42 protein-coding genes (2 of these 42 only partly in view) are annotated in these 57,671 nt (G+C 66.8%); 25 read left to right on the top strand and 17 right to left on the bottom strand.

Features of this window, described 5'->3' with window-relative positions:
* The 3 genes from AC07X5_RS17900 to AC07X5_RS17890 form a co-directional block, all read left to right on the top strand.
* Nucleotides 1-77: the end of a GTP pyrophosphokinase gene (locus AC07X5_RS17900; RefSeq protein WP_494771244.1), read on the top strand. 985 nt of this gene lie to the left of the window's left edge; only the last 77 of its 1,062 coding nucleotides appear in the window; the start codon falls outside the window, past its left edge; the stop codon is at nucleotides 75-77.
* A 219-nt stretch (nucleotides 78-296) separates the two neighbouring features.
* Nucleotides 297-1,811: a polyhydroxyalkanoate depolymerase gene (locus AC07X5_RS17895; RefSeq protein WP_494771243.1), complete on the top strand. Its 1,515-nt coding sequence runs from the start codon at nucleotides 297-299 to the stop codon at nucleotides 1,809-1,811.
* Between the two features lie 26 nt (nucleotides 1,812-1,837).
* The gene (locus AC07X5_RS17890) at nucleotides 1,838-2,515 is read left to right on the top strand and encodes an RnfABCDGE type electron transport complex subunit B (RefSeq protein WP_494771336.1); all 678 of its coding nucleotides are present in this window, start codon (nucleotides 1,838-1,840) and stop codon (nucleotides 2,513-2,515) included.
* Nucleotides 2,516-2,527: 12 nt separating this feature from the next.
* Here the strand turns inward: AC07X5_RS17890 and AC07X5_RS17885 are convergent, their stop codons facing one another.
* Nucleotides 2,528-4,015 (bottom strand): methyl-accepting chemotaxis protein, encoded by a 1,488-nt coding sequence (locus AC07X5_RS17885; RefSeq protein ID WP_494771242.1) that lies wholly within the window; start codon nucleotides 4,013-4,015, stop codon nucleotides 2,528-2,530.
* A 210-nt stretch (nucleotides 4,016-4,225) separates the two neighbouring features.
* On the opposite strand from AC07X5_RS17885, the gene dapC reads away from it, so the two are divergent.
* The 12 genes from dapC to AC07X5_RS17825 all read left to right on the top strand — a co-directional run bounded on the left by dapC (nucleotide 4,226) and on the right by AC07X5_RS17825 (nucleotide 20,117).
* Nucleotides 4,226-5,431 carry a succinyldiaminopimelate transaminase gene (gene dapC / locus AC07X5_RS17880; RefSeq protein ID WP_494771241.1) on the top strand — a complete coding sequence of 402 codons (1,206 nt, stop codon included), beginning with the start codon at nucleotides 4,226-4,228 and terminating at the stop codon, nucleotides 5,429-5,431.
* 5 nt (nucleotides 5,432-5,436) lie between these two features.
* Entirely contained in the window at nucleotides 5,437-6,270 is an 834-nt protein-coding gene (dapD, locus tag AC07X5_RS17875; RefSeq protein WP_494771240.1) for a 2,3,4,5-tetrahydropyridine-2,6-dicarboxylate N-succinyltransferase, read from the top strand.
* Between the two features lie 80 nt (nucleotides 6,271-6,350).
* The gene (locus AC07X5_RS17870) at nucleotides 6,351-7,514 is read left to right on the top strand and encodes a PilT/PilU family type 4a pilus ATPase (protein ID WP_409960810.1); all 1,164 of its coding nucleotides are present in this window, start codon (nucleotides 6,351-6,353) and stop codon (nucleotides 7,512-7,514) included.
* A gap of 57 nt (nucleotides 7,515-7,571) precedes the next feature.
* On the top strand, nucleotides 7,572-8,735 hold the full coding sequence (gene dapE / locus AC07X5_RS17865) for a succinyl-diaminopimelate desuccinylase (RefSeq protein ID WP_494771239.1): 1,164 nt from the start codon (nucleotides 7,572-7,574) through the stop codon (nucleotides 8,733-8,735).
* Complete coding sequence (gene prmB / locus AC07X5_RS17860; RefSeq protein WP_494771238.1) at nucleotides 8,732-9,634, top strand: 50S ribosomal protein L3 N(5)-glutamine methyltransferase; 903 nt, start codon at nucleotides 8,732-8,734, stop codon at nucleotides 9,632-9,634. Before dapE ends, prmB begins: the two co-directional genes overlap by 4 nt.
* Nucleotides 9,631-10,683: a glycosyltransferase family 2 protein gene (locus AC07X5_RS17855; RefSeq protein WP_494771237.1), complete on the top strand. Its 1,053-nt coding sequence runs from the start codon at nucleotides 9,631-9,633 to the stop codon at nucleotides 10,681-10,683. Before prmB ends, AC07X5_RS17855 begins: the two co-directional genes overlap by 4 nt.
* Nucleotides 10,680-12,143, top strand: a complete 1,464-nt coding sequence (locus tag AC07X5_RS17850) for a DUF2142 domain-containing protein (protein WP_494771236.1) — start codon at nucleotides 10,680-10,682, stop codon at nucleotides 12,141-12,143. Before AC07X5_RS17855 ends, AC07X5_RS17850 begins: the two co-directional genes overlap by 4 nt.
* 43 nt (nucleotides 12,144-12,186) lie before the next feature.
* Complete coding sequence (locus AC07X5_RS17845; protein WP_409960815.1) at nucleotides 12,187-12,534, top strand: DMT family transporter; 348 nt, start codon at nucleotides 12,187-12,189, stop codon at nucleotides 12,532-12,534.
* 59 nt (nucleotides 12,535-12,593) lie between these two features.
* Nucleotides 12,594-15,098, top strand: coding sequence for a DUF7657 domain-containing protein (locus AC07X5_RS17840; protein ID WP_494771235.1), 2,505 nt, complete (start codon nucleotides 12,594-12,596; stop codon nucleotides 15,096-15,098).
* Nucleotides 15,099-15,357: 259 nt separating this feature from the next.
* Entirely contained in the window at nucleotides 15,358-17,418 is a 2,061-nt protein-coding gene (locus AC07X5_RS17835) for an ABC-F family ATP-binding cassette domain-containing protein (protein WP_409962422.1), read from the top strand.
* Nucleotides 17,419-18,113: 695 nt separating this feature from the next.
* Nucleotides 18,114-18,770 (top strand): hypothetical protein, encoded by a 657-nt coding sequence (locus tag AC07X5_RS17830; RefSeq protein ID WP_409962420.1) that lies wholly within the window; start codon nucleotides 18,114-18,116, stop codon nucleotides 18,768-18,770.
* Nucleotides 18,771-18,962: 192 nt separating this feature from the next.
* Nucleotides 18,963-20,117 (top strand): ABC transporter substrate-binding protein, encoded by a 1,155-nt coding sequence (locus AC07X5_RS17825; protein WP_494771234.1) that lies wholly within the window; start codon nucleotides 18,963-18,965, stop codon nucleotides 20,115-20,117.
* Nucleotides 20,118-20,292: 175 nt separating this feature from the next.
* On the opposite strand, the gene phbB is transcribed toward AC07X5_RS17825, so the two are convergent.
* From phbB to dnaE, 4 genes are all read right to left on the bottom strand, one after another.
* Nucleotides 20,293-21,030, bottom strand: coding sequence for an acetoacetyl-CoA reductase (phbB, locus tag AC07X5_RS17820; RefSeq protein WP_494771233.1), 738 nt, complete (start codon nucleotides 21,028-21,030; stop codon nucleotides 20,293-20,295).
* Between the two features lie 261 nt (nucleotides 21,031-21,291).
* Nucleotides 21,292-23,640, bottom strand: a complete 2,349-nt coding sequence (gene clpA, locus AC07X5_RS17815) for an ATP-dependent Clp protease ATP-binding subunit ClpA (RefSeq protein ID WP_494771232.1) — start codon at nucleotides 23,638-23,640, stop codon at nucleotides 21,292-21,294.
* A gap of 57 nt (nucleotides 23,641-23,697) precedes the next feature.
* A complete protein-coding gene (gene clpS / locus AC07X5_RS17810; protein WP_035203675.1) occupies nucleotides 23,698-24,066 on the bottom strand; it encodes an ATP-dependent Clp protease adapter ClpS in 369 nt (122 codons plus the stop codon).
* A gap of 143 nt (nucleotides 24,067-24,209) precedes the next feature.
* The gene (gene dnaE, locus AC07X5_RS17805; RefSeq protein ID WP_494771231.1) at nucleotides 24,210-27,764 is read right to left on the bottom strand and encodes a DNA polymerase III subunit alpha; all 3,555 of its coding nucleotides are present in this window, start codon (nucleotides 27,762-27,764) and stop codon (nucleotides 24,210-24,212) included.
* 184 nt (nucleotides 27,765-27,948) lie between these two features.
* Here dnaE and AC07X5_RS17800 point away from each other — a divergent pair, with 184 nt between their 5' ends.
* The gene (locus tag AC07X5_RS17800; RefSeq protein ID WP_409958375.1) at nucleotides 27,949-28,746 is read left to right on the top strand and encodes an outer membrane protein assembly factor BamD; all 798 of its coding nucleotides are present in this window, start codon (nucleotides 27,949-27,951) and stop codon (nucleotides 28,744-28,746) included.
* A 13-nt stretch (nucleotides 28,747-28,759) separates the two neighbouring features.
* On the opposite strand, the gene yoaA is transcribed toward AC07X5_RS17800, so the two are convergent.
* Nucleotides 28,760-30,793 (bottom strand): DNA repair helicase YoaA, encoded by a 2,034-nt coding sequence (gene yoaA / locus AC07X5_RS17795; protein ID WP_494771230.1) that lies wholly within the window; start codon nucleotides 30,791-30,793, stop codon nucleotides 28,760-28,762.
* 191 nt (nucleotides 30,794-30,984) lie between these two features.
* On the opposite strand from yoaA, the gene AC07X5_RS17790 reads away from it, so the two are divergent.
* Nucleotides 30,985-31,836, top strand: coding sequence for a PP2C family protein-serine/threonine phosphatase (locus AC07X5_RS17790; RefSeq protein WP_494771229.1), 852 nt, complete (start codon nucleotides 30,985-30,987; stop codon nucleotides 31,834-31,836).
* 92 nt (nucleotides 31,837-31,928) lie between these two features.
* On the opposite strand, the gene AC07X5_RS17785 is transcribed toward AC07X5_RS17790, so the two are convergent.
* From AC07X5_RS17785 to AC07X5_RS17765, 5 genes are all read right to left on the bottom strand, one after another.
* Nucleotides 31,929-32,636, bottom strand: a complete 708-nt coding sequence (locus AC07X5_RS17785) for a hypothetical protein (protein WP_494771228.1) — start codon at nucleotides 32,634-32,636, stop codon at nucleotides 31,929-31,931.
* On the bottom strand, nucleotides 32,633-33,730 hold the full coding sequence (gene zapE / locus AC07X5_RS17780) for a cell division protein ZapE (protein ID WP_494771227.1): 1,098 nt from the start codon (nucleotides 33,728-33,730) through the stop codon (nucleotides 32,633-32,635). The genes AC07X5_RS17785 and zapE overlap by 4 nt, the downstream gene beginning before the upstream one ends.
* A gap of 99 nt (nucleotides 33,731-33,829) precedes the next feature.
* On the bottom strand, nucleotides 33,830-35,257 hold the full coding sequence (gene lpdA, locus AC07X5_RS17775; RefSeq protein ID WP_494771226.1) for a dihydrolipoyl dehydrogenase: 1,428 nt from the start codon (nucleotides 35,255-35,257) through the stop codon (nucleotides 33,830-33,832).
* 88 nt (nucleotides 35,258-35,345) lie between these two features.
* A complete protein-coding gene (gene odhB, locus AC07X5_RS17770; protein WP_494771225.1) occupies nucleotides 35,346-36,635 on the bottom strand; it encodes a 2-oxoglutarate dehydrogenase complex dihydrolipoyllysine-residue succinyltransferase in 1,290 nt (429 codons plus the stop codon).
* Between the two features lie 52 nt (nucleotides 36,636-36,687).
* A complete protein-coding gene (locus AC07X5_RS17765; RefSeq protein WP_494771224.1) occupies nucleotides 36,688-39,567 on the bottom strand; it encodes a 2-oxoglutarate dehydrogenase E1 component in 2,880 nt (959 codons plus the stop codon).
* A 259-nt stretch (nucleotides 39,568-39,826) separates the two neighbouring features.
* Here AC07X5_RS17765 and AC07X5_RS17760 point away from each other — a divergent pair, with 259 nt between their 5' ends.
* Complete coding sequence (locus AC07X5_RS17760; protein WP_494771223.1) at nucleotides 39,827-40,900, top strand: AI-2E family transporter; 1,074 nt, start codon at nucleotides 39,827-39,829, stop codon at nucleotides 40,898-40,900.
* Nucleotides 40,901-40,915: 15 nt separating this feature from the next.
* Here AC07X5_RS17760 and AC07X5_RS17755 read toward each other — a convergent pair whose 3' ends face one another.
* The 4 genes from AC07X5_RS17755 to hrpA all read right to left on the bottom strand — a co-directional run bounded on the left by AC07X5_RS17755 (nucleotide 40,916) and on the right by hrpA (nucleotide 46,782).
* Complete coding sequence (locus tag AC07X5_RS17755; RefSeq protein ID WP_494771222.1) at nucleotides 40,916-41,644, bottom strand: pentapeptide repeat-containing protein; 729 nt, start codon at nucleotides 41,642-41,644, stop codon at nucleotides 40,916-40,918.
* A 35-nt stretch (nucleotides 41,645-41,679) separates the two neighbouring features.
* On the bottom strand, nucleotides 41,680-42,021 hold the full coding sequence (locus AC07X5_RS17750) for an SMR family transporter (protein ID WP_494771221.1): 342 nt from the start codon (nucleotides 42,019-42,021) through the stop codon (nucleotides 41,680-41,682).
* A gap of 24 nt (nucleotides 42,022-42,045) precedes the next feature.
* Complete coding sequence (locus AC07X5_RS17745; RefSeq protein ID WP_494771220.1) at nucleotides 42,046-42,612, bottom strand: TetR/AcrR family transcriptional regulator; 567 nt, start codon at nucleotides 42,610-42,612, stop codon at nucleotides 42,046-42,048.
* Between the two features lie 99 nt (nucleotides 42,613-42,711).
* Nucleotides 42,712-46,782: an ATP-dependent RNA helicase HrpA gene (gene hrpA, locus AC07X5_RS17740; protein ID WP_494771219.1), complete on the bottom strand. Its 4,071-nt coding sequence runs from the start codon at nucleotides 46,780-46,782 to the stop codon at nucleotides 42,712-42,714.
* 349 nt (nucleotides 46,783-47,131) lie between these two features.
* Between hrpA and AC07X5_RS17735 the strand changes: the two genes are divergently transcribed.
* The 4 genes from AC07X5_RS17735 to argA all read left to right on the top strand — a co-directional run bounded on the left by AC07X5_RS17735 (nucleotide 47,132) and on the right by argA (nucleotide 52,936).
* The gene (locus AC07X5_RS17735) at nucleotides 47,132-48,838 is read left to right on the top strand and encodes a serine hydrolase domain-containing protein (protein WP_494771218.1); all 1,707 of its coding nucleotides are present in this window, start codon (nucleotides 47,132-47,134) and stop codon (nucleotides 48,836-48,838) included.
* A gap of 329 nt (nucleotides 48,839-49,167) precedes the next feature.
* Nucleotides 49,168-49,413 (top strand): hypothetical protein, encoded by a 246-nt coding sequence (locus AC07X5_RS17730; RefSeq protein WP_409954570.1) that lies wholly within the window; start codon nucleotides 49,168-49,170, stop codon nucleotides 49,411-49,413.
* Nucleotides 49,414-49,421: 8 nt separating this feature from the next.
* Nucleotides 49,422-51,497 (top strand): AAA family ATPase, encoded by a 2,076-nt coding sequence (locus AC07X5_RS17725; protein WP_494771217.1) that lies wholly within the window; start codon nucleotides 49,422-49,424, stop codon nucleotides 51,495-51,497.
* A gap of 92 nt (nucleotides 51,498-51,589) precedes the next feature.
* Nucleotides 51,590-52,936 (top strand): amino-acid N-acetyltransferase, encoded by a 1,347-nt coding sequence (gene argA, locus AC07X5_RS17720; protein ID WP_409954572.1) that lies wholly within the window; start codon nucleotides 51,590-51,592, stop codon nucleotides 52,934-52,936.
* 5 nt (nucleotides 52,937-52,941) lie between these two features.
* Here the strand turns inward: argA and AC07X5_RS17715 are convergent, their stop codons facing one another.
* Nucleotides 52,942-53,280 carry a hypothetical protein gene (locus AC07X5_RS17715; protein WP_409954573.1) on the bottom strand — a complete coding sequence of 113 codons (339 nt, stop codon included), beginning with the start codon at nucleotides 53,278-53,280 and terminating at the stop codon, nucleotides 52,942-52,944.
* A 131-nt stretch (nucleotides 53,281-53,411) separates the two neighbouring features.
* Here AC07X5_RS17715 and AC07X5_RS17710 point away from each other — a divergent pair, with 131 nt between their 5' ends.
* From AC07X5_RS17710 to AC07X5_RS17700, 3 genes are read left to right on the top strand one after another with little or no spacing between them, the layout of a single operon-like run.
* Nucleotides 53,412-54,821 (top strand): alpha/beta fold hydrolase, encoded by a 1,410-nt coding sequence (locus AC07X5_RS17710; protein ID WP_494771216.1) that lies wholly within the window; start codon nucleotides 53,412-53,414, stop codon nucleotides 54,819-54,821.
* A 48-nt stretch (nucleotides 54,822-54,869) separates the two neighbouring features.
* Nucleotides 54,870-55,802 carry a bifunctional enoyl-CoA hydratase/phosphate acetyltransferase gene (locus AC07X5_RS17705; protein ID WP_494771215.1) on the top strand — a complete coding sequence of 311 codons (933 nt, stop codon included), beginning with the start codon at nucleotides 54,870-54,872 and terminating at the stop codon, nucleotides 55,800-55,802.
* Nucleotides 55,799-56,917, top strand: a complete 1,119-nt coding sequence (locus tag AC07X5_RS17700; protein ID WP_494771214.1) for an acetate/propionate family kinase — start codon at nucleotides 55,799-55,801, stop codon at nucleotides 56,915-56,917. Before AC07X5_RS17705 ends, AC07X5_RS17700 begins: the two co-directional genes overlap by 4 nt.
* Nucleotides 56,918-56,927: 10 nt before the next feature.
* On the opposite strand, the gene bla is transcribed toward AC07X5_RS17700, so the two are convergent.
* Nucleotides 56,928-57,671, bottom strand: partial view of a class A beta-lactamase gene (gene bla / locus AC07X5_RS17695; protein WP_494771213.1) — the 3' portion only. It continues 150 nt past the right edge of the window; 744 of the gene's 894 nt are visible here — the last part of the coding sequence; its start codon lies off the right edge, out of view; its stop codon occupies nucleotides 56,928-56,930.

Raw genomic sequence — 57,671 nt, 5'->3', positions numbered from 1 at the left:
ACCGCACGGTGTTCCGCCCGGCGCTGCGCAATGTGGCGCGCGAATCCTTCGAGGCCTGGCTGGCGGACAACGTGTAACGGTCACGCCCCCCCGGGGCCCTCACCGGCCCGGTCGCAAGCATGGTTTAGCTGCTAAAAACCATAGCAGCAAACGCTTTCGCCAAAATGCTTATGCGGCCCTTTCTTTGCCGATGGATAGCGCTGTCACCAAGGCGACTGGGGCTAGGTGGTTTTCCCGCATGCAGAGGTAACCAAGTGCTGCTATATTGCACTGCAACATAACGGAGTTTCGACCCCATGCTCTACCAGATCTACGAAACCCAGCGCTCCCTGATGGAGCCGGTCACCGACTTCGCGCAGGCGGCAGCCAAGCTTTTCAGCAACCCACTGTCTCCCTTCAGCCAGTCGCCTTTCGCCCAGCGCATGTCCGCCGGCTACGATCTGCTGTACCGCTTGGGCAAGGACTATGAAAAGCCGTCCTTCGATATCCATACGGTGGACGTGGACGGTGTGGGCGTGGCGGTGCACGAGAACATCGAACTGGACAAACCGTTCTGCGAACTGCGCCGATTCAAGCGCTTTTCGGACGATACCGACACACTGATCAAGATCAAGGCCCAGCCCGTGGTGCTGGTGGTTGCCCCGCTGTCGGGCCACTACGCCACGCTGCTGCGCGACACGGTGCGCACCCTGCTCAAGGACCACAAGGTCTACATCACCGACTGGAAAAACGCCCGCCTGGTGCCCCTGTCCGACGGTGAATTCCATCTGGACGATTACGTGAACTATGTGCAGGAGTTCATCCGCCACCTGCAGGCCACCTATGGCAACTGCCACGTGATCAGCGTCTGCCAGCCCACGGTGCCGGTGCTGGCCGCCGTCTCGCTGATGGCCAGCCGCGGCGAGAAGACCCCGTTGACCATGACCATGATGGGCGGCCCGATCGACGCGCGCAAGTCGCCCACGGCGGTGAACAATCTGGCCACGAACCGCAGCTACGAGTGGTTCGAGAACAATGTGATCTACCGCGTGCCCGACAACTTCCCTGGCGCGGGCCGCCGCGTCTACCCCGGCTTCCTGCAGTACACCGGCTTCGTGGCCATGAACCCGGACCGCCATGCGTCCAGCCACTACGACTACTTCAAGGACCTGATCAAGGGCGACGACGCCAGCGCCGAGGCCCACCGCAAGTTCTACGACGAGTACAACGCCGTGCTCGACATGGACGCCGACTACTACCTGGAAACCATCGAGACCGTGTTCCAGGAGTACAAGCTGGTGAACGGCACCTGGGACGTGCGCTCGCCCGAGGGCAAGGTCGAGCGCGTGCGCCCGCAGGACATCACGACCACCGCCCTGTTCACGGTGGAGGGTGAGCTGGACGACATCTCCGGCTCGGGCCAGACCGAAGCCGCACACGACCTGTGCACCGGCATCGTGCGCAAGGAGCAGCGCCACCTGGAAGCCAAGGGCGCCGGGCACTACGGCATCTTCAGCGGCCGGCGCTGGCGCGAGATCGTGTACCCCGAAGTGCGCAAGTTCATCCTCTCGCACGAGGTGCCGCAGAAAAAGGCGCCCCGCCCTGCCGCCGTGACCGAGATGCCCGACGACAACCCGCCCGCACCGCCGCGCAAGGCAGCCGCCACCAAGGCCGTGGCGAAGAAGGTGCCGGCCAAGGCAGCCGTCAAGGCTGCGGCCCCTGCCACCGGTGCTGCAGCAGCCCCGGAACCCGAGGCGCCGGTGGCCAAGGCCGCAGTCACTGCAGCTCCCGCATCGCGTACCCGCCGCACCACGGCGGCACGCAAGGCTTGAACCCGCAGCCGGACGCCCACACCCCCATCCCTTCACCACCTGCAGGGCCGGCTGCGCATGCGCTGGCGGCCCGCCTGGACGCAGCCCTGCCGCAGACGCAGTGCACCCGCTGCGGCTATCCGGACTGTGCGGCCTACGCGCAGGCCATCGCTTTCGAGGCGGTTCCCATCAACCAGTGCCCGCCTGGCGGGGCCGAGGGGGTCGCCCGGCTCGCGGCGATCACCGGGCGGCCGGTGCTGCCACTGAGCGTGGAGCACGGCCTGGAGGCGCCCCGCGCCCTGGCGGTGATCGACGAGAACTGGTGCATCGGCTGCACGCTGTGCATCAAGGCCTGCCCGACGGATGCCATCCTGGGCGCCAACAAGCGCATGCACACCGTGATCGAGGCGCATTGCACCGGCTGCGAGTTGTGCATTCCCGTCTGCCCGGTGGACTGCATCAGCCTGGAAACCGTGACCGGCCAGGCCACTGGCTGGGCCGCGTGGAGCCCGGTGCTGGCCGGCCATGCACGCGCACGCTATGCGGCCCACAAGCTGCGGGTGGCATTGGGCACGGCCGAAGAGCCGCAGGACGATGAGGCCACTGCGGCCCCCTCCGGTGCCACCGCCCCGGCACCCGCAAGCGACGCAGCGGCGGCCCAGGCCCGCAAGGCAGCCATTGCCGCGGCCATGGCCCGCGCCCGGGAGCAGCGCGCGCAGCGCTGAGCGCCGCGGATATCAGCGTGCCGCCAGGGCCTTGTACACGCCGCAGCCCAGGTACAGGTCGCCCACCCGCTCCACGAAGGACATCTTGGTCTGCACCGCGCCGGTGGCCGGGTTGGTGATGTCGTACTCCACCCAGCCCGGTCCAACGTCCGCCTGGGCCGCAATTTCCGCCATCAACCGGTCTCCGTCGATGCCGGGAATGTCCTGCACCCGGGTGCCGACCTTGGCCGGATTGCCGCCGAAGGCCCGGTAGGTGCCCCCGGCATCGAGCACGAAGACATACATGTCGCGGTCGTTGAAGGGCTGGCTCTTGTCGGTGACGCGCGCCAGGAACTGGTCCCGTGATGTGCCCTTGTAGAGGGCCGTGGCACGCTTGACCAGGGCCACCGCCTCTTCGGCCGTGCCCTGCTGCAGGCGAAACGCCGACACTGCGCGCGACAGGGTGGAGGCCCGGCTCTCCAGCGCCTCGGCCTGGCCCACGGCCTGGCTGACCATCTGCGCGTTGCGCTGGGTGATCTGATCGAGCTGCTGCACGGCGCTGCTGATCTCGCGCAGGCCCGTGCTCTGCTCGGCGCTGGAGCTCGATATCTCCGACATGCTGGCGGCCACGCTGCGCATGCCGCCCGCCATCTCGGTGATGCCATCGCCGGCGGTGCGGATCAGGCCGGCGCTGGACTCCACCTGCGTGACCGAGTCGTTGATCAGCTCGCGGATCTCGCGCGCAGCGGTGGCCGAGCGCTGGGCCAGCGTGCGCACCTCGGAGGCCACCACGGCGAAGCCGCGGCCCTGCTCGCCTGCGCGGGCCGCCTCCACCGCCGCATTGAGCGCCAGGATGTTGGTCTGGAAGGCAATGGCGTCGATGGTGCCGATGATCTCCGTCATGCGGCGCGCGCCCTGCTGGATGGCCTGCACCGATTGCACGGCACGGCCCATGGCCTCGGCCCCGGTATCCGCGGCCTGGCGCATCTGGCCGGCGCGCTGGTCGGCGCCCTGCGCCGTCTGGGCATTGTTCTGCACGGTGGACGAGAGTTGCTCCACACTGGCGGCGGTTTCCTCCAGGTTGGCGGCCTGCTGCTCGGTGCGGTCGGCCAGTTCGCGGTTGCCCTGGGCCAGGCTCTGGCCGGCGTGGGCCACCAGCGCGGCGTTGCTGCGGATGTCGGCCACCATGGAAGAAAGCCGGAGCACCATAGCGTCCAGCGCCTTGGCCATCTGCGCCATCTCATCGGTGCCGACTGTGCTGGCATGCACGCACAGGTCGCCGTCGGTGATGCGCGCCATGGCGCCGGACAGGGACGCCATGTCGCTCACCAGGCTCAGGTACAGCGCCAAAAGCGCGTACAGCACCACCACGCCCCCCGCCAGGTCCACCCACCAGGGCGCGCCCAGCAGCGCCGCTGCCAACGTGCAGGCGATGAGCACCGCCAGTGTGGCCAGCTTGGCCGGAAGATGCAGCCGCCGCATCCACCACAGGCCCGGCCGCATGGGAACAAATCCTGCCATGTTGTCTCCGATATCGTTGTGACCCCGGCCAAGGCACGCTCCCGGGGTCGCAACCATACTAGGCACGCGCCTTACGCGGGATTGACAAGCTGCGCCACCCCAGGGTTTGCGATAGGAGGCTCCCGGACTTGTGCCGGAGCGCACATCGGGAGCGCACCAAGCCCGCCGCCTGCGGGCCGGCGGGCACGGCATCGCCCATAATGATGGCCCATGAACCCCCTGCTCTCCCACCTGCAGCCCTACCCGTTCGAGCGGCTGCGAAAGCTCTTCGCCGGGGTCACGCCTCCGGCCCAGTATTCCCCCATCAGCCTGGGAATGGGGGAGCCGCGCCATCCTACTCCGCAGTTCATCAAGGATGCACTCAGTAACAACCTCGGCGGCCTGGCCAGCTACCCGGCCACGGCCGGCGAGCCGCGCCTGCGCGAGGCCTTCACCGCCTGGCTGCACAAGCGCTATGCGCTGAGCCTGGACCCTGCCACCCAGGTCCTGCCCATCAACGGTTCGCGCGAGGCCTTGTTTGCCTTTGCCCAGACCATCGTCGACCCGACGAAGCCTGATCCGGTGGTGGTCTGCCCCAACCCGTTCTACCAGATCTACGAAGGCGCGGCCTTGCTCTCGGGCGCCACGCCCTACTACGCACCCAGCGACCCGGCACGCAATTTCGCGGTGGACTGGGACAGCGTGCCGACCGAGGTCTGGAAGCGCACGCAGCTGCTTTTCGTCTGCTCGCCGGGCAATCCCACGGGTGCGGTGATGCCGCTCGCCGAGTGGCAGAAGCTGTTTGCCCTGAGCGACCGGCACGGCTTCATCATCGCCTCGGACGAGTGCTACAGCGAGATCTATTTCCGCGACGAGCCGCCGCTGAGCGGCCTGCAGGCGGCCATCCAGGCCGGCCGCAAGGATTTCGAGAACCTGATTTCCTTCACCAGCCTGTCCAAGCGCAGCAACGTGCCCGGCCTGCGCAGCGGCTTCGTGGCCGGCAATGCCGAGCTGATCAAGGCCTTCTTGCTGTACCGCACCTACCATGGCAGCGCCATGAGCCCCGTGGTGCAGGCGGCCAGCATCGCTGCCTGGGGCGATGAGCAGCATGTGACCGAGAACCGGGCCTTGTACCGCAGGAAGTTCGCCCAGGTCACGCCGCTGCTGGCCGGCGTGATGGAGGTGGCCCTGCCCGACGCCGGTTTCTACCTCTGGGCCAAGGTGCCCGACGCCCTGCAAATGACCGACGTCGAGTTCGCCCGCGAGCTTCTGGCTCAATACAATGTCACCGTGCTGCCGGGCAGCTACCTGGCCCGCGAGGCCGGGGGCTTCAACCCCGGCGCCCAGCGCGTGCGCATGGCCCTGGTGGCCGAGGCCGAGGAATGCGCCGAAGCGGCCATGCGCATCGTCCAATTCATCCAATCCCGTACTGCTTGAACTCCATGACCCAACAACTCCAGAACATCATCGACGCCGCCTGGGAAAACCGCGCCAGCATCTCGCCCGCAGCCGCCCCCAAGGAAGTGGCCGACGCCGTCGAGCACGTGATCGCCGAACTCAACAACGGCACCCTGCGCGTGGCCACGCGCGAGGCTGTGGGCCAATGGACCGTGCACCAGTGGATCAAGAAGGCCGTGCTGCTGTCGTTCCGCCTGAAAGACAACGAGCTGGTCAAGTCCGGCGATCTGGGCTTCTATGACAAGGTTCCAACCAAGTTCGCCCACCTGTCGGCCGACGAGATGAAGGCCACCGGCGTGCGCGTGGTGCCGCCAGCAGTGGCCCGCCGCGGCAGCTTCGTCGCCAAGGGCGCGATCCTGATGCCTTCGTACGTCAACATCGGCGCCTATGTGGGCGAAGGCACCATGGTCGACACCTGGGCCACCGTGGGTTCGTGCGCGCAGATCGGCGCCAACGTGCACCTGTCCGGCGGCGTGGGCATCGGTGGCGTGCTGGAGCCGCTGCAGGCCGGCCCCACCATCATCGAAGACAACTGCTTCATCGGCGCGCGCTCCGAAGTGGTCGAAGGCGTGGTGATCGAAGAGCACTCCGTGCTGGGCATGGGCGTGTACATCGGCCAGAGCACCCCTATCTTCAACCGCGCCACGGGCGAGATCAGCTACGGCCGCGTGCCCACGGGCTCGGTAGTGGTGAGCGGCAACCTGCCCAAGACGGCCGCCAACGGCGCGCCGTACAGCATGTATGCTGCCATCATCGTCAAGCAGGTGGACGCGCAGACCCGCTCCAAGACCAGCATCAACGACCTGCTGCGCGACTGACCCACGTCCCGCAGCCACCGAGAAGCACGCATGCGCACGCGGCCGGCGCCGGCCCACCAACGAACGAGAGGGGAAACACCATGAGCACGATGGAGCGGATTCTTCGCCTGATGAGCGAAAAGAAGGCATCGGACGTCTACCTGTCGGCCAATGCCCCGGCGCTGATCAAGATCAACGGCGAGTGCGTGCCGATCAACAACCAGATCCTGCCGCCGGATGCCCCGCGCAACCTGCTGTCCGAGATCGTCCCGCCCGATCGCATCGAGGAGCTGGAGGAAACCGGTGAGCTCAACATGGGCGTGCCGCTCTCGGGCGTGGGGCGCTTTCGTATCAGCGCCATGCGCCAGCGCGGCAGCTATGCGGTGGTGATCCGCTTCATCTCGCAGCAGATTCCAGAAATCGCCACTCTGGGGCTGCCCGAGGTGATGAAGGAACTGATCATGGAAAAGCGCGGCCTGATCCTGATGGTGGGTGCCACGGGCTCGGGCAAGAGCACCTCGCTCGCGTCCATGATCGACAGCCGCAACGAGGTGCTCACCGGCCACATCCTCACCATCGAGGACCCGGTGGAATACCAGTTCCGCAACAAGAAATCCATTGTCAACCAGCGCGAGATCGGCAGCGACACCCAGTCGCTGCAGACGGCGCTCAAGAACGCGCTGCGCCAGGCACCCGACGTGATCCTGATCGGCGAAATCCGCGACCGCGAGACCATGTCCGCGGCCATCGCCTATGCGCAGTCGGGCCACCTGTGCCTGGCCACGCTGCACGGCAACAACAGCTACCACGCGCTCAACCGCATCCTGTCCTTCTACCCCGTAGAAGTGCGCCCGACCATGCTGGGCGACCTGGCCTCGGCGCTCAAGGCCGTGATCTCCCAGCGCCTGGTGCGCACCATGGACGGAGGCCGCCTGCCGGCGGTGGAGGTCATGCTCAACACCAAGCTGGTGTCCGACCTCATTGAAAAGGGCGACTTCGGTGGTGTGAAGGAAGCCATGGAAAAGTCCATGGCCGAAGGTTCGCAGACCTTCGAGGAAGACCTGGCGCGCATGATCATCGACAAGCGCATCGACAAGAAGGAAGGCCTGGCCTTCGCCGATTCGCCCACCAACCTGATGTGGCGTCTGCAGAACGACTTCTCGCTGGCCGCCAACGCCGCCAAGGCGCAGAAGGAATCGCGCGATGCGCCCGATGACACGCCGTCCTTCACAGAGATCGTGCTCGACGTCAAACCCGCCGCCTGAGCCCGGCGCGCGCACCGCGCGCTACCTGTCCTTTTTATCCTTGTCTCTTTTTCTGCGATGTCCCGTACCCTGCACCTGGCCGAACAGCTGATCTCCCTGCCCTCCATCACCCCCGACGATGCGGGTTGCCTGGAGGTGCTGGCGGCACGGCTCGCCCCCCTGGGCTTTGTGTGCGAGCGCATCGACAGCGGCCCCGACAACTTCCGCGTGAGCAACCTCTGGGCGCGGCGCCCGGGTGCCGGTGCTGCGGCCAAGACCTTGGTGTTCGCGGGCCACACCGACGTGGTGCCCACCGGCCCGCTGGAACAATGGACCAGCAACCCCTTCGTGCCCACGCACCGCGATGGCAAGCTCTTTGGCCGCGGCGCCAGCGACATGAAGACCTCGATCGCGGCCTTCGTGGTGGCCGTGGAAGACTTCCTGGCCGCCACGCCCGATCCCGCGGTCACCCTGGCCCTCTTGCTCACCAGCGATGAGGAAGGCCCCTCGGTCGATGGCACCAAGGTCGTGGTCGAGCAGCTCAGTGCGCGCGGCGAGCGCCTGGACTACTGCATCGTGGGCGAGCCCACGTCGGTGGAGCGCACCGGCGACATGATCAAGAACGGCCGGCGTGGCACGCTCTCGGGCAAGCTTTCGGTGCGCGGCATCCAGGGCCACATCGCCTACCCGCAACTGGCGCGCAACCCCATCCACCAGGCCCTGCCGGCGCTGGCCGAACTGGCCGCGACCGAGTGGGACAAGGGCAACGCCTTCTTCCCGCCCACCAGCTGGCAGGTGAGCAACGTGCATGGCGGCACGGGTGCCACCAACATCATCCCCGGTGAGGTGGTGTGGGACTTCAACTTCCGCTTCTCGACCGAGTCCACGGCCGAGGGCCTCCAAAAGCGCGTGCATGCCGTGCTCGACGCCCACGGCCTTGATTACGAGCTGCGCTGGACCCTCGGGGGGCAGCCTTTCCTGACCACCCCGGGCGAACTGGTCACCGCCGTGCAGCAGGCCATCCTGGCCGAAACCGGCATTACCACCGAACTGTCCACCACGGGCGGCACCAGCGATGGCCGCTTCATCGCCCAGGTCTGCCCCCAGGTGATCGAGCTGGGCCCGCCCAACGCGAGCATCCACAAGATCGACGAACACATCGTGGTGACCGACATCGAGCCGCTGACCCACATCTACCGCCGCACGCTGGAAAACCTGCACGCCCAGGCGGTGGCCGCATGAGCGCGGTGCTGACGGGCGGCACCGTGGGTGCCGTGGTGCAGTCTGCAGCCGCCTTCCTCGACTCGGCCGGCCTGTCCTTCGGGCATGGGACTGCCAATGCGCACGATGAAGCCGCGTGGCTGGTGCTGTGGCGCCTGGGGTTGCCGCTTTCCAGCGACCTGTCGGACGCCCCCGACGCGGTGGGCGCCCAGGGCGTGACGGCCGAGCAACTGGCGCAGGTGCAGGCCTTGCTGCAGGAGCGCATCGCCACCCGCAAGCCCGCTGCCTACCTCACGCACGAAGCCTGGCTGCAGGGCGTCTCCTTCTATGTGGATGAACGCGCCATCGTGCCGCGCAGCTTCATCGCCGAGCTGCTGGCCGACGGCAGTGTGGACGAGTTCCTGAGCGACCAGACGCACCGCGTGCTGGACCTGTGCACCGGCAACGGCAGCCTGGCCGTGCTGGCCGCCATGGCATGGCCCGAGATCAGCGTGACCGGCGCCGACATCTCGGCCGATGCCCTGGAGGTGGCGCGCATCAATGTGGACCGCCATGGCTTGCAGGACCGGGTCACGCTGCAGCTGTCGGACGGCTTGTCGGCCTTGCCCGGCCCCTGGGACCTGATCCTGTGCAACCCGCCCTACGTCAATGCCGGCAGCATGGCGCAGTTGCCAGCCGAGTACCGGGCCGAGCCCGAGCTGGCGCTGGCCGGCGGTGCCGACGGCATGGACTTCGTGCGCCAACTGCTCAAGGATGCCCCTTCGCGCATGAGCGAGAACGCCGTGCTGCTGCTGGAGATCGGCAACGAGCGCGCGCACTTCGAAGCGGCCTTCCCGAACCTGCCGGTCTATTGGATCGATACCAGCGCCGGTGAAGACCAGGTGCTGCTCGTCACGCGGGAGGCGCTGGTCCAGCCATGAACAGCATCACCCCTCCCCTGGCCCTCTCGGCCCCCATGGCCCTGTCGGTATCCCCGGCGCCCACCCGCGTTGCCGTGGTCATTCCCTGCTACAAGGTCACCGCCCACGTGCTGGGCGTCATCGAGCGCATCGGCCCCGAGGTGCAGGGCATCTTTGCCGTGGACGACAAGTGCCCGGTGAACTCCGGCGCCTTCATCCAGCAGAACTGCACCGACCCGCGCGTGCAGGTGGTCTTCAACCCCGAGAACCTGGGCGTGGGTGGTGCGGTGATGCACGGCTACCGCCGCGCCATCGAGGCCGGCTACGACATCATCGTCAAGGTCGATGGCGACGGCCAGATGGACCCGCGGCTCTTGCCCGGCTTCATCGCCCCCATCCTGAGCGGCGAGGCCGACTACACCAAGGGCAACCGCTTCTTCGACCTCGAAGAGATCCACCAGATGCCGCGCATGCGCATCTTCGGCAATGCCGCCCTGTCCTTCCTGACCAAGATCTCCTCGGGCTACTGGCAGGTGTTCGACCCGACCAACGGCTACACCGCCATCCACGCGCGCGTGGCCAGCTACCTGCCGTTCGACAAGATCAGCCGCCGCTATTTCTTCGAGACGGACATGCTGTTCCGCCTGAACACCCTGCGTGCGGTGGTGGTGGACGTGCCCATGAACGCCCATTACGCGGATGAGGAAAGCAACCTCAAGATCAGCAAGATCCTGCCCGAGTTCACGGTCAAGCACCTGCGCAACTTCACGAAGCGCATCTTCTACAACTACTACCTGCGCGACATGTCGCTGGCCTCGATCGAGCTGCCCCTGGGGCTGCTGATGGTGTTGTTCGGCACGGCCTTCGGCGTGCTGCACTGGGTCAACTCCAGCGTCCACCAGGCCTACTCCTCGGCCGGCACGGTGATGCTGGCGGCCCTGCCCATCATCGCCGGGCTGCAGCTGCTGCTGGCCTTCATCGGGCACGACATCGCCTCGGTGCCGCAGCGGCCACTGCACAAGGTGCTGCACAGGAAGATCGAACTCGGCAGCAAGACGGCTGAGGCATGAGCGCTTCCGTCCAGCCCACCGCCGGGCGCCTTGCGGCGCGCGGCCCGGCGGCTCGTTTCGACCTGCGCGGCCCGCGCACGGGGGGCCTTCCCATGCTGGTGGGGGCGTTCCTGCTCGCGCTGCTGGTGGCATGGGGCCTGATGCGGCTCGTGCCCGCCTTCCAGTCGCCTGACGAGAATGTGCACCTTCTGCGCGCCGACATGATCGCCCACGGCCAGTGGACGCTGCGCAAGGACGAGCCGGACGAGGTCGGCAACCAGGGCGGCTACGTGGACCGCAACTTCATGGCCTTCACCTCGCGCATGCGCGCCATCTCCGGCACGGAGCGCGACTACACGGCATCGGCCAGCGCCCTCATGGACCAGGCTTCCGCGGAGCGCTGGGCGCACAAGGACCTGTTCGTCAACGCCGTGGGCACGGGCTATTACGCGCCCTTGATCTACCTGCCCCATGCGCTGGGCCTGCGCACCGCGCGCGCGCTCGACCTGTCGATGCGCGCCAGCTACGAGCTCACGCGCTTGCTGGTAGCGGCCACCGCGCTGGCCATGATCGCCTGGGCCTGGCGCGTGTTCACGCCCAATCTGCTGGTGCGCGCGCTGGTGCTCATGCCCATGGCCGTGTTCCAGATCATCTCGCCCACCATCGACGGCCTGAGCATCGCCGCGGCGCTGCTGCTGGCTGCGCTGTTCTCGGCGCGCTGCATGGCCCCGCGGGAGCAGGCGAACCCGCTGCAGGAGTACGCCCTCTACGCCTGCACCTTGCTGCTCGTGACGTCCCGCGTCAACCTCGCCCCGCTGCTGCTGCTGCCCCTGTGGCTGCTGGTGCGCCGGTTCTCGGCCGCGCACCTGCTGGCCTGGATCGCGCTGTGCATGGCCTGCGCCGGCTGGACCCTGTACGGCATCGCCACCACGGCGGACGCCCGCCTGGTGCGCAACCACGCCACCATCGAGATCCTGGCGATCTACCTGCAGGATCCGCTCGGATTTGCCCGCCTGGTCCTCGACACACTGCTTGACAGCGATACCGGCTACTTCTACGCCTACTCCTTCGTCGGCATGATGGGCTGGCTCGACGCCGCAGTCACCAAGGATGCGATGAAGGCAATCTGGTGCGCCCTGGCACTGGCGCTGGCGATGACCATCTGGTCCACGCGCTACCTGCGGCGTGATGCTGCCGCGCGTGGGCTGCTGCTGATCGTGGGGCTGGCCAGTTCGGCCATGGTCTTCCTCGCGCTGGCCATCAGCTGGAACGATTACCCGGTCGCCATCATCAGCGGCATCCAGGGCAGGTACTTCATCGTGCCCGCCCTGCTGGCCGCCACCGCACTGGGGCCCATGGGCCAGCCGGCTTCGCCGACCCAGCGCACCGTGGCCCACGTGCTCACGGCCGCCCTGGCCCTGGGCTCGCTCTATATCCTGGCCACGACCCTGTCCGAGCGGTACGCGCTGCGGCTCCTTTAACATCCCCGGGCCTGGCCCGCTCCTTCACCCGAAATTCCGATCCATGTACGTCTATTTCCTGACCATCCTTTGCGTGCTGGGCATTGCCATCGGCCAGATCCTGTTCAAGGTCAGCGCCAACTCCATGAACAAGACCGGCAGCTTCTTCGCCCTCGAAACCCTGGCCGTGTTCTTTGCCACCATGGTGCTGTACGGCATCACCTCCATCGGCTGGGTACTGATCCTGCGCAAGGCCGAGCTGGGCAAGGTCTACCCCTTCATGGCGCTGGCCTTCATCGTCGTGCCGCTGGCCAGCCGTTTCTTCTTCGGCGAACGCTTCGCGCCCGGCTACTTCGTCGGCACGGCCCTGATCATGTCGGGCATCGTGGTCACGGTGGCAGCGTCCCGATGAGTGCATGGCGCGCCTGCAAAGTGCCAGGGGCCAGCGCATGGCTGCTTGCCGCCTGGGCCATGGTCCTGGCCCTGGCACTTCTGTGGCCGGCAGGCACGCAGGCGCAGCAGCCCTTGCCGCCAGGCGTCTACGGCTTCGTCGACACGGTGGAGTACGACGCCGCCACAAGCATGGTGCGCATCACCGGCTGGTGCTACGACTCCCGGACCCAGCGCCTGCCCAAGGACTTCGTGGTGCGCATCGGCGACGCCGAGAAACGCATCGCCATTCCCGAGCGCAAGACCCGCTCCAGCGTCGGGGTCTATTTCCAGGACGGAGACCGCATCGCGCTGGAATTTGCGCTGGAGCTGCGCTACCCGCGCTACCTGGAGGGCGGCGAGCAGCCGGTTTCGGTGATTGCCCGGTTCGACGACGGCGCCCGCTTCAACGTCCAGGCTTCCTCGGCGGCGGCCGGCAAGATCAGCGGGCCAGGTACCCCGCCACGGCACTGGGTGATCGCCGCCGCCGTGGCCGGCGCCATTGCGCTGCTGCTGCTTCCCGGCTCCGGGCGCGTGCAGGCGCGCCTGGGCACCTGGGTCGGCGGCCATCGCCGGGTGGTGGCAGGCGGCATCGTGGGCATCTTCCTGGTGCTGGTGGGCATCGGCGCCACGGGTTCGTCGCTGGAACTGCTGCTGGGCCGCACGGACCAGGGCCCGCACCCCTTCCTGTCGCAGGACAGCGCCATGACCCATGTGGCAGGCCAGCCGCGCAGCGTGCGCTCCGACGACTGGATGGTGATCACCGCCAGCGCGCTGGCGCAGGCCAACCATGTGCCGCCCTTTCCAGTCGTCAACCGCAACCTGGGCCTTGATGGCCAGAACATGATGGTCATCGGCATGACAGGCGTGCCCGTGATGCATGTGTCGGCCCTGGCCCGCCCGGCGACCTGGGGCTTTTTCGCCCTGCCGCTGGGCCAGGCCCTGGCCTGGTACTGGTACTTCCCGTTCTTCGCCTGCCTGCTGGCGCTGTGGTGGCTGCTCGATGTGCTGGCGCCGGGGCGCCCGGGCCGCAACCTGGCGCTGTCGGCCTTATTCTGTGTGGCGCCCTACGCAGCGGGCTGGTCCCATTGGCCGCTGTATGTGGTGCTCTTCCCTTCGGGCGCGCTGGCCGCCACCCTGCTCATGCTGCGCAAGCCGCCCGGCGCCCGCCTGTGGTGGCTGGCAATCGCGCTGGGCTGGTTCCTGGCCGGATTTGCGCTGGTGCTGTACCCGCCCTGGCAGATCACCGTGGCCACGCTGTATGCCGTGGTGCTGGCTGCCTGGCTGGCCGACAACCGCCGGCAGCTTGCCTGGGGCCGGCACACGCCGCTGGCGTTTGCGCTGGCAGCCGGGCTCATGGCGGCCCTGCTCTACTTCTGGTGGGCCGACGCGCGCGAGGCCATCGCGGCCATGCGCAGCACGGTCTATCCCGGCCAGCGCGCCGCGCTGCGCGGTGGCGACCTGTCTCCCCTGATGCTGCTGCGTGGCTTCGGCAATGCCGATACCTTGTCCAACCTGCAGCACAGCGTCTTCAATGAAAGCGAGTTCGGCTCGTACATCCTGCTGCTGCTGGCCATCTGGTTCCTGGGCCTGCGGCACCTGCGCATGCAAGGGCCGCACCGCTGGATGATGGCGGCCTGCGCGGGCTTCACGGTGTTCGCGGTGGTGTTCGCCATCTGGGGCATACCGCTGGCCTTGTCCAGGGCGATGTTCTGGCACTACGTGTCCTCGTCCCGCATCGACCTCGCGCTGGCCCTGGCCTGCCTGCTGGTGGTGGCCTGCCTGCCCTCCTGGCAGGAGGGCGCCCGAACCCTGGCCGCCCCGGAGCCACCACAGCGGCGTACCGCTGCGGTGGTGCTGGGCCTGCTCAGCGCCGCAGTGGCGGCGCTGGCCATGGCGGGCGTTCCGGAGGATTACCATCCCCACCTGAGCACCACCTTGCTGGCCAGCATGGCCGTGGCCGTCGGACTGATGGCGTACTGGCTGGTGCAGGGCAAGGTGGCGCATTCCATCGTCCTGACCGCCGTGGTGTACGTGGCTGCCACGGTTGATTTCAATCCCGTGGGCCTGGGCCCTCCACACGTGGCGTTGAACGAGGCGGTGCAGCGCCATGTCATGGGCCCTCCCGGCTCCGATGGCAAGGCCCGGCCAAGGCGCGTGCTGGCACTGTTCCCCAGCACCTCCAATGCCATGACGCTGGCAGCTGCCGGCGTGCCCATGGTGAACGGGGTGTTCTACTACCCCCAGCCCAGTGTCTGGCGCGGCATGCACCTGCCAGCGCAGGACCAGGACACGGTAAACCGGTACCAGCACCTGAGCTTTGTGCAGGAAGTCATGCCGCCCCCGGCCAGCTACCGCGTGGTGAACCCCACGCCCGACAGCGTGCGCGTGCTGGTCGATCCGCGGCGTTTCGACTTTGCCCAGGCCGGCGCCCAGGTGGTGATGGCCAGCGAGCTGGTCCTGGAGCTGGGCGAGAACCCGCGCCTGCGCCTGCTGGGCCGGCATGAAGGCTGGGCCTGGTACGAGGTGGCTGCGGCCGCTCCGTAGATAGTTGCCTACAGGGTTTGCCCGGTATCGGCGACAATAGCGGGCTGTCCGGCCCGCACCCTGCGGCCGGGCTGCGGGGTGCAGCGGTATTGCCGCCATGCCATGGGGCCCGCCAAACTGCGCTGGCACGGGACCCGCAGATTGGGTGGCGAAGGTCCCCGCCGCCTGACACCCCCTTCAAGGATCACCCGATCCCCAACCTGGTTTACCTGGGCCTTGTGCTGCACGATGCGGCCATGGCGCCGTGATTGAGTACTGAATGATCAACCTGAAGAACATCGTCCTGCGCCGTGGCACCAAGGTGCTGCTCGACAGCGTCTCCGTGACCCTGAATCCGGGCGAGAAGGTCGGCCTGGTGGGCCGCAATGGTGCCGGCAAGTCCACGCTGTTCGCGCTGCTCAACGGCAGCCTGCACGAGGACGGCGGCGACTTTTCGATCCCGCGCCAATGGCGCATGGCACAGGTCGCGCAGAACATGCCCGAGACCGACGAGACGGCCACCGCCTTCGTGCTGGCCGGCGACACGCGCCTGGCCGAGCTGCATGCCGAGCTGGCACGGCTGGAGCAGAGCGATACGGCCCACGACGATGCCGACCATGGCATGGCCATCGCCCAGGTCTACACCGACCTGGCCGATGCTGGCGACCACGATGCCGTGCCGCGCGCCCAGGCGCTGATCCTGGGCCTGGGCTTCCAGGCGCACGAGCTGGAGCGCCCGGTCAACAGCTTCTCGGGCGGCTGGCGCATGCGCCTGCAGCTGGCGCGCGCGCTGATGTGCCCGTCGGACCTGCTGCTGCTCGACGAACCCACCAACCACCTGGACCTGGACGCCCTGGTCTGGCTCGAAGCCTGGCTCAAGAAGTACGCCGGCACCATGATCGTGATCAGCCATGACCGCGAATTCCTGGACGCCGTCACCAACGTCACGCTGCAGATCGACAGCGCCAAGCTCACCCGCTACGGCGGCAACTACAGCAAGTTCGAAGAGCTGCGCGCCCAGCAGATGGAGCTGCAGCAGGCGGCGTTTGCCAAGCAGCAGGACAAGATCGCCCACCTGCAGAAGTTCATCGACCGCTTCAAGGCCAAGGCCAGCAAGGCCAAGCAGGCGCAAAGCCGGGTCAAGGCCCTGGAGCGCATGGAAAAGGTGGCACCCCTGTTGGCCGAGGCCGAGTTCACCTTCGAGTTCAAAGAGCCCGTGAACCTGCCCAACCCGATGCTGGCGATCAGCGACGCGGCCTTCGGCTACACGACGGATGAAGAGGTCAAGACCATCCTCACCGGCGTGAGCAAGTCAGTGCTGGCCGGCCAGCGCATCGGCATCCTGGGTGCCAACGGCCAGGGCAAGTCCACGCTGGTCAAGACCATCGCGCGCGAGATGGCGCCCATTGCGGGCACCGTGACCGAGGGCAAGGGCCTGTCCATCGGCTACTTCGCCCAGCAGGAGCTGGACGTGCTGCGCCCGGGCGAGAACCCGCTGGAGCACATGATCCGCCTGGCGCGGGAGATGGGCGCCAATGCCCGCGAGCCCTCGCGCGAGCAGGACCTGCGCAGCTACCTGGGCAGCTTCAACTTCAGCGGCGACATGGTCAAGCAGGCCGTGGGCACCATGAGCGGCGGCGAAAAGGCGCGCCTGGTGCTGGCCATGATGGTCTGGCAGCGCCCCAACCTGCTGCTGCTGGACGAGCCGACCAACCACCTGGACCTGGCCACGCGCGAGGCGCTGTCCATGGCGCTCAACGAGTTCGAAGGCACCGTGATGCTGGTCAGCCACGACCGGGCCCTGCTGCGCGCCGTGTGCGACGAGTTCTGGCTGGTGGGCCGAGGCGTGGTCGGCCCGTTCGACGGCGACCTGGACGACTACCAGCGCTACCTGCTCGACGAGGCCAAGCGCCTGCGCGAATACTCGCGCCAGGCCGAGGCCGCGGCCATGAAGGCGGCAGCTGCCACACCGGCTGCTGTGGCAGCGGCACCGGCGCCCGCACCAGCGGCCCCTGCACCCAGCCCCGCCAAGGCACCGCCACCTGCTGCCGCCACGGGCGGCCGCGACCAGCGCAAGCTCGACGCCCAAAGCCGCCAGCAATTGGCGGAAAAGACCCGCCCCTTGAAAAAGGAGCTCGAACAGATCGACAAGCGGCTGGCCGCCCTGTCATCCGAGCGGGCAGACCTTGAGCACAAGCTCACCGAGGCCCTTCCCCCCGCCGAGATCGCCGAGTGCGGCCGCCGGCTCAAGGCCGGCCACGACGAGACGGCGCAGCTCGAAGAACGCTGGCTGGAAATTTCATCGGCGCTCGAAGAAATTTCGGCCACTGCCGGCGCCTAAGTTGTAAAACCCTGTAATTCATCACCCCTGTTTCCAGGTCTTACATATTGACCAGCTTGCATGAATTGCTACATTTTTTGCAGCAATCCGGTCCTGGAAATTTTTTGATTTTGGGTTGCATTTTTTTGCGAAACGCTGTCAACCGGGTGGCGAGCGGGTGCGTTGTTGGTACATCACAGGAGTTTTCCAACATGAACACCACCGCAATCTTGTCCGCCTGGCCCGAAGACGAACGCGACCGCAAGCGCGCACCGGCCCGCTTCTGAAGGTGTGGCAGCCCCTGGGTTCCGCCCGGGCCGCCCCTTCTTTTCACCGTTCACCCCCCTCCGACAGGAAAGCCCCGCCCCAGCGGGGTTTTTTTGCGTCCCGCGAAGTGCGCCGCCGCCTTGACTGCGCCTGCACTGCCTCAGGGTAGCCCGCCTCCTCCCCCAGCTTCGCCCTCTTCTTGCGCCGGTCCATGCCGCCGGTAGCCTGACCGCGCCCCATACAGCCGTCTTCCCTGACCAGTGGACACCTTGTCAAGCGCCTGGCGGTGCCAGTGGACAAGGCGGAGAACGCCCGTATGCCCCAGGCGCCCAACAATCCATGCATTGCCTGCCCGGTGCACACGCCCTCTCGCATCGAGGCAGAAGGCGGCCGGCGAGTCCCTCGCCGGTGACCGGGATACAACCAATGGAAAGGAAGACCTCTTGCGGATGGACTACTTGAGCCCGGCCAACCCGGCGCGTACCCGGCAATCCTTGCGCTTGGCATGCGCCAGCCTGGTGCTGGTGGCCCTGGGCGCCCTCACGCCGTCTGAAGCCGGCGCACAGACGCGCTACACCTGCCGCGACGACAATGGCAACCAGTACACCACGTGGCGCGCTTGCCCCCAGGGGATGAAAACCACCTCGGTATCGGCCGGCCCCACGGTGAGCGAGTACCGCAGCAGCGAACGCGCGCCCAGCCGCTCGGTCCCCTCCTCGCCCGCACCGGACCACCAGCAGTACATGAGCGAACGCTGCCGTACACTGAGCGATACCCTGCGCACGGCCTACTCCCGGAACATCAAGGCCGACGTGCAAAGCGGCATGCGCCGCGAGTTCGAGCGCGATTGCCGCGAGGAGGAAAGCGATGCCGCATCCCGCCTCCACAAGGAGCAACGCGAGGCACGCCAGCAGCGGCGCGAGGAAGACCGCCAGCAGCAGATGGCGCAGCAGGCCTCGGAGGCCGAAGAGGCGCGCCGCGGCCAGCAGTGTGCCGAATCGCGCCGCATCCTGCACCTCAAGAAGGCGCGCACAGACCTGACCGAAGGCGAGCGCAGCGACCTCAAGCGTTTCGAGGACGCGTACCTGGCGCGCTGCGCGCGCTGATGGCCGCTGGCGTCCCCTCCCCGGCTGGCACCAAGGATATCCGTTGTTCGGAAACGCTTTTTTTGACGTTTGTTACGCTGAAACGCTAGAATCAGGGTTTTCCCCATGGTTGCGCTATCCGTGCGATCAGGGCCTTGGCCACCACGGGCACCCCGTGGCAGCGCCTTTTACTTCGATCCATCGTCTCCTTCCATGCAACGTCGCCAGTTCACCCAGTCCCTTCTTGCCACCGCTGCGGGCCTCTCGCTCACGCCCTCCACCTGGGCCGGCCCCCAGGATCCCATCGACGCCAAGGTGGTCACCATCGGCTGCTCCCTGGGCCTGACGGGCCCTCTGGCCAGCCTGGGCAAGGAGCTCAAACAAGGGCTGGATGCGGGCATTGCCCAGGCCAACGCTCGCAGCGGCGGCACGCATGGCCGCGAACTGCGCCTGCTGGCGCTCGACGATGGCTACGAGCCCGCCCGTTCGGAAGAGAACGTGCGCAAGCTGATTGCCGATGGCAATGTGGCCGCGCTGCTGTCGTGCATGGGCACGCCCAACAACCAGCGCATCATGCCGCTGGTCGATGAAGCACAGATCCCCTACGTGGCCCCGCAGAGCGGCGCCTCCTCGCTGCGCAAGCCCGAGTACCGCTCGGTCTTCCATGTGCGCGCCGGCTACTCCGATGAAGCCCAGCGCCTGGCCAAGAAACTCGTGGCCATGGGCATCACCGACCTGGCCGTGGTTTACCAGGACACGGTGTTCGGACGCGAATTCCTGGCCGATGTGAACAGCGCCCTCAAGAGCGTCAACCAACCCGCCCCCAAGGCCTTCAAGCTCGACGCCAAGGGCGAGCAGGTGGCCCAGGTGGTGCAGCAGACCCTCGGCGCCAAACCCATGACGGTGCTGCTGGGCACGGCCGGCGACGTGAGTGCCGCGCTCGTCAACGAGTTCCGCAAAGTTTCGGCCAGCACGCCCCTGGCTGCCACCAGCGTCGCCTTCAGCGGCGAAAACATCCGCCAGCTCGGCGCCAAAGCCGGTGGCCTGGCGGTGTCAATGGTCATGCCCGATGCCACCCGCACCAGCGTGGCCCTGGTGCGCGATTACCAGCGCGCCATGCGCGCCGTGAACCAGCAGGAGTTTTCCTCGCGCAGCTTCGAAGGCTATGTGAATGCCCGCGTGCTGATCGACGGCCTGGACCGCGCTGGCAAAGACCTCAGCCGCGCCAAGCTGCGCTCGGCCCTGGCCGGCATGCGCAGCAACGACATGGGCGGCTTCCTGGTGGACTTCGCGGGCGGAGCGCCCTATGTGGGGTCGAAGTTCATCGACCTGGGCATCATGGGCTCCAATGGCCGATTCGTTGGCTGAGGCTGAATAAAGCTCTTGTGGCGTCGTTGCTGCGCCTTGTCATACCAAAAGTAGCCCTGGCCAGAACCGCTGCGCTGAGCTTTCTCCAGACCTCGAAACTCTCGTTGGCTCCAGAAAACAAAAAACCCGCCGAGGCGGGTTTTTTGTTGCGCGTTAGACGCAATCTGCTGCGGCATCAGCCCATGTGCAGGCCGCCGTTGACCGAGAAATCGGCGCCGGTGGCGTAGCCGCCCTCTTCCGAAGCCAGCCAGGCGATGATGGAGGCGATTTCGCTGGGTTCGCCCAGGCGCTTGACGGGCACGGTGGCGACGATCTTTTCCAGCACGTCGGGGCGGATGGCCTTGACCATGTCGGTGCCGATGTAGCCCGGGCTCACGGTGTTCACCGTCACGCCCTTGGTGGCCAGCTCCTGCGCCAGGGCCATCGAGAAGCCGTGCATGCCGGCCTTGGCGGCCGAGTAGTTGGTCTGGCCGGCCTGGCCCTTTTCGCCGTTCACGCTGCTGATGTTGACGATGCGGCCCCAGCCCTTTTCCACCATGTCGGCCACCACCTGCTTGGTGACGTTGAACATGCTGTTCAGGTTGGTCTCGATCACGGCGTCCCAGTCCTCGCGGGACATCTTGAGGAACATGCGGTCGCGCGTGATGCCGGCGTTGTTCACCAGCACGTCGATGCTGCCGTGCTCGGCCTTGGATTTGGTGAAGGCTTCGACCGTGGAATCCCAGTCGCCCACATTGCCCACGGACGCGTAGAAGGTATAGCCCAGTGCCTTTTGTTCCGCCAGCCACTTGGCGTGGTCGCGGGTCGGGCCGCAGCCCGCAATGACCTTGAAGCCTTCCTTGTGCAGGCGCTGGCAGATAGCCGTTCCGATGCCCCCCATGCCCCCGGTGACGTACGCGACTTTCTGGCTCATGTAATTACTCCTTGATTAAAGTGATGCGCTCCCGTGCCACTCTACCCAAGAAACATGGCGCAATCCTGAAGGAAAACACTGAGCGGCCTTTCTTTTTGATGCAACAAAGCGTGTGATAGCCTGCGCTGTTGCGGACGCCACGCTGATGCCCCGCAGGCCCGGCGTGCCCTGGCTATCCGCCCTCGCGCCGACCGCCGCATGCACCATGAAAAAAGCCCGCAGCGGGTGCTGCGGGCTTTGCTCAGGTGAAAGGCCGGCGGCTCAATCTGCCGTGGCTTCTTCGGGCTCGGTGGGCTCGGACTTGGCCGAGCGTTCCTTCTTGGGAAGGGGCTGGATGTCCAGCAGCACTTCCGGCTGTTCCACGCCCTTCTCGTCGACCTTCATCTCGATGTCCACCGTGAGGCGGCCACCTTCGGTGAGGCGTCCGAAAAGCAGTTCGTCGGCCAGCGCGCGGCGGATGGTGTCCTGGATCAGGCGCTGCATCGGGCGCGCGCCCATGAGCGGATCGAACCCCTTCTTCGCCAGGTGCTTGCGCAGCGTGTCGGTGAAGGTGACCTCCACCTTCTTCTCGGCCAGTTGCGTCTCCAGCTGCAAGAGGAACTTGTCCACCACGCGCAGGATGATCTGCTCGTCGAGCGCCTTGAAGTTGACGATGGCATCCAGCCGGTTGCGGAACTCGGGCGTGAACAGGCGCTTGATGTCGCCCATCTCGTCGCCCGCCTGGCGCGGGTTGGTGAAGCCGATCGTCGCCTTGTTCATGGTCTCGGCGCCAGCGTTGGTCGTCATGATGATCAGGACGTTGCGGAAGTCAGCCTTGCGACCGTTGTTGTCCGTCAGCGTGCCGTGGTCCATCACCTGCAGCAACACGTTGAAGATGTCCGGATGCGCCTTCTCGATCTCGTCGAGCAGCAGCACCGCGTGCGGCTTCTTCGTGATGGCTTCGGTCAACAGGCCACCCTGGTCGAACCCGACATAGCCCGGGGGCGCACCGATCAGGCGGCTCACGGCATGGCGTTCCATGTATTCCGACATGTCAAAGCGCAAAAGCTCGATGCCCATGATGTAGGCCAGCTGCTTGGCGGCCTCGGTCTTGCCCACGCCCGTGGGGCCGCTGAACAGGAACGAGCCGATCGGCTTGTCGCCCTTGCCCAGGCCGGAGCGTGCCATCTTCACCGAGCTGGCGAGCACTTCCAGGGCCTTGTCCTGGCCGAACACCACGCTCTTCAAGTCACGCTCCAGCGTCTGCAGCTTGCTGCGGTCGTCGTTGGAGACATTGGCCGGCGGGATGCGCGCGATCTTGGCCACGATCTCTTCGATCTCGGCCTTGCCGATGGTCTTCTTGCGCTTGCTCGGCACCATGATGCGCTGGGCGGCACCGGCTTCGTCGATGACGTCGATCGCCTTGTCGGGCAGATGGCGGTCATTGATGTACTTGGCGCTCAGCTCGGCCGCAGCCTGCAGGGCGGCCGTGGCGTACTTCACACTGTGGTGTTCTTCGAAGCGCGACTTCAGGCCCTTCAGGATGTCGATGGTCTCGGCCACCGTGGGCTCGACCACGTCCACCTTCTGGAAGCGGCGCGACAGCGCGGCGTCTTTTTCGAAGATGCCACGGTACTCCGTGAAGGTGGTGGCGCCGATGCACTTGAGCTGGCCGCTGGACAGCGCCGGCTTGAGCAGGTTGGACGCATCGAGCGTGCCCCCCGAGGCTGCGCCCGCACCGATCAAGGTGTGGATCTCGTCGATGAACAGGATGGCGTTGGGCTTGTCCTTGAGCGACTTGAGCACACCCTTGAGGCGCTGCTCGAAATCACCGCGGTACTTGGTCCCGGCCAGCAGCGCGCCCATGTCGAGCGAGTACACCACGGCCTCGGCCAGGATCTCGGGCACGTCGTTCTGCGTGATGCGCCAGGCCAGGCCCTCGGCGATGGCGGTCTTGCCCACGCCGGCCTCACCCACCAGCAGCGGGTTGTTCTTGCGGCGGCGGCACAGGATCTGGATGGTGCGCTCGACCTCGTAGTTGCGCCCGATCAGCGGATCGATCTTGCCATCCTTGGCGGCCTGGTTCAGGTTCTGCGTAAACTGCTCCAGCGGAGAGGCCTTCTCGTTGCGTTCGGCAGAGCCTCCCTCCTCGCCCTCGGCCTGGTTCTCGGCCTTGGCGGGCTCTGGTGGCTCACCCTTCTTGATGCCGTGGGCAATGAAGTTGACCACGTCCAGGCGCGTCACGCCCTGCTGGTGCAGGTAGTACACGGCGTGCGAGTCCTTCTCGCCGAAGATGGCCACGAGCACGTTGGCTCCGGTGACTTCCTTCTTGCCGTTGCCGGTGGACTGCACGTGCATGATGGCGCGCTGGATCACGCGCTGGAAACCCAGCGTGGGTTGCGTGTCCACCTCATCGGTGCCGGCCACCTGGGGGGTGTTGTCCTTGATGAAGTTCGACAGCGACGAACGCAGATCGTCGATATTGGCCGAACACGCGCGCAGCACCTCCGCTGCGCTGGGGTTATCAAGCAGTGCAAGCAGCAGATGCTCCACGGTGATGAACTCGTGGCGCTGCTGGCGGGCCTCGACGAAGGCCATGTGCAAGCTGACTTCCAGTTCTTGGGCAATCATGTGAACTCCTTTGTGCTTGCGTGGAATGGATAACTGTAGATCGGGACGAAAAACCTGTTATTCAACAGGTTCACTGACACATTGCAGCGGGTGCCCGGCCTTGAGGGCCGCATCCAGCACCTGCTCGACCTTGGTGGCCGCCACGTCGCGCGAATACACGCCGCAGACGCCTTTGCCGTCGAGGTGGATCTTGAGCATGATCTGGGTCGCCTGCTCCCGGTCCTTGCTGAAGAACTCCTGCAGCACCACGATCACGAACTCCATGGGCGTGTAGTCGTCATTGAGCATGACCACCTGGTACATCTGTGGCGGCTGGGTCTTTTGCGTGCGTCTTTCCAGCACGACCGAACCGCCGTCATCCCGCGCAGGCCTGGTGACAGGCGGCGCGGCTTTGGGAGAAGGTGGTTTTGTTGCCATGAATTTCATTCTAGCGACACGCGCGTAACGCTGCCGCAGGAGAAATCTGATGTTCATCCGTTTTTTTTCAAGGCTGGCCTGAGCAATATTCTTGCCAGGCCATATGCAGACCGACAAAACACCCTTTGGGCGAATATGAAACGGCAGCCCTCCTAGTCATAAACCACGGTCGCCGAGCCGGCTCCAACCTGCGCGCTCCAGGCGGCCAGGGCAGCATCACTGGGGTAGAAGCGGCTGCTGTCGGACAGCTGGATCTCGGCGACGGCCGTGGCGCTGCCGGCGGCCCCCTGGGGGGTGCCCGTGCAGCGCAGCCCCATGCGCACGCGCAGGCCGTGCAGCAGGTCGCCCTCGGGCGCCTCCTCGCGGCGCGGCGGGAACTCGCGCAGCAGTTTCTGCACCTCGGGCGCCTTGTCATTCACCACCACATGCAGGTACTTGCCGAAGCGCGCGCGCGCGCCGGCCAGGTCCCACACCTGCTGCACTTTCACGCGCAGGCCGCCGCTGAAATGGTCCAGCTGCAGCCGGCCCATCATCACCACGAACTCGTCCTCCTTGAGCTGGTTCCTGTAGGTGTTGATCAAGGCTTCGTCGGCCGAGGCCTCGATCACGGCCGACTTGTCGTCCAGCTTGAACAGCGCAAGCTTGCCGCGCTGGCCGTTGATGACCCGGAAGTCGCTGATGATGCCGGCCAGGATCTGCGGCTCGCGGCTGTCCAGCAGCTCGTCGATCTGCGTGCGCACGAAGCGCCGCACCTCCACCGCCACCTCGTCGAACAGGTGGCCCGAGAGGTAGAAGCCCACCGCCGTCTTCTCCAGCGTCAGGCGCTCCTTGATGCCCCAGGGCGTCACGTCCACCAGGTCGGGTTCCTGCGTGCTCGATCCATGGGCGTCGTCGCCCATCATGTCGAACAGGCCGCCCTGGTTGACGTTGGCCAGCGAGGCCGCGGCGAAGTCGAAGGCCCGGTCGATGGAAGCCACCAGCGAAGCGCGGTTGAGGTTGAGCGAGTCGAAGGCGCCGGCCTTGATCAGTGCCTCCACCGTGCGCTTGTTCATGCGCGCGCGGTCCACGCGCAGGCAGAAGTCGAACAGGCTCTTGAACGGACCCTTGATGGAACCGTTGGGGCCTTCGCCGCGCCCTTCGCGCGCCGCCACGATGGCCTCGATGGCCGCCTGCCCACCGCCCTTGACGGCCCCCAGGCCGTAGCGGATGACCTTGTCGGTCACCGGCTCGAAGCGGTACATGCCGCGGTTCACGTCGGGCAGCTCGAAGTTCATGCCGAAGTTCTTGCGCGCGTCCTCGAACAGCACCTTGAGCTTGTCGGTGTCGTCCATTTCCACCGTCATGTTGGCGCAGAAGAACTCGGCCGTGTAGTGCACCTTGAGCCAGCCGGTGTGGTAGGCCAGCAGCGAGTAGGCGGCCGCGTGCGACTTGTTGAAGCCGTAGCCCGCGAACTTTTCCATCAGGTCGAACACCTCGTCGGCCTTCTCCTCGCTGATGCCCTGCTTGGCGGCACCGGCGCGGAAGATCAGCCGGTGCTCGGCCATCTCCTCGGCCTTCTTCTTGCCCATGGCGCGGCGCAGCATGTCGGCGCCGCCCAGGCTGTAGCCGCCCAGCACCTGGGCGGTCTGCATCACCTGCTCCTGGTAGACCATGATGCCGTAGGTCTCGGCCAGCACCTTCTCCACCAGCGGGTGCGGGTACTCCACCACTTCCTTGCCATGCTTGCGGTTCACGAAGCTGGGGATCAGGTCCATGGGACCCGGGCGGTACAGCGCGTTCAGCGCGATCAGGTCCTCCAGCCGGCTCGGGCGCGCTTCGCGCAGCATGCCCTGCATGCCACGGCTTTCAAACTGGAACACGGCCTCGGTCTTGCCGTCGGAGAAGAGCTTGTAGGTCGGTCCGTCATCGAGCGGGATGGCCTCGAAGGCGAAGTTCTCCTGGCCCTTGTGGCGCTTCATGATGAACTCGCGCGCAATCTCCAGGATGGTGAGCGTGGCCAGGCCCAGAAAGTCGAACTTCACCAGACCGATGGCCTCCACGTCGTCCTTGTCGTACTGGCTCACGGCCGATTCGCTGCCCGGCTGCTGGTACAGCGGGCAGAAGTCGGTGAGCTTGCCCGGCGCGATCAGCACGCCCCCGGCGTGCATGCCGATGTTGCGCGTCATGCCCTCGAGCTTCTGCGCCATCTCGATGACGGTCCTGACGTCCTCCTCCTTGCGCACACGCTCGTAGAGCATGGGCTCGAGCTCCAGCGCGTAGTTGTTCTTGTCGCCATCCTTCTTGACTTCAGGCGGGTACTGCAGCGTATAGGACATGCCGGGCTTGCCCGGCACGAGCTTGGAGATGCCGTCGCAGAAGGTGTAGCTCATGTCCATCACGCGGCCCACGTCGCGGATGGCTGCCTTGGCGGCCAGCGTTCCGAACGTGGCGATCTGGCTCACGGCGTTCTTGCCGTACTTTTCCTTCACGTAGTCGATCACCCGGTCGCGGTTGGACTGACAGAAGTCGATGTCGAAGTCGGGCATGGACACCCGCTCGGGGTTCAGGAAACGCTCGAACAGCAGGTTGTATTCGAGCGGATCGAGGTCGGTGATCTTGAGCGCATAGGCCACCAGCGAGCCGGCGCCCGAACCCCGGCCCGGGCCCACGGGGCAGCCGTTTTCCTTGGCCCACTGGATGAAATCGCCCACGATGAGGAAGTAGCCGGGGAAGCCCATCTTGAGGATGGTGCCGATCTCGAACTCCAGCCGCTCCACATAGCGTGGGCGCTGCGCTTCACGGTCGGCCTCTTTCGGGAACAGCAGCTTCAGGCGCTCTTCCAGGCCTTCGAAGGACGCATTGCGAAAGTGCTGGTCGATCGGTATGCCGCCGGGCGTGGGAAAGTCCGGCAATTGCGGCTTGCCCAGCACCAGGGTCAGGTTGCATCGCTGGGCGATCTCCACTGTGTTGGCAATCGCCGAGGGAATGTCGGCGAACAGCGCCTGCATCTGGGCCGAGGACTTGAAATACTGCTCGCGCGTGAAGCGGCGCACCCGGCGCGGGTTGGCCAGGATCTCGCCTTCGGCGATGCACACGCGCGCCTCGTGAGCCTCGTAGCCCTCGGCATCGGCGAACTGCACCGGGTGGGTGGCCACCACGGGCAGGTGCAGGCGCGCGGCCAGTTGCGCGGCGGCCAACACGTGGGCCTCGTCGTCGGGGCGGCCGGCGCGCTGCAGCTCGATGTAGAAGCGGTGCGGGAAGATGCCCGCCAGGCGCAGCGCCAGGTCAGCGGCACCGGCGTCGTCGCCCTTGAGCAGGGCCTGCCCCACGGGGCCGGCCTGGGCGCCCGAGAGCAGGATCAGCCCTTCGGACAGTTCCTGCAGCCATTCCCAGGTGCACACGGCGACGTTCTTGACGATGTTGCGCGTCCAGGCGCGGGCCAGCAGTTCCGACAGGCTGAGGTAGCCCTGCCGGTTCTGCACCAGCACGATCATGCGCGAGGGCGGGGCCGTGCCCTCGCCCTCCAGGAAGATCTCGGCGCCCAGCAGGGGCTTGACGCCCTTGCCCCGGGCTTCCTTGTAGAACTTGATGGCGCCGAAGAGGTTGTTGAGGTCGGTGATGGCCAGGGCGGGCTGGCCATCGGCGGCGGCGGCCTTGGCCACCTCGTCGATGCGGTTGGTGCCGTCGACGACGGAATACTCGGTGTGCAGGCGCAAGTGAACAAACATGGACTCCATTGTAGAAAGCCCGGTGCATCCCGTAACCGAAACGTTTGCGACAGTGAGATTCAGGAGCCGGGAGCGGCCGGTACAATGCATGTTCGGTTTTTCCCGGCCTGCCCCGGTGCCGCCAGCCCGCACCGGCCGCTCCCGGAACATCCGGTTTCCTTTTTTTGCCTGAAAGCTGCTTGCGATGCTTCGTGCCCCACTGCCGTTTATCTCCGCCCTGCTGGCTGCAGGTGTCCTTGCCGGGTGCTCGACCACCACGGAAGACAAGACCGCCAACTGGAGCCCGAACCGCATCTACTCCGAAGCCAAGGATGAAATGAATTCGGGCGGCTACGACAAGGCCGTGCCGCTGTTCGAGAAGCTCGAAGGCCGTGCCGCCGGCACGCCGCTGGCCCAGCAGGCCCAGCTGGACAAGGCCTACGCCCACTACAAGGCCGGTGAAAAGGCGCAGGCCGTGGCCACGCTCGACCGCTTCATGAAGCTGCACCCCGCCAGTCCCGCGCTGGACTACGCGCTGTACCTCAAGGGCTTGGTCAATTTCAATGACAACCTGGGCCTGTTCTCGTGGCTGTCGCGCCAGGACCTGTCCGAGCGCGACCAGAAGGCCGCCAAGGATTCGTTCGAATCCTTCAGCGAACTGGCCACACGCTTCCCCGACTCGCGCTACGCCCAGGACGCGCGCCAGCGCATGACCTACATCGTCAACTCGCTGGCCCAGTACGAAGTGCACGTGGCGCGCTACTACTACCAGCGCGGCGCCTATGTGGCCGCCATCAGCCGCGCCCAGGTGGCCGTGGCCGACTACCAGGGCGTGCCCGCCGTGGAAGAGGCGCTCTACATCCTGATGCAGTCCTACGACGCCCTGGGCATGACCCAGTTGCGCGACGACACCCGCCGCGTGATGGACGCCTCGTATCCGCAAAGCGAGTACGTGCGCGCCGGGCTCAAGGGCAAGTCGGATCCATGGTGGAAGTTCTGGTAATCCACTGACCCGTTCAGACGGCGTCTGAACTCGCCGCCAGCAGATCATCCAGCGCGGCCTCAAAATCCTCCGGGGACTCCAGGCGCCGCATGGGCGGCAGGGCACGCAGCAGCCGCTTGCCATAGCCCATGGTGGCCAGGCGCGTGTCGCCGACCACCAGCACCCCGCGGTCCGACTCGCGCCGTATCAGCCGGCCCGCGCCCTGCTTGAGCGCCACGGCCGCCTCGGGCACCGAGTACTGCTGAAACGAACTTCCCCCCGCCTCTTCGATGCGCTGGCTGCGCGCCTCGACCAGCGGATCGCCCGGCGGCGGGAACGGCAACTTGTCGATGATGACCAGCTGCAGGGCATCGCCCGGCACGTCGAAGCCCTCCCAGAACGTGGCCGAGGCCACCAGGATGCACCCCGGAGCGCCATGCGTGCTGCCTTCGCGAAAGCGCTCCATGAGGCGGCGCTTGGGCCACTCGCCTTGCACCAGCACCGACAGCGACTGCCCATCGCCGAACCGGCGGTGCAAGGCATCACCGATCGAGGCCAGGGCCTTGAGCGTGGTCGTGAGCACCAGGGTGCGCCCGCCGATGCGGGCGGCGGCATCACCGGCCAGCCGGGCAATGGCTGCGCTGTGCGCCGGATCGGCCGGCTTGGGCAGGTGGCGCGGCACGTACAGCGCAGCCTGCGTGGCGTAGTCGAAGGGGCTGTCCACGCGCAGGATCTCGGCCCCTTCCAGGCCGCAACGCTCCACGAACCAGGTCAGGCCCTCGTCGGCGCCCAGCGTGGCCGAGGTGAAGATCCAGGCCCGCTCGCGCTCGCCCTCGGGGTCGGGCCATTCGTCGCCCTGCACGCTCTGGGTGGGCTGGGTCAGCAGGCGGGTGCGCATGGCATGGGCAATGTCGAGCGGCGATTCGACCAGCCGCACCTGGGTACTGGCGCCCAGGTCGATCCAGCGTACCGCATCATCGCTGCAGGGGCCGGCAAAGCGCGCCAGGCGCGCCAGCAGTTCGGTGCTGCGTTCGTACAGACGTGCCAGGTCGGGCGCGGTCTCGCTCAAGGTGTCGAGGGCTTCCTGGGCCTGGGCGCAGGCGCTGGCCAGGGCGCGCAGGCTGGCCTGCCAGGCGGCTGAATCGGCCCCCTCGGGCACCATGCCGGCCCAGCCGCGCTTGCCCTGCGCGCCGCCCGCAGCGCGCAGGTCGTCCACGCCGCGTTCCACCCGGTCCGCAAGCACCACCCAGTCGGCCAGGCCGCGCGCATGCGCCAGGCCGGCGGCCAGCAGGTCGCGCGCAAAGTCGAGCAACTGGCCCGAGGACAGCTGCAGGCCCAGGAACTGCACACCGGTCTCGCTGATCTGGTGCGCTTCGTCGAACACCACCACGCGCACCGAGGGCAGCAGTTCGGCCACGCCGGATTCGCGCACGGCCATGTCGGCAAAAAAGAGATGGTGGTTGATCACCACGATGTCGGCCGCCAGTGCCTCGCGCCGGGCGATGTTCACATGGCATTCACGCGCCCGCGGGCAGCTGGCGCCCAAGCAGTTCTCGCGCGTGGACGTCACCAGGGGAATCACCGGCGAGCGTTCGTCCAGGCCCGTGAGTTCGGCCAGGTCGCCGCTTCGGGTGGTGCGCGACCAGTCTTCCACTTTGGCCAACACACGCACGACATTACGATCTGTTACCGCACCGTCCTGGCGTGCCTGCACCATGCGGTGCAGGCACAGGTAGCTGGCCCGGCCCTTGAGCAAGGCAGCCCGCACAGGCACGCCCAGCACCTCGGCCAGCAGCGGCAGGTCGCGTGCGAACAGCTGGTCCTGCAGCGCCTTGGTGGCCGTGGAGAGCAGCACGCGTTCGCCGCTGAGCAGTGCCGGGACCAGGTAGGAGAAGGTCTTGCCCACGCCGGTGCCGGCCTCCACCACCAGCTTGCCGCCTTCTTCCATGGTGCGGGCCACGGCGGCGGCCATGCGGGTCTGGCCTTCGCGCGGGCGAAACTGGGCATCGGCGCGCGCCAGCAGGCCGCCGGGTGCGAACACCTCCTTCACCACCTCGGCCAGCGGCATCAGGCGCGCTCCCGGCGGTGTAGCAAGCGCTCCATGCGCCGCGTGATCGGTCGCCGCAGGGGCGGAAGGTGGGTGGATTTCAAGAGAGGGTGCCCGGCAGTCATGGCAAAAATGCCACAGGCGGGCGGATAATACGCGCTTCAGAGCATCCAGACGACAGACAGGCCCGTTGGCACACCACAATCACCAGCATGAGCACCAAAGCGTTTCGCCTTATCGCCTCCACCGGCATCCACAAGGGTGACCGCGAGTACCAGCAAGACCAGGTGGCCCTGATTGCACACGAGCGGCACAACGGCTGCGTGCTGGGGGTCGTGGCAGACGGCATGGGGGGACGCAGCGGTGGACGCAAGGCGTCCGACCAGGTCATGATGACCGCGCGCCAGCTCTTCGAGCGCTATTCACCCGAGACCGACGACCCGGCCGCCATGCTCAAGAGCATGGTCGAAGAAGCGCACATCGTCATCCGCCTCACCGCCATCTCGGCCGAGCAGGAGCCGCACAGCACCATTGCCGCCTTCCTGATCAACCCGCGCGGCGACTGCCATTGGGTGCATGCCGGCGACTCGCGCATCTACCACTTCCAGGGCGGGCGCCTGGCGCACCGTACCAGCGACCACTCCTACGTGCAGGCCCTGGTGGACCGCGGCGAGCTGACCGAAGCCGAGGCCAACAACCACCCGCACTCGAACATCCTGGTGGGCTGCCTGGGCACCGAGAGCGACCCGCCCATCACCACCCACATGATCCCCCAGCTGCACCCAGGCGACACGCTCATGGCCTGCAGCGACGGCGTGTGGCATTACTTCTCGCCGACCGAGCTGGCCTCGGTGGTCGAATCGCTCTCGCCGCGTGAAGCGACCGAGTTCCTGATCGAAAAGGCCCGCACCCGGGCGCGCGGGGGCGGCGACAACCTGTCGCTGGTGATCGTGAAGATCGAGGCCCTGATCGAGGAGAAGAAGCCCATCCAGGGCATGGGCATGGGTGCGCGCCCTGCCCCCAACGCCCCTGCGGCGGCAGGCACCACGACCAGCAAGGCCTGAAGGCGCTGGCAGCACCCCGCTGCCCTGCGGGCTGCTGCCGCACCCCACCAACATCGCCCCTGGATGGGAGCCGGGGCGGCGATATCCGCGTCTTACTTCGCTGCCTCCGGTGCCGGTACGGGCAGCGGTGCGGCCGGCTTGCGGCCTGATGCGGCGGCAGCGGCCTGGTCGCGCGCTACCCGGGCGCGGCGCGCTTCGGCCGCCCTCAGCTCCTCGGCATGGCGCTCGCGGGCGCGGCCCGCACGCTGGGCTGCTTCGGCGGCACGCTGGGCCCTCTCGGCCTCGCGCTGCTGGATGTCCTGGGTGCGCGGGGTGGGAACCACAGGGGTCTTGGGGGTACGCGGCGTGCGCGGGGTCTGCACATGCGGCTGACCACGCACGCCGATCCCCACCTCGGGCACTTCACCAGGCGGCCCGGGCTGGGCGCTCTGCTTCTCCGCAATGCTGCGCCTGCGGTCGGCCGCCTTCTCCTTGCGCTCGGCATCGTTGATCTGCATTTCCCGCTTGCGCAGCCCGGCCTCGGCCTCGCGCGTGCGGTTGCGCGAGGTGCGCAGGCAGTCTTCCACCGCAAAGAGCTTGTAGCACTCCTTGTCGGCACCAAGCTGCCGCTCGGCAATGGCCTTGCGCTCCTGGTCGATGCCCGCCCGCTCGGCCTTGCGCTGTGCATGGGCCGCCTTGCGTTCGGGCGATGCATCGGGGGCATCGTCCTGCGCCCTGGCCGGCGCCAACACAACCGCCTGCACCGCAAGGCACAGCGCGGGGATGAAGAATAAGCGCCGCGTTGTCGTCTTGCTTGTCATGTCAACCCTGTATCCACCACGCGGCGCTCGAGCGCCAGAAATTCCTTGGACTGCATTTCGTTCAGGCGCGACACCGTGCGCGGGAACTCATGTGCCAGGGGACCTTCCGTGTACAACGCCTCGGGCGGCACGGCCGCCGACATGATGAGCTTCACGCGCCGGTCATACAGCACGTCCACCAGCCAGGTGAAACGCCGCGCGGGCGAGGCCATGGCCACCGGCAGGTAGGGCACGTCGGACAGCAGCACGGTGTGGAACTGCGTGGCGATCTCCAGGTAGTCGTTCTGCGAACGCGGCCCACCGCAGAGCTCACGGAAATCGAACCATACCACCCCGCCAGCCTTGCGCTTGGCGCGGATCTCGCGCGCCTCGATGTGCAGCACCGGGTCTTCGTCATGCACCTCGGCCAGTTGGTTGAAGGCCTCGTTCATCTGCGCGTCGGCATCGGGGCCCAGGGGCATGTGGTAGAGCTTGACCTGCTCCATGGTGCGGCGCCGGTAGTCGGTGCCGTTGTCCACGTTCACCACCTCCAGGCGCTCATTGAGCAGCGCGATGGCGGGCAGGATGCGGTCGCGGTGCAGGCCGCCCGGGTACAGGTCGTCGGGCTTGAAGTTGGAGGTGGTGACGAAGCCCACACCGTTCTCGAACAGCGACGCCAGCAGGCGGTGCAGGATCATCGCGTCGGTGATGTCGGCCACGTGGAATTCGTCGAAGCAGATCAGCTTGTAGCGCTTGGAAATGCGCTCGCCCAGCACATCGAGCGGGTTCTGCGTGCCCTGCAGGCCCGCCAGCTCGCGGTGCACCTCGCGCATGAACTCGTGAAAATGCAGGCGCACCTTGCGCTTCAAGGGCACGGCGTTGAAGAAGCATTCCATCAGGAAGCTCTTGCCCCGCCCTACCCCTCCGTACATGTAGACGCCGCGCGGGATGTCGGGGTGGTTGATGAGCTTCTTGAACGCGTTGGAGCGCCGCTCCTTGTAGGTCGCCCACTCATCGGCGCAGCGCTGCAGCGCATCCACGGCGCGCAACTGCGCGGGGTCGCTTTGGAAACCCTTGGCCTCGAGTTCGGCCAGGTAGGCCTGTTTGACAGTCACGGTGCGCTCGCCTCTGCTGGGATTGAACAATGCACAAGGCGCCGCCGCCCTTCTCAGGGCGACGGCGCCATCCATCTCCACGGGGTGGAGATCAGATCATCAGAAGTTCAGCGTACGCTTGTCCACGGCCAGGGCCGCTTCCTTCGTGGCTTCGCTCAGGCTGGGGTGGGCGTGGCAGATGCGCGCGATGTCTTCGCTGCTGGCCTTGAACTCCATGGCCACGACGGCTTCGGAGATCAGCTCGCTGGCCTGTGGGCCCACGATGTGCACGCCCAGGATCTCGTCGGTGTCGGCATCGGCCAGCATCTTGACCATGCCGGTGGTGTCGCCCAGCGCACGTGCGCGGCCGTTGGCCAGGAAGGGGAAGCTTCCGGCCTTGTACTTGACGCCGTCGGCCTTGAGCTGCTGCTCGGTGCGGCCCACCCAGGCGATCTCGGGGCTGGTGTAGATGACCCAGGGCACGGTGTTGAAGTTCACGTGGCCATGCTGGCCGGCAATGCGCTCGGCCACGGCTACGCCTTCTTCCTCGGCCTTGTGCGCCAGCATCGGGCCGCGCACCACGTCGCCCACGGCCCACACGCCGGGCAGGTTGGTCTTGCAGTCGGCATCGACCACGATGGCGCCGCGCTCGTCCAGGGCAAGGCCCACGGCTTCGGGGTTCAGGCCGATGGTGTTGGGCACGCGGCCGATGGAGACGATGAGCTTGTCCACCTCCAGCGCCTGGGCTTCGCCCTTGGCGTTGGTGTAGGCAATGCTCACGCCCTTCTTGCCGGTCTTGATCTCGCCGACCTTCACGCCCAGTTCGATCTTCAGGCCCTGCTTGTCGAAGGCCTTCTTGGCTTCCTTGGCGATCTGCTCGTCCACCGCGCCCAGGAAGGTCGGCAGGCCTTCGAGGATGGTGACTTCGGCACCCAGGCGGCGCCACACCGAGCCCATTTCCAGGCCGATCACGCCCGAGCCGATCAGGCCCAGCTTCTTGGGCACCGCGCCCACGCGCAGCGCGCCGTCGTTGGACAGCACGAACTCTTCGTCGAACGGCGTGCCGGGCAGCGCACGGGCGTTGGAGCCGGTGGCGATGATGATCTGCTTGCCGGTGATGGACTCTTCGGCGGCGCCGGCCACCTTGATCTCGTAACCACCTTCGGCGGCCTTCACGAACGAGCCGCGGCCGTGGAAGAACGTGATCTTGTTCTTCTTGAACAGGTACAGGATGCCGTCGTTGTTCTGCTTCACGACGGTGTCCTTGCGGGCCAGCATCTTGGCCACGTCGATCTTGACGTCGCTGGCCGAAATGCCGTGCTCGGCAAAGTGCTTGTTGGCGTGCTCGAAATGCTCGGACGATTGCAGCAGCGCCTTGGAGGGGATGCAGCCCACGTTGGTGCAGGTGCCGCCGGGTGCGGGTCCGCCCTTTTCGTTCTTCCACTCGTCGATGCAGGCCACATTGAAGCCCAGCTGCGCTGCACGGATGGCAGCCACATAGCCGCCGGGGCCGCCGCCGATGACGATCACGTCGAATTGTTTGCTCATGTCGGTCTCAATACTTGTTCATTGAAAAAAGACCCACCGGCGGGCGCGGCCAGGGGCCGGCCACGCGGGTGGGTCGATTCGGGTGCTATCAGATGTCGAACAGCAGGCGCGATGGATCTTCCAGCGCTTCCTTCATGGCCACCAGGCCCAGTACGGCTTCGCGGCCGTCGATGATGCGGTGGTCATACGACATGGCCAGGTAGTTCATCGGGCGGATCACGATCTGGCCGTTCTCCACCACGGCGCGGTCCTTGGTGGCGTGCACGCCCAGGATGGCCGACTGCGGCGGGTTGATGATGGGGGTGGACAGCATGGAGCCGAAGGTGCCGCCGTTGCTGATCGAGAACGTCCCGCCGGTCATCTCTTCGATGCCCAGCTTGCCGTCCTTGGCCTTCTGGCCGAACTCGGCGATCTTCTTCTCGATGTCGGCAAAGCTCATCTGGTCTGCATTGCGCAGGATGGGCACCACCAGGCCGCGGGGCGAGCCCACGGCAATACCGATGTCGAAGAAGCCGTGGTAGACGATGTCGTTGCCATCGACCGAGGCGTTGAGCACGGGGTACTTCTTGAGGGCGTGCACGGCCGCCTTGACGAAGAAGCTCATGAAGCCGATCTTCACGCCGTGTTCCTTGGTGAACGCGTCCTGGAACTTCTTGCGCATGTCCATCACCGGGGCCATGTTCACTTCGTTGAACGTGGTCAGGATGGCGTTGGTCGATTGCGACTGCAGCAGGCGCTCGGCCACGCGTGCGCGCAGGCGGCTCATGGGCACGCGCTGCTCGGGGCGGCCGCTCAGGTCTTCCTTGGCAGCCGGGGCCGCCACCTGGGGCAGTGCCTTGGTAGGCACGCCTGTAGGAATGGCACTGGGAGCTGCCACGGCCGCCTTGGCGGCACCGCCGGCACCACCAGCGACCGCGCCGAGCACGTCGCCCTTGGTCACGCGGCCGTCCTTGCCCGAACCGGCCACATCGGATGCGGACAGGTTGTTCTCGGCCAGCAGCTTGGCGGCCGCAGGCATGGCCACATCGCCCTTGGAGCCGCCGGTGGCAGCAGCAGGCGCGGGAGCCGATGCAACAGCAGCGGCAGCGGGGGCAGCTGCTGCGGCGGCCGCTGCAGGCGCAGCAGCACCGGCCTTGCCTTCGGTGTCGATCTTGGCGATCAGCTGCTCGGCCACCACGGTGGCACCGTCGCCCTGGATGATTTCGGACAGCACGCCAGCGGAAGGCGCGGGCACTTCGAGCACGACCTTGTCGGTTTCGATCTCGATCAGGATCTCGTCCACTGCGACCGCTTCACCGGCCTTTTTCTTCCAGGTGAGCATGGTGGCTTCTGCCACGGACTCGGACAGCTGGGGGACTTTGACTTCTACGATAGCCATATCAATTCTTTCGGAATGGGGTTCTGTTCTGTGTATTCGGGGGTTGCCGGCCTTACTTGGTCAGGACAAAACCCTTGAGCTTGCCAAACGCGCCGTCCACCAGCGCCTTTTGCTGTTCCTGGTGCAGGTGCGAGTAGCCCACGGCAGGCGATGCGGACGCCGCGCGGCCGGAGTAACCCAGCTTCTGGCCATCCAGCATGTTCTCGTGGATGTAGTGCTGCACGAAGAACCAGGCGCCCTGGTTCTGTGGCTCGTCCTGGCACCACACCACGTCCGTGGCGTTCGGGAAGCGCTTGAGCTCGGCCGCGAATGCCTTGTGCGGGAAGGGATACAGCTGCTCGACGCGGATGATGGCAACGTCGTCATCCTCGCGCTCGGTGCGCTTCTTGACCAGGTCGTAGTAGACCTTGCCCGAGCAGGCAATCACGCGCTTGACCTTGGCAGCCTTCTTCACGATGGCTTCGTCCTGCTCCGGGATCACCGTCTGGAAGCTGCCCTTGGTGAACTCGGACAGCGGCGAGGTGGCGTCCTTGTTGCGCAGCAGCGACTTGGGCGTCATGATGATCAGCGGCTTGCGCAGATCACGCACCATCTGGCGGCGCAGGATGTGGAAGATCTGGCTTGCCGTGGTGGGCTGCACCACCTGCATGTTGGCGTCGGCCGACAACTGCATGAAGCGCTCCAGGCGGGCCGAGCTGTGCTCTGGGCCCTGGCCTTCGTAGCCGTGCGGCAGCATCAGCGTGATGCCGTTGACACGGCCCCACTTGACTTCGCCGGAGGCGATGAACTGGTCGATCACGACCTGCGCGCCGTTGGCGAAGTCGCCGAACTGGGCTTCCCAGATCACCAGGGTGTTGGGGTCGTTGGATGCGTAGCCGTACTCGAAGCCCAGCACCGCCTCTTCGGACAGGATGGAGTCGATCACGACGAACGGAGCCTGGTTCTCGCTCACGTTCTGCAGGGGCACGTAGGTGCCGGTGTCCCACTTCTCGCGCTTCTGGTCATGGATGACCGAGTGGCGGTGCGTGAACGTGCCGCGGCCGCAGTCTTCGCCGGACAAGCGCACGGGGAAGCCGCTGGCCACCAGCGAGGCGAAGGCCATGTGCTCGCCCATGCCCCAATCCACGGGGATGTCGCCACGTCCCATGGCCGCGCGGTCGTCGTAAACCTTCTTGACCAACTGGTGCGGCGTCACGCTTTCAGGGATGGTGGTGATCTTCTCGGCCAGGCGCTTCCACTCGGCCAGAGGGATCGCGGTATCGCCCGCGTCGGTCCACTTCTTGCCCAGGAACGGGCTCCAGTCCACGGCGTACTTGCTCTTGAAGTTGGTCAGCACCGGGTCGACCGTGTGCTTGCCCGCATCCATGGCAGCGCGGTAGGCCTTGACCATGTCGTCGCCCAGGGTCTCGCCCAGGCCTTGGGTGGCCAGCTTGTCGGCGTACAGCTTGCGCGTGCCGGGGTGCTGGCCGATCTTCTTGTACATCAGCGGCTGGGTCAGGGCAGGTGTGTCCTGCTCGTTGTGGCCGAGCTTGCGGAAGCAGATGATGTCCACGACCACGTCCTTCTGGAATTCCATGCGGAATTCGAGGGCAAGCTGGGTGGCCAGCACCACGGCTTCAGGATCATCACCGTTGACGTGCAGCACGGGCGACTCGACCATCTTCACGATGTCGGTGCAGTACAGCGTGGAGCGGGCGTCGCGCGGATCGGACGTGGTGAAACCGATCTGGTTGTTGATGATGATGTGCACCGTGCCACCCGTGGAATAGCCACGGGTCTGGGCCAGCGCCAGGGTTTCCTGGTTCACGCCCTGACCGGCAAAGGCCGCGTCGCCGTGCACCAGCACCGGCAGCACCTGCTTGCCCTGGGGGTCGGCGCGGCGGTCCATGCGGGCGCGCACCGAGCCTTCGACCACGGGATTCACGATTTCCAGGTGGGAAGGGTTGAACGCCAGCGACAGGTGGACCGGGCCGCCGGGGGTGGTCACGTCGGAGCTGAAGCCCTGGTGGTACTTCACGTCACCGGCCGGCAAATCTTCGGGTGCGGTGTGGTCGAACTCGGCGAACAGGTCCGCAGGCATCTTGCCCAGGGAGTTCACCAGCACGTTCAGGCGGCCGCGGTGGGCCATGCCGATCACGATTTCCTGCACGCCCTTGGCGCCAGCGGACTGGATCAGTTCGTCCATGGCGGCGATGAAGCTCTCACCCCCTTCAAGGGAGAAACGCTTCTGGCCGACGTACTTGGTGTGCAGGAAGCGTTCCAGGCCTTCGGCGGCCGTCAGGCGGTCGAGGATCTGCTTCTTCTTGTCGGCGCCGAAGCTGGGCTTGCTGCGGATGGTTTCCAGCTTTTCCTGCCACCAGCGCTTCTGGTTCTGGTCGGTGGCATACATGTACTCGGCACCGATGGAGCCGCAATACGTTTCGCGCAGCGCGTTGATCAGCTCGCGCAGCGGCATGGATTCCTTGCCGAAGAACGTGTTGCTGGTGTTGAACACGGTTTCCTGGTCCGCGTCGCTGAAGCCGTAGAACGAGGCTTCGAGTTCGGGGATCGCAGGGCGCTCGGTGCGCTTCAGGGGATCGAGGTCAGCCCAGCGCTGGCCCACATTGCGGTAGGCGGCGATCAGCTGCTGGACGGCGGTGCGCTTGCGGCCCAGCTCGGAGTCTGCACCGGTGGCCACGACGACCTTGGTGCCGCCCTGCTTGGCGCGCTCGGCAAAGGCATTGACGACGGGAAGGTGGGGGACGTCCTTGGCATTGGAGCCATCGACGGCAGGCACATGCTGCAGTGCGTCGAAATACTCGCGCCAGGTGTCGGGCACGCTGCCGGGGTTGGCGAGGTAGTTCTCGTACATCTCTTCGACATAGGGCGCATTGCCGCCGAAGAGGTAGGTGTTGCCTTGGTAGGCTTGATAGACGGTCGTCGTATCGCTCATATTCCGCTGACCTCCGCTTTCCTTGGGAAAGCATTAGCTGGTTGGTAAACCTTCCGCGACACGGCTGAACCGATTGGCGGATGCGACTGTGGCTGGGGAAGGGCCTTGGTACGGGCTGCATTGTGCCACTGATCTGCATCAAGGCCCAAAAGCACGGGCCATATGTATCCGGGCCCCATGGAAATGCAGGGCGCCGCAGCACCTCGCGTACATTGCGGGTACACGCGATAGGGCGGGTATACGTTCTCAACAGGTTCCAATGAGCCCCAACACACTCCAAGACAAGACTTTCCTGCTGCTACTGGTGCTGGTCACCGTGGCCTTCGGCGCCATCCTCTGGCAGTTCCACGGCGCGGTGTTCTGGGGCATGGTGCTGGCCATCCTGTTCGCACCACTGCACCGCAAGGTGCTGCGGCGCCTTCGCCCGCGCACCAATCTGGCTGCATTGATCACCCTGGGGCTGTGCCTGGTGATCGTGATCCTGCCGGTGGCCTTTCTCACCATATCGCTGATCCAGGAAGCCACCGCCATCTACGAGCGCACGCGCACAGGGCAGCTCAATTTCGGCCTTTACTTTCAGCAGGTCATCGCCGCCCTGCCCCAGTGGGCCGTGAACCTGCTGGACCGCTTCAACCTCACTTCGGTGGCGCAGATCCAGGAGCGGCTATCGACCGTGGCGGTGCAGGCCAGCCAGTTCATCGCCACCCAGGCCGTCAGCATCGGCCAGAACACGCTCGAGTTCCTGGTGGGCTTCGGCATCATGCTGTACCTGTTGTTCTTCTTGCTGCGCGATGGCGCGGCGCTGGGCGCGCGCATCGGCCGCGCCATTCCGCTCGAGACCGAGCACAAGCGCCAGTTGGTCACCAAGTTCACCACCGTGATCCGCGCCACCGTCAAGGGCAACATCGTGGTCGCAGCCTCGCAGGGCGCCCTGGGCGGGCTGATCTTCTGGATCCTGGGCATCCAGGGCCCCGTGCTCTGGGGCGTGCTCATGGCCTTCCTGTCGCTGCTGCCCGCCGTGGGCGCAGGCCTCATCTGGCTGCCCGTGGCCATTTACTTCCTGGCCACCGGCGCCGTGTGGCAAGGTGTCGTGCTGATCGCCTACGGCATTGGCGTCATCGGCCTGGTGGACAATGTTCTTCGTCCCATCCTGGTCGGCAAGGACACCAAGATGCCCGACTACGTCGTGCTCATCTCCACCCTGGGCGGGCTGGCCTTGTTCGGCCTCACGGGCTTCGTGATCGGCCCGGTGATCGCGGCACTGTTCATGGCGACCTGGGACCTTTTCTCGCCGGAGCCGGACCAGATCCACAAGCACGAAAACAAGGCCTGACCCGGCCGGCCGGGCTTACATCACCCGCACGCCCAGCTCGCTCACCAGCGCTGCAGCCTGGTCCTGCGAGATCACCGCCCCTTTGAAGAACTGCGCCAGGTGGGCGATGCGCAGCCCGGACAGATCGACCTCGCGCAGGTCGGCGCCGTCGAAGCGCGCATTCTTGAGGTTGGCATCGCGCAGGCTGCCACCCTCGAACACCGCGTCGCGGAAATCGCAGCCGCCCAGGTCGGCATCGGACAGGTCGAGCTGGCCGATGGTCTGCTTCCTGAACGACATGCCGCGCAGGTCCGCGCCCACCAGCAGCGAGTCGTGAAACGCCAAGCCCAGCGTGTGTGCCTCGCGAAAGCTTGCGCCGGTAAGCTTGACCTCGGCGAACACGGCAGAGCCGAGCTTGCTGCGTGCCCAACTGGTGTTGTTCAGGTCGCAGCGGTACCAGCGTGCATCGGTCAGGTCCGCCAGGTGGAAGTTGGCCCGCCCGGCCCGGCAGCCCAGCCAGCGGCTGTCGGCGAGGTTCGTCTTTTCAAAAGCCGCCTCGGCCAGCGTGCACTCGGTGAACTGCGCCCCGCGCAAGTCCAGCTGCGACAGGTCCGCGCCCTCGAAGTCACATTGCTCGAAATGCAGTGGGCCGGCACCGCGCTCCAACAGCGCCAGCACGTCGAACCGCGCCAGGGTCTGGCCGATGATGGGCACGACCGCAGGCGAGGTGGCAGCGGAGGAAGAGCAGGCGAACGAAGCGGTCATGGCATCACCAGAAAATCAGGAAAGAAAGAGCGGGCTCAGTGGCCCACGCTCTTGGAAAAGAGATTCACCACCAGCACGCCCGCAATGATCAGACCGAGGCCGACCACCGCCGGCAGGTCGAGCTTCTGCCCGTAGACCACCCAGCCCACGACCGAGATCAGCACGATGCCCACGCCCGACCAGATGGCATAGGCAATGCCGACGGGCAGGGTCTTGAGCGTGAGCGACAGCAGGTAGAACGAGAGGCCATAGGTGACGACCGTGATGGCGCTGGGCCCCAGGCGGGTGAACCCCTCGGAGGCCTTGAGCGCCGAGGTGCCGATCACTTCTGAAACGATGGCAATGCCGAGCAACAGGTAGGCGGTGGTGAGATTCATGGGTACTCGCTTTTGACAGGGTGATCAGTTGCACAGATCCAGCAGGGTCTTCAGCACGCGGGCCTTGCGCGCCTCGTCCATCGGGTACACATCGAGCATCTGGCTGAACCAGTAGCCGTCGGCCGCCAGGCGGCAGGCCAGCAGGCGGTCGGCTGTTCGAGGGTCATCGCCATCCTGCGCCAGGGCGGCCTGCATCGTGGCGCTCCACTGCTCCCGGCAGTGGGGCAAGGTCAGCGCCAGCAGGCCGATGGCGCGCTGGGCCTCCACCCGGTTGCAATCGGTGCCTTCGTCGAACGCCGTGCGGATGTAGGCCCGGGCATGGCGGCCCGGCCTGCCCTCCTCTTCCATGGCCAGCGCCTGGGCATAGCCCTGCTGGAATTCCTCGAACAGCTGGTCGCTCAGCGCATCAAGCAGCGCCTGCTTGCTGCGAAAGTGGTGCTGCAGCCCGCCCTTGGTCACACCGGCCCGGGCCGACACGGCATCGAGCGTGACGGCATGAGGCCCCTGCTCGACCAGCAGCGTGCGCACCACGGCCAGCAACTGGCTGCGCACCAGTTCGGGGTGCTTCTGGCGGCGGTGGGCTTCGGTCATGAAAAAAACAAACCATCTGGATGGAATGTTTATTGTATTGCATTGCCATGCGTTGGAAGCATGCCGGCCGGAAAGACCGGATCGGCATGCCCTCCCGCTTCAGCTATTGACCTGCGCCCACAGCTTCTCCAGGCGCTTCACGCTCACCGGCTGCGGCGTGCGCAGCTCCTGCGCGAAGAAGCTCACGCGCAGTTCTTCCAGCAGCCAGCGCAGCTCCTGCATGCGGCTGTCCACCTGGCCCTTGCGCTCGGCCACCAGGCGCCAGTAGCGCTGCTCCTGCGGACGCAGCTCGGCCAGCTTGGCGGCGTCGCGCGCGGGGTCGGCGCGGTATTTGTCCAGGCGCAGGGTGATGGCCTTGAGGTAGCGCGCATAGTGGGCCAGTTGTGTCCAGGGCGCGATGGCGATGAAGTTCTTGGGCATCAGCCGGGCCAGTTGCTGCTGGGCGTCCTGCGTGGCCTCGGGGGCGTTCTTTGTGTCCTTGATCTTGCGCGCGGCCGCAGCAAACTCGATGAGGATGGTGCTTGCCAGGCGCGCCACCTCATTGGCGATCAGGGTCAGGCGGCCCCTGCCCTCCTCCATTCGGCGCTTGAAGGCGAACTCGTCGGTGGGCAGCGGGTCGAGCAGAAAGGCGCGGTCCAGCGCCACGTCGATGATCTGGTTGCGCAGTTCCTCCTGCGTGCCGCCGCCCGTGCCGTCGGCATTGCGGCCCACCTGCATGTAGGCCACGGCCATCTTCTGCAGGTCGGGGATGTTCTTCTCCAGGTACTTGAGCGCGTCCTTGATCTGCAGCGCGAACAGGCGGCGCAGGCCGGCGCGGTGCTTGGCCGCAGCCACCTCGGGCTCGTCGAAGACCTCGATGGTCACGGCATCGCCGCCGTCGATGAGGGCGGGGAAGCCGATCAGCGTCTGTCCAGCCTTCTTGATCTCCATGAGCTCGGGCAGTTCGCCGAAGGTCCAGGCCGTGTAGCGCTGGCCGGCCGGCGCAGCGGGCTTGGCAGGGGCTGCTGCCACCGGTGCTTTCGTCGCAGCAGCTGTTTTGCCTGGTGCGGGCGCAGCCGGGGCAGGCGCCTGGGGCGCAGGGGCGCCAGCAGCCAGCTTGAGCCCGGCCAGTGCCTGGAAGGCACCGCGCGCCTTGGCGCCCCACTCGGCCTTCAGGGCACCGAGGTTGCGGCCATGGCCGAGCTGGCGGCCATGCTCGTCCACCACGCGGAAGTTCATGAACAGGTGCGGGCTGAGCATGTCGAGCTTGAAGTCGGCACGCTTCACGTCCAGCGAGGTCTCGTCGCGCACCTGCTTGAGCAGCACATCGGTCAGCCCGCCCTGGCCGAAGCGCTCGGGCGCACCCAGCAGCTCGGCCAGGCGCGCGGCGTTCTCGGGCAGCGGCACGAAGCGGCTGCGCGGGCGCTGGTGCAGGCTCTTGAGCAGGGCCTGGATCTTGTCCTTGAGCATGCCGGGCACCAGCCACTCGCAGCGCTCGTCGTTCACCTGGTTGAGCACGAACAACGGAATGGTCACGGTGATGCCGTCGCGCGGGTCGCCCGGCTCGTGCAGGTAGGTGGCGGCGCAGTCCACCCCGCCCAGGCGCACGGTCTTGGGAAAGGCGTTGCTGGTGATGCCCGCCGCCTCGTGGCGCATGAGTTCTTCGCGCGTGAGCTTGAGCAGGTCGGGATTTTGGCGCGAGGCCTCGCGGTACCAGGCCTCGAAGCCATGGCCGCTGCACACGTCGGGCGGCAGTTGCTGGTCGTAGAAGGCGTAGATCAGCTCGTCATCCACCAGCACGTCCTGGCGGCGCGACTTGTGCTCCAGCTCCTCGACCTTGGCGATCAGCTTCTGGTTGGCGGCCAGGAAGGGCAGCTTGCTCTCCCAGTTGCCGCCCACCAGCGCCTCGCGGATGAAGATCTCGCGCGCGGCATGCGGGTCGATCTTGCCGAAATTGATGCGCCGGCCACTGTAGATCACGATACCGTAGAGCGTGGCGCGCTCCAGCGCCGTGACCTCGGCCGACTTCTTCTCCCAGTGCGGGTCGAGCAGTTGCTTCTTGAGCAGGTGGCCGCCCACCTGCTCGAGCCACTGCGGCTCGATGGCGGCAATGCCCCGGCCGAACAGGCGCGTGGTCTCCACCAGCTCGGCCGCCACGATCCAGCGGCCGGGCTTCTTGGACAGGTGGGCACCCGGGTGCTTGTAGAACTTGATGCCGCGCGCACCCAGGTACCAGTCTTCCTCTTCGCCCTTGGCGCCGATGTTGCCCAGCAGCCCCGCCAGCATGGACAGGTGCAGTTGCTCGTAGCTCGCGGGCTGGGTGTTGATGGCCCATTTGTGCTCGGTCACCACCGTGAGCAGCTGGGTGTGGATGTCGCGCCACTCGCGCAGCCGGCGGATGCTGATGAAGTTCTGGCGCAGCAGTTGCTCGTACTGGCGGTTGCTCAGCTTGTGCGTGGGCGCAGCCGCACTGGCGACAGCGGCCACGGGTGCAGCAGCGGCTGCCACCGAACGCTGTGCCACCGGCAGATGGGCGTGCGAGGGCGCGCGCTGGTTGGCCATGGCTTTTTGCGCGCGGGCCGAGGGCAGCGTGGGCGCCCCACCCCGGGCCTCGTTGATCCACTTCCACAGCTTGAGGTAACCGCTGAACTCGCTTTTCTCGTCGTCGAACTTGGCGTGCGCCTGGTCGGCCTGCTGCTGGGCCTCCATGGGGCGGTCGCGCACGTCCTGCACGCTGAGCGCACTGGCGATGATGAGCACCTCGTCCAGCGCCTTGCGGTCGCGCGCCTCCAAAATCATGCGGCCCACGCGGGGGTCCAGCGGCAGGCGCGACAGCTCCACGCCCATGGGCGTGAGCTCGTTGGCATCGTCCACGGCGCCCAGTTCGCCCAGCAGCTGGTAGCCGTCGGCGATGGCGCGGCCCGAGGGCGCCTCGATGAACGGGAACTGCACTACGTCGCCCAGGTGCAGCGATTTCATGCGCAGGATGACGCCGGCCAGCGAGCTGCGCAGGATTTCCGGGTCGGTGAAGCGCGGCCGGGCATTGAAGTCCGCCTCGTCATACAGGCGGATGCAGATGCCGTTGGCCACCCGGCCGCAGCGGCCTGCGCGCTGGTTGGCGGCCGCCTGGCTGATGGGCTCGACCAGCAATTGCTCCACCTTGCTGCGAAAGCTGTAGCGCTTGACCCGGGCCGTGCCCGCATCGATCACATAGCGGATGCCGGGCACCGTGAGCGAAGTCTCGGCCACGTTGGTCGCCAGCACCAGGCGCCGCCCGGTGTGGCCGTCGAAGATGCGGTCCTGCTCGGCTTGCGACAGGCGCGCGAACAGGGGCAGCACCTCGGCGCTGCGCAACACCGGGTGGTGCGACAGGTGCTTGCGCAGGTGGTCGGCCGCCTCGCGGATCTCGCGCTCGCCAGGCAGGAAGATCAGGATGTCGCCCGAGGCGTTGCCCTGCCACAGCTCGTCCACCCCATCGGCGATGGCTTCGTTCAGGCCATGGTCGCGCGTTTCCTCGAACGGGCGCCAGCGCTGCTCCACCGGGAAGGTGCGCCCGGACACATAGATGATCGGCGCGGGGCCCTTGCTGGACTCGAAATGCCTGGCAAATCGGTCCGCATCGATGGTGGCCGAGGTCACCACCACCTTGAGGTCCGGCCGGCGCGGCAGGATCTGGCGGATGTAGCCCAGCAGGAAGTCGATGTTCAGGCTGCGCTCGTGCGCCTCGTCGATGATGATGGTGTCGTAGGCCTTGAGCAGCGGGTCGGTCTGCGTCTCGGCCAGCAGGATGCCGTCGGTCATGAGCTTGACGGACGCGTCGCGCGAGAGCCGGTCCTGGAAGCGCACCTTGAAGCCCACCACGTCGCCCAGCGGGGTCTCCAGTTCCTCGGCGATGCGCTTGGCCACGCTGCTGGCCGCAATGCGGCGCGGCTGGGTGTGGCCTATCAACTGGCCCTTCTGGCCGGCGGGCGCATTGCACTTGCCCCGGCCCAGGGCCAGCGCGATCTTGGGCAGCTGCGTGGTCTTGCCCGAGCCGGTCTCGCCGCAAACGATGACGACCTGGTGACGGCGCATGGCCTGCATGATCTCGTCGCGCTTGCCCGAGACGGGCAGGGATTCGGGAAACGTGATGCGCAGCGGCGCTGCGCGCGGGACGGCAGGCGGGGAAATGGAAGGCGTGGAGTCGGTCATGAAGGCCTGCATTATCCGAGGCCTGCGTTGGCCCCGTGCAACACCGGCCATGCGCGCCAGCCCCATGGACGGCTGTCGTGCAAAAAAAGCCACCCGTGCCGACCCCGAGCAAGGGCTGAAGGGGGTGGTTTTCAGGATGTAATCACCCCCGGCCACATCTTCACGCCGCGCGCAGCCAAAAAACTCCCGCATGCCTTTGCAGCCCCCTGCTTCCACGCCCTCCCCGGACCCGCAGCCGCCCCGCCCATCGCGCCGCGAATGGCTGGCATGGACCGGCACAGCGGCGCTTGCGCCGTGGCTGGCGGGTTGCGGCGGCAGCGGGTCTCCCCCGCCCAACCTCGATGCCACCATGGCTTGGGGGCGCCGCGAGATCCGCCAGGCCATGAAGGCCAGCGAGACACGGGCCGCCTCGATCGCGGTGATGTACGGCGACCGCATCGTCTGGCAGGAGGCCTTCGGGGTGCTGCGCGACGGCCCGGCCACACCCGCGACGCCGGAAACGCGGTTCAACGTCGGCTCGGTCAGCAAGGTGCTTGCGGCGCTGGCCGTGATGATCCTCGTGGACCGCCAGCTGGTGCAGCTTGATGCGCCGGTGGTGCGCTACCTGCCGCAGTTCAGCATGCTCTCGGCCGGCTACCGCGACATCACCGTGCGCCACCTGCTGAGCCACGCTTCGGGCCTGCCCGGTACCTACCTGCACAACATGTTCGCCTTTGCCCCGCTGCCCGGGTACGCGGCGGGGTTGGAAGGCGCGCTGGCCAACATGCACCTCAAGCATGCCCCCGGCGCCATGGCCGTCTATTGCAACGATGGCTTCACCCTCATCGAGCGCATCGTGCAGGCGGTCACGGGCCAGAGCTACACCACCTTCGTGCAGTCCACCATCCTCACCCCGCTGAGCATGGGCCGCTCGGGCTTCACGCTGCAGCCCCTGCCCGAAGGCAGTTTCGCGCCCGGCTACATCGGCCCTGCCCGCCAGGGCCAGGAATTCGTGATGGGCTACGCCACCAGCGGCCTGTGCACCACGCCGGGCGACATGATGCGGCTGGCCGCCCTGCTGATCCAGGGCGGCGAGCAGGATGGGCAGCGCGTGGTCTCCAAGGCCGGCGTGCTGGAGATGGGCAGCGACCAGAACCAGGGCATGCGCATCGACCTCACGCCCGACTGGCACTGGGGCCTGGGCTGGGACAGCACCCGGCAGCCGGGCCTCGCCGCTGCCGGCGTGCGGGCCTGGCACAAGAGCGGTGAAACCAATTTCTACGCCAGCGAGTTCCATGTGCTGCCCCAGGCCGGCATGGCCTTGCTGCTCACGGGCAATGCGCCGGGGTTTCGTCCCGGCCCCATCGCCGAAGGCATTCTGCTGCGGGCCCTGCAGGAGACAGGCCAGCTCCAGGCCCTGCCGCTCAAGGTGAGCACCACCGTGCCGCCGACGGCCACGTCCTCGTCCACGGCCGTCGAAGCCGTGCTCGGCATCTATGGCCGGGCGGCCAAGCCCTTGAAGGTGCTCTCGGCCGACGGCCAGCAGATCGACCTCTGGGTGTGGTCCGCCGCGCTCAGGGATTGGGAACCGCTGTGCGAAGGGCTGCGCCTGCGCAGCGACGGCTGGTGGTGGGCCGACGCGAAGCCCGGCACGCACTACCGCTGGGAAGAAGCTGAAGGCCGGCGCTACCTGATGTCGCGCGAACCTGCGGGCGCCGGGCACTACTGGACCACCACCCCCATGGCCGAGCAGATGCCGCGCGCCAGCGCCCCGCTGCCCGCCGCCTGGGCCGACCGCCTGGACAGCACCTGGATCCTGGCCAACGAGGCGCCCGAATCAATGCTGCTGGCGCTTGGCGGCAAGGCCACCGCCACCCTGCGGGAACTGCCCGAACTGCGCGGCTATCTGTTCTGGGACGACCGGCAGTTCCTGCTACCCCTCTCGGCCGACCGCGCCGGCATGGCGGTGCGGGTGCCGCTCAACGCCGGGCGCGACCTCGTCGAGCTGGTCGTGCAGACGCAGGACCAGCAGGAGTGGCTGTACGCCGCGGGCAGCCTCTACCGCCAGGGCGACTGAACCCAACCCGCCCGGCCCGGCACTGTTCCTTTCACGCGACAGTTGATGGCCTTCGCTGTGGCTGCGGCTTGCCACAGGCGGCGCGGCTCGCCACAATCGCGTCTTCTTTCTTTCAGCCCTGCAGCGCCATGTCGGCCGCCGCTGAAAGCCCTGGAGGTCATCGCTATGTTGGTTCCCTTGTTCGCTCCCGCCTGACCACAGTCCATCGCCCCGGCTGGACTGTGCATTCACGAGTCCAGCCACGGCCAACAAGCGCTCTTTCGCACCCAGTGCGGCGCTCCACAAGCCCTGGCTCCATCGCCGGGGTTTTTTGTTTGTGGAACGCACACATGAGTGCCCAAAAATTATCCCGAGCCTACGCCCAGGGTGAAATCAAGAAGCTGCGCCGTATGAAGCAGCCCCTGGTGCTGAAGCTCGAATCCTCGGGCCCGCCCCGAAACCCTGTGGCCACCGCGCTGGCCCAGCGCAGCCTGTCCAGCGCGGCAGGCAAGCACATACGCAGCCGCGGGGCCCAGCGCCGCGCGGACAACGTCGCCCTGCGCAAGGCGACCCAAGGCAAGCTGCAAAGCGATTGATTGACGATATGAATCCATTCACCAACGACGTGCCGCCACACCTGCGGCACCCCCTGCACCCCACCGCTGCCCTGGCTGCGGGCGGGGTGTCCACCCCGGCAGCGCATGCCGCGCCCGCCCCGGTACACGCCCACGGCGGGCCGGAACTGGCGGGCGCCGTGAGCGCCGCGGACCTGGCCGTGCGCCAGCAGGCCCTGGCCCAGGCGGCCGTGCAGCTCAAGGCCGAGCTCGTGGGCATCGACGACGTGATCGACCGCGTCATCGATGCCGTGCGCGCCTGGTACGTGCTGCCCCAGCTCATCACGCGGCCGGTCATCGTCTGCCTGTGGGGCCTGACCGGCACCGGCAAGACCCAGCTCACGCGGCGCCTGGCGCAACTGCTGGGTTATTACGACCGCTTCGTGGAAGTGCAGATGGACGGCTTCAGCCACGGCGCCAGCTACCGCAGCTCCACCATCTCGGGCATGCTGGGCGACTCGGGCATCACCGAGGGTGCGCCCGGCATCCTGGTGCTCGACGAGTTCCAGCGCTTTCGCACCGTGGACCGCAAGGGCGAGGACGTGAAGGTCGAGCGCTACCAGGACGTCTGGACCCTGCTCTCCGATGGGCGCCTGCCGCCCGCGCTGAGCGCACTGTCCAACATCGAGCGCAAGCTGGCCGACGCGCACTACGAGGCTGAGCGCGCCGACGACGGCGACGACGACCGCGCCGGCAAGGCGCCCTACCGCTTCCAGCTCGACGCCTGGGACGCGCAGGAACTCAAGCGCATGCTCAAGCTGCAGGAGCCGCTGGCCGAGGTCATGCAGTGGCCGCCGGCCAAGGTGCAGGCGCTGTTCACGCGCTTCCAGCAGTCGCACCACGCCTGGGAGACCGATTACAGCAAGCTCCTGGTCTTCGTCTGCGGCAACCTGGACGAGATGTACCACGAGACCGCCCAGCGCGTGGAGGACTGCGATACCGACGCCGACATCTTCCATCGCCTGACGCGCAAGCTCTCGCTGATCGACGTAAAGAAGGCCCTGGGCGAGCGTTTCAAGCCCGAGCAGATCGCGCGCCTGGGCAACGGGCATGTGGTCTACCCCTCGTTCAGCAAGGCCACCTACGAGCAGTTGATCCGCAACCTGTGTGCGCGCTATGTGGACGACATCGCCGCGCAATGCGGCGTGCGTTTTGCCATCGGGCAGGACGTGCTCGACGAGCTGTATGCCAACGCCGTCTTCCCGGCCCAGGGCACGCGGCCGCTGTTCTCTTCGGTGCACGCCATCCTGAGCGCCAACCTGGTCAACGCCGCGCTGTGGGTGCTGCAGGAGCAACTGCCGCTTGCGCAGGAGTTTCCCATCCAGTTGGCGCCCGGCAAGCGCCACCTGCTGGTGCAGGGCCAGGGGCCGCAAGGCGTGGCGGAGACCACCTTCCCGGTGATGCTGGAGCTCAACCGGCTCAAGCAGCGCGCCAACGCCGACTTCCGCGCCCTGCTGGCGGTGCACGAGGCCGGCCACGGCCTGGCGTACTGCGTGCTGTTCGGCCACGCGCCGCAGGAGGTGAAGATCAACATCGCTTCCTTCGAGGGCGGCTACAACAGCTTCTCCAGCCTCAAGGCCACCACGCGGCAGAACGTGCTCGACATGATGTGCGTGGGCCTGGCCGGCCGTGTGGCCGAGGAGCTGGTGTTTGGCGAGATGGCCTGCACCACCGGCGCCGAGCAGGACTACAAGCAGGTGACGGCGGATGCGGCTCGCTACATCCGCCACCACGGCTTTGGCGCACGGCTGGCCCGCACCGACGTGACGGTGGAGATGGACAACCACGTCAACACCGACGTGGGGCCGAGCAACGACGCCATCGAAGCGCTGATGCAGCAGCAGTACCGCCGCGCCCAGGAGCTGCTGCAGACCCACCGCGAGGCCCTGGGCCGCACGGTGGATGCGCTCTTGCGCCAGGGCACCATCGCCCCGGTGGAGATGGTGGCTTTGCTCAAGGACTGCGGCATTGCCCTGGCGCCACCGGCACCGGGCGGCCTGCCCGATGAAGGCCTGGTGCTGGAGCCGTTTGCCGCCAAACTGGGGGCGTTCCGCAAGGGTGTGTGATGCGCCTCTCAGCAGGGGGCGGGGTACGCCCTTATGATGCGCGCCTGCCGATATCCTTATTACACCGGTCGCCCCACCCCTAGCAGCTGCCCATGTCCGCCGTCTTCAATTTCACCTTTGTGCCCTGGTTCCGCTCGGTGGCGCCCTACATCCACAAGTTCCGCAACCAGACCTTCGTGATCGGGCTGACGGGTGAAGGCATCGCCGCGGGCAAGCTGCACAGCATTGCGCAGGACCTGGCGCTGATCCAGGCCATGGGCGTGAAGATCGTGCTGGTGCACGGCTTTCGCCCCCAGGTGAACGAGCAACTGGCCGCCAAGGGCCATGCGGCGAAGTACTCGCACGGCATCCGCATCACCGACTCGGTGGCGCTCGATTGCGCGCAGGAGGCCGCAGGCCAGCTGCGCTATGAGATCGAAGCCGCCTTCAGCCAGGGCCTGCCCAACACCCCCATGGCCGGTGCCACGGTGCGCGTGATCTCGGGCAACTTCCTCACGGCCCGGCCCGTGGGCATTATGGACGGGGTGGACTTCCAGCACTCGGGCCTGGTGCGCAAGGTGGACGTGGCCGGCATCCAGCGCACGCTGGACATGGGTGCGCTGGTGCTGCTGTCACCGTTCGGCTTCTCGCCCACGGGCGAGGCCTTCAACCTGAGCATGGAAGAAGTGGCCACCAGCGTGGCCATCGAGCTGCGCGCCGACAAGCTGATCTTCCTGACCGAGGTGCCCGGCATCCGCATGCAGCCCGGCGAGCCCGAGGGCGAGGACAACCCCATCGACACCGAGCTGCCGCTGGCCGCCGCCCAGGCCCTGCTGGCCACCCTGCCCACCGCGCAGAACCCCACCGACACCGGCTTTTACCTGCAGCACTGCGTCAAGGCCTGCAAGGCCGGCGTGGAGCGCAGCCACATCCTGCCGTTCGCGGTGGACGGCTCGCTGCTGCTGGAGGTGTATGTGCACGACGGCATCGGCACCATGGTGATCGACGAAAAGCTCGAAGAACTGCGCGAAGCCACCATCGACGACGTGGGCGGCATCCTGCAGCTGATCGAGCCCTTCGAGAAGGACGGCACCCTGGTCAAGCGCGACCGCACCGAGATCGAACGCGACATCGCCGCCTACACCATCATCGAGCACGATGGCGTGATCTTCGGCTGCGCGGCGCTGTATCCCTACCCCGAGGCCAAGACGGCCGAGATGGCCGCCGTCACCGTGTCGCCGCAGAGCCAGGGCACGGGCGATGGCGAAAAACTGCTCAAGCGCATCGAGCAGCGCGCCCGTGCCGCCGGGCTGGAGAGCATCTTCGTGCTGACCACGCGCACCATGCACTGGTTCATCAAGCGCGGCTTCCAATCCGTAGACCCGGACTGGCTGCCCGACGCACGCAAGCGCAAGTACAACTGGGACCGGCGCAGCCAGGTGCTGGTCAAGAAACTCTAGTAACCCTAGGTTTCCCTTTTCTCCGGCGCATCCAGCTGGTGCCCGATGCGTGGCGCCAGGTGCTGGCGCACATGCTCGGCAATGGCCACCGTGGCATCGCCCCCCAGTTCGCCCACCATCTGGCGTGTGACCGCGTAGTGCATGGCCAGCAGGCCGCGCAGCTTCTTGAAGGCCGCTGCGTTCTCGTGGCCGGCCACGAAATTGTCGTTGGCCAGCACACGTTCGGCCACCCCCGGCTCGGCCAGCGGCACCTGGCAGACGATGGCCATCTGGTCGACCTCCAGATCGATCTGCTGCAGCAACTCCTCCCAGTGGGAGGCGGTGAATCGCTCTTCGTGGTCCATGCAAGGGTCTCCATCAGGGTGGGGGCGCGGCACCAGGAAAGGTGCCACATGCCCATGTTAAGCTGTTTGCTGCACCGCAACAGGTGTCCCGTGCGCCGCGCTCCGCAGGGCACCCTTCTGGGAGCTTTTCCATGTCCGACCACGGCAAGGTTTCGCTCGGCACAGGCGCGGCATCGCCCCTCCCCGCCGAGCACAGTGTGCCCCTCTTCTGGCCCATGGCAGCCGCCTGGCACCTGGGCGAGCAAGCGCTGTCGCTGGTGCAGCGCAGCGCCGATTTCGCCACCGAGGCGGCCGTCATCGACCACCCGCCCCAGCCCGAATGGGCCACGCGCAACCAGGTGCGGCTGGAACTGGCCACCCTGCGGCTGCGCGAGTTCACCGACAGCGCGGCCCAGGGCATCCCCATCCTGGTCGACGCACCGTTCGCAGGGCACAGCTCCACCATTGCCGACTACGCGCCCGGCCAGAGCCTGGTGCAGGTGCTCATGGCGGCCGGTGCGCCGCGCGTGCTGGTGACCGACTGGAAGAGCGCCACGCCGGCCATGCGCTATTTCGACATCGACACCTACCTGGCCGAGCTCAACGTGGCGGTGGACGACCTGGGTGGCCAGGTCCACAAGGGCGTGTCATCACCCATTTCACCCCCGCGAAAGCCTGCAGCGCGGTGCAGTGCAAGGCGCCCTGAGTGCCGCGTAGCACGACTACGCAAGCGAAGGGCAACGCCGCAATGCGCCGCGCTGCAGGCTTTCCCTTCGGGCTGGCCCCGGCATGCGGCGTCTGCTTTGTCGCTCGGCTTGCCCATAGTCCACTATGGGCTGCGCCGCGCTTCGCGCATCCATCCGCATGCCGGGGCCAGCGCGGGGGTGAAATGGGTGATGACACGCCCTATGGGTCTGTGCCAGGGCGGCTGGCTGAGCGCGATGTTTGCGGCGCGCTTTCCCGGCAAGGTCAAAAGCCTGGTGCTCGCAGGCTCGCCCATCGACACCGATGCTGGCGATGGCCCGATCAAGCGCCTGGCGCACAGCCTGCCGCTGCAGACCTACCGGGACATGGTGGCCGCAGGCCAGGGCCTCATGCGCGGCAGCCTGATGCTGGCCGGCTGGAAGAACATGCACCCGGCCGAGCAGTACGCCAACAAGTACGCCACGCTTTACCAGAATATCGAGGACAGGAGCCAGGTCGCCCGCACCGAGCAGTTTGAGCGCTGGTACGAGAACCCGGTGGACCTGCCCGGCGCCTACTACCTGCAGGCCATCGAACAGCTGTTCAAGGAGAACCGCTTTGCCAAGGGGCATTTTGTCGGGCTGGGGCGCGCGCTGTCGCTGCGCGACATCACCATCCCCACCTACCTGCTGGGCGGCGAGGCCGACGACATCACCACGCCCGAGCAGGTCTTCGCCGCTGCCGACCTGATCGGCACGCCCAAGCACCAGATCGTGCGCAAGCTGGTGCCCGGCGGGCACATCGGCCTGTTCATGGGCAGCGGCACGCTCAAGGCCGCCTGGCCGGGCATTGCCGAATGGGTATTGGGCCACCGGTGAGGCCGTGCCCTGTACGCTTGGTGCCTTCCTCAACTTCTGTGATGGACGATGAACAGTTTTGATACCGACTCCCTGCTCGCCCACTGCCGCACGCTGGCACCGGCGCGCACCGCCATCGTCCATGCGGTCACCGCCAACGTGCTGCAGGCCGCGCAGGAGGCGCAACAGCATGGGCTGATCACGCCCGTGCTGGTGGGGCCCGCCGCACGCACCCGCGAGGCGGCCGAAGCCGCGTCGGTGGACATATCGGGCTGGCAGCTGGTCGATGCGGAGCACAGCCACGATGCGGCCGCAAAGGCCGTGGCCCTGGCGGCGGCGCGCGAGGTCGATGCGCTGATGAAGGGCTCGCTGCACTCCGACGAGCTGATGGGCGCGGTGGTGAAGAGCGACGCCGGCCTGCGCACCGAGCGGCGCATCTCCCACGCCTTCCTGATCGACCAGGAGAGCTATTCCAAGGCCTTCCTCATCACCGACGCAGCGGTGAACATCGCACCCGATCTGGCCACCAAGGTGGACATAGTGCAGAACGCCGTCGATCTCTGGCATGCGCTGTTCGGCGCGGACATTCTGCCCAAGGTGGCGGTGCTGGCGGCGGTGGAGACCGTCAACCCGAAGATGGTCGCCACGCTCGATGCCGCCGCGCTGTGCAAGATGGCCGACCGCGGCCAGATCACGGGTTGCCTGATCGACGGACCGCTGGCTTTCGACAACGCGATCAGCGTGGAGGCGGCCCGCACCAAGGGCATTGTCTCGGAGGTCGCGGGCAACGCCGACATCCTGGTGGTGCCCGACATCGAGGCAGGCAATATGCTGGCCAAGCAGCTCATCTTCCTCAGTGGGGCGGAGGCCGCCGGCATCGTGCTGGGCGCGCGCGTGCCCATCATCCTGACCAGCCGGGCCGACAGCCAGCGCGCGCGCCTGCTGTCCTGCGCCGTGGCCCTGCTGCTGGCCCATGCGCGCAGCAAGGGGCAGATCAAATGACGCAGCCCCTGGTCCCCGTGCTGCTGGTGCTCAACGTCGGCTCGTCCAGCATCAAGTTCCAGGTATTCGAGCGCGAATCGCTGTCGGTGCTGATGGCGGGCAAGGTGACGGGCATCGGCACCAGCGCCCAGCTGTCGGCCAAACTCGCCGCTGCCGAGGCTACCCCCGTGCGCACCGCCCTGCCTACGGCCGACCACGACAGCGCCATGGCGGCGGTGATTGCCCTCATCGACGAGCACGACGACGGCTGGCGCCTGGCGGCCGTGGTGCACCGCGTGGTGCATGGCGGCGCGGCCTTCCATGCGCCCGTGGTCGTCACCCCCGAGATCCTGGCCCAGTTGCAGGCGTTGGCCCCGCTGGCCCCCCTGCACCAGCCGCACAATCTGGCCGGCATTGCCGCATCGCAGCGCCTGGCCAGCCATGCGCTGGACATCGCCTGCTTCGACACGGCCTTCCATGCGCGCATGGACCCGGTGTTCCAGGCCTTTGCCCTGCCCGAGAGCGCTCGGAGCCGGGGGGCACGCCGCTATGGCTTCCATGGCCTGTCGTACGAATGGCTGGCCCACGATTTGGCCCGCACCCGCCCCGACCTGGGCCAGGCCCGGGTAGTGGCCGCCCACCTGGGCAACGGCGCCAGCCTGTGCGCCATGCAGGGCGGGCGCAGCGTGGACACCACCATGGGCATGACCGCCCTGGACGGCCTGCCCATGGGCACGCGCAGCGGCGCCATCGACGCTGGCGCCGTGCTCTACCTGCAGCGCGAGCTGGGGATGGATGCGGACCAGGTCGAGCACCTGCTGTACCAGGAGTCGGGACTCAAGGGCCTGTCGGGCGTGAGCAGCGACATGCAGGCGCTGCAGGCCAGCGCCGACCCGCAGGCGGCCTTTGCCATCGACTACTTCGCGCTCAAGGTGGCGCAGTACACGGCCATGCTGGCGGTGTCCATGGGCGGCATCGATGCGCTGGTGTTCACCGGCGGCATCGGCGAGAACGCCGACACCGTGCGCGCCGCCATCCTGGCCCGGCTGCCCATGCTGGGCAACTTTGAGACCCTGGTCATCCCCGCCAACGAAGAGAAGATGATGGCCATGCACGCAAAGCAGTTGCTGGGCTGACTGGGCTGACCTACGCCGCCAGCGCCCACTGCGCCACCAGCGCCCCGATCTCGGCCATGGCCGCGTCGCGCTGTTCGGGCGGGGCCTCGCCGCCGGTCAGGTAGCAGCTCACCACGATGGGCTTGCGCTCGGGCGGCCAGAACACGCCCGCATCGTTGCTGGTGCCGCGCGATGCGGTGCCGGTTTTCTCGCCCGCCTTCCAGCCCTCGGGCAGGCGGGCGCGCAGGCGCTTGTCGCCCGTCTTGTTGGCCAGCAGCCAGCCCTGCAGCTTTTCGCGCGAGGCGGGCGACAGGGCTTCGCCCAGCGCCAGGGCCTGGATGCAGTGCACCATCGCCACGGGCGTGGTCGTGTCGCGCGGGTCGCCGGGCTTGGCCTCGTTGAGCGCGGGCTCGATGCGGTCCAGCCGCGTGATGCTGTCGCCCAGCGACCGCACATAGGCCGTCAGCGCCGGCGGGCCGCCATTGCTCGCCAGCAGCAGGTTGGCGGCAGTGTTGTCGCTCAAGGTCATGGTGCCGGCACACAGCTCTTCCACCGTGAGGCCTGCGCCATCGGCATGCGGCTCGGTCACGGGCGAGTAGGCCACCAGGTCCTTCTTGGCGTAGGTGATGCGGCGGTCCAGCTTGTCGTGGCCCTGGTCCACGCGGCGCAGCGTCTGCGCGGCCAGCAGCAGCTTGAAGGTGCTGGCCATGGGAAAGCGCTCGCCGCCCCGGTGCGCGATCTGCCGGCCGCTGTGGGTGTCGAGGGCGGCCACGCC

This window comes from Acidovorax sp. GW458-11-26-14-TSB4, assembly GCF_059423865.1.
The sequence above is the reverse complement of the archived record's forward strand: the minus strand, read 5'-3'. Positions and strand labels throughout refer to the sequence as shown.

Coding starts and splice junctions, on each gene's coding strand:
- AC07X5_RS17895 (WP_494771243.1), top strand. CDS start 297: ATGCTCTACCAGATCTACGAAACCCAGCGCTCCCTGATGGAGCCGGTC.
- AC07X5_RS17885 (WP_494771242.1), bottom strand. CDS start 4,015: ATGGCAGGATTTGTTCCCATGCGGCCGGGCCTGTGGTGGATGCGGCGG.
- dapC (WP_494771241.1), top strand. CDS start 4,226: ATGAACCCCCTGCTCTCCCACCTGCAGCCCTACCCGTTCGAGCGGCTG.
- dapD (WP_494771240.1), top strand. CDS start 5,437: ATGACCCAACAACTCCAGAACATCATCGACGCCGCCTGGGAAAACCGC.
- AC07X5_RS17870 (WP_409960810.1), top strand. CDS start 6,351: ATGAGCACGATGGAGCGGATTCTTCGCCTGATGAGCGAAAAGAAGGCA.
- dapE (WP_494771239.1), top strand. CDS start 7,572: ATGTCCCGTACCCTGCACCTGGCCGAACAGCTGATCTCCCTGCCCTCC.
- prmB (WP_494771238.1), top strand. CDS start 8,732: ATGAGCGCGGTGCTGACGGGCGGCACCGTGGGTGCCGTGGTGCAGTCT.
- AC07X5_RS17855 (WP_494771237.1), top strand. CDS start 9,631: ATGAACAGCATCACCCCTCCCCTGGCCCTCTCGGCCCCCATGGCCCTG.
- AC07X5_RS17850 (WP_494771236.1), top strand. CDS start 10,680: ATGAGCGCTTCCGTCCAGCCCACCGCCGGGCGCCTTGCGGCGCGCGGC.
- AC07X5_RS17845 (WP_409960815.1), top strand. CDS start 12,187: ATGTACGTCTATTTCCTGACCATCCTTTGCGTGCTGGGCATTGCCATC.
- AC07X5_RS17840 (WP_494771235.1), top strand. CDS start 12,594: ATGGTCCTGGCCCTGGCACTTCTGTGGCCGGCAGGCACGCAGGCGCAG.
- AC07X5_RS17835 (WP_409962422.1), top strand. CDS start 15,358: ATGATCAACCTGAAGAACATCGTCCTGCGCCGTGGCACCAAGGTGCTG.
- AC07X5_RS17830 (WP_409962420.1), top strand. CDS start 18,114: ATGGACTACTTGAGCCCGGCCAACCCGGCGCGTACCCGGCAATCCTTG.
- AC07X5_RS17825 (WP_494771234.1), top strand. CDS start 18,963: ATGCAACGTCGCCAGTTCACCCAGTCCCTTCTTGCCACCGCTGCGGGC.
- phbB (WP_494771233.1), bottom strand. CDS start 21,030: ATGAGCCAGAAAGTCGCGTACGTCACCGGGGGCATGGGGGGCATCGGA.
- clpA (WP_494771232.1), bottom strand. CDS start 23,640: ATGATTGCCCAAGAACTGGAAGTCAGCTTGCACATGGCCTTCGTCGAG.
- clpS (WP_035203675.1), bottom strand. CDS start 24,066: ATGAAATTCATGGCAACAAAACCACCTTCTCCCAAAGCCGCGCCGCCT.
- dnaE (WP_494771231.1), bottom strand. CDS start 27,764: ATGTTTGTTCACTTGCGCCTGCACACCGAGTATTCCGTCGTCGACGGC.
- AC07X5_RS17800 (WP_409958375.1), top strand. CDS start 27,949: ATGCTTCGTGCCCCACTGCCGTTTATCTCCGCCCTGCTGGCTGCAGGT.
- yoaA (WP_494771230.1), bottom strand. CDS start 30,793: ATGCCGCTGGCCGAGGTGGTGAAGGAGGTGTTCGCACCCGGCGGCCTG.
- AC07X5_RS17790 (WP_494771229.1), top strand. CDS start 30,985: ATGAGCACCAAAGCGTTTCGCCTTATCGCCTCCACCGGCATCCACAAG.
- AC07X5_RS17785 (WP_494771228.1), bottom strand. CDS start 32,636: ATGACAAGCAAGACGACAACGCGGCGCTTATTCTTCATCCCCGCGCTG.
- lpdA (WP_494771226.1), bottom strand. CDS start 35,257: ATGAGCAAACAATTCGACGTGATCGTCATCGGCGGCGGCCCCGGCGGC.
- odhB (WP_494771225.1), bottom strand. CDS start 36,635: ATGGCTATCGTAGAAGTCAAAGTCCCCCAGCTGTCCGAGTCCGTGGCA.
- AC07X5_RS17765 (WP_494771224.1), bottom strand. CDS start 39,567: ATGAGCGATACGACGACCGTCTATCAAGCCTACCAAGGCAACACCTAC.
- AC07X5_RS17760 (WP_494771223.1), top strand. CDS start 39,827: ATGAGCCCCAACACACTCCAAGACAAGACTTTCCTGCTGCTACTGGTG.
- AC07X5_RS17755 (WP_494771222.1), bottom strand. CDS start 41,644: ATGACCGCTTCGTTCGCCTGCTCTTCCTCCGCTGCCACCTCGCCTGCG.
- AC07X5_RS17750 (WP_494771221.1), bottom strand. CDS start 42,021: ATGAATCTCACCACCGCCTACCTGTTGCTCGGCATTGCCATCGTTTCA.
- AC07X5_RS17745 (WP_494771220.1), bottom strand. CDS start 42,612: ATGACCGAAGCCCACCGCCGCCAGAAGCACCCCGAACTGGTGCGCAGC.
- hrpA (WP_494771219.1), bottom strand. CDS start 46,782: ATGACCGACTCCACGCCTTCCATTTCCCCGCCTGCCGTCCCGCGCGCA.
- AC07X5_RS17735 (WP_494771218.1), top strand. CDS start 47,132: ATGGCTTGGGGGCGCCGCGAGATCCGCCAGGCCATGAAGGCCAGCGAG.
- AC07X5_RS17730 (WP_409954570.1), top strand. CDS start 49,168: ATGAGTGCCCAAAAATTATCCCGAGCCTACGCCCAGGGTGAAATCAAG.
- AC07X5_RS17725 (WP_494771217.1), top strand. CDS start 49,422: ATGAATCCATTCACCAACGACGTGCCGCCACACCTGCGGCACCCCCTG.
- argA (WP_409954572.1), top strand. CDS start 51,590: ATGTCCGCCGTCTTCAATTTCACCTTTGTGCCCTGGTTCCGCTCGGTG.
- AC07X5_RS17715 (WP_409954573.1), bottom strand. CDS start 53,280: ATGGACCACGAAGAGCGATTCACCGCCTCCCACTGGGAGGAGTTGCTG.
- AC07X5_RS17710 (WP_494771216.1), top strand. CDS start 53,412: ATGTCCGACCACGGCAAGGTTTCGCTCGGCACAGGCGCGGCATCGCCC.
- AC07X5_RS17705 (WP_494771215.1), top strand. CDS start 54,870: ATGAACAGTTTTGATACCGACTCCCTGCTCGCCCACTGCCGCACGCTG.
- AC07X5_RS17700 (WP_494771214.1), top strand. CDS start 55,799: ATGACGCAGCCCCTGGTCCCCGTGCTGCTGGTGCTCAACGTCGGCTCG.